Below are 57,671 nucleotides of genomic sequence, written 5' to 3' on the forward strand. Positions count from 1 at the left end.
AATCGGTGCTCAAAAAATCCAACGAAATGCCTACTAACTATTCAAGTGTGTCTATCTAAACAACATTTAATCTAAAGTTACCCATCTAAAGCCCGACTCATGTTGCACTTTGATAGGCAGACCTTTATAGTCCGCTCAAGAGCCAAACTTAAGGACCCACAGCTTCATGAGTAGCCACGCTATTGAAATTAGCTTACTAGGCCGCACATACTCCATCGCTTGCCCTCCGGGACAAGAGACAGCATTGCAGCACGTGGCACAAAAACTTGAGAAGCAGTTAACCTCGCTAAAAGCGAGAACTAACAACTTAAGTCGTGAAGAGATTGCCATTATGGCGGCGCTGAACATAGGCTATGAGCTGCTAGAAGAGCAGCAAAAAAATCAAGATTACAATAGACAGATGGATGAGAAGATCGGTCTGCTACAATCAACTTTAGAGGACGCCTTAGTTGAGCGTTCAACCAAAGAAGATTAACAGTTTACGTATTTTATTCGGTCAATAAGAGAAGATTAACGCTATAGTAAAGACTATAGATATTCGAATTAAATACACCAGCTTTGCTCTCTGGGCTACGCGTGAGCCGGCAATGTCCCTGTGCCGATACTTACAAACCCAGGGTGAATGTTTTATTGACACTGTGCAAGCTCGGCTCGTATCGAGAAGCCTTAGGATTTATTCATTTACCCGCCTTGAACCTACGGTTCAAGGGCTACGCCGGTAACGGTAGTTTGGAGAGCAATTTATTTTATGGAGAAACCATTGTTAGCAATAACAGTGGTTTTTTTATGTCTGAACAAAAGCACGGTTCAAGGGACTCTCGACCAAAGCTTGGCGGTAACGGTAGTTTGGAGAAGCAATTTAAATAAAGAAAGCTGCGAGCTGCGAGCCGCGGGTTTCGAGTAAAAGAGAGAAACCATTGTTAGCAATAGCAGTGGTTTTTTATGTCTGAACAAAAGCACGGTTCAAGGGACTCTCGACCAAAGCTTGGCAATAACGGTAGTTTGGAGAGCAATTTAAATAAAGAAAGAAGGTTCTAGGACCTAGGTTCGAGCTTCGAACAGCAAATTAGCCATCACATAACCCTGATGGCTTTTTTGTATCTGAACGAAAGCAGGGTTCAAACAGCTAATGATTAAAGAGGTAAGTACACTTAGATTCTTCAGGCTGATCAGTAAAATCGTATCAGGATACATTTGGATACAGAGTGAAAAGAATAGCTCGAATATAGTAGCTCTACAGTCACTCGATACAGTTTTTAAGGATCACACCATGAAAAAATTATGCTTCGCTATCTCTGCAGTCCTACTGTCTAGCCATGCCTTCGCTGCAGATAACACTTATATCCGTAACGGTAATATATACAGCCACCAAGGAAAATTCTTTGCAGGTGCTGGCGTAGCAACTGGCAGTGAGCTCTATAAAGGCCAAGATAATACAACAGGCGTTTATTTTAACGGTGGTTACCACGGCGAAGATTTTAACGCCGATCTAGCAGGCATCAACTACCGCTTTTTAGGTGACAACAACAGCAAGATAAACTTCAGTGTTTTTGCCGTAGGTAACCCAGGTTTTGACGCAAAAGATGCCGATGTGCTAGCTGGTATGAAAGATCGTAAAGTCAGTGGTGATTTAGGTTTGAACGTCGATATAAGGCTTGGAAATGGAACCTTGTCAACTAAGTTCCAACATGATGTAACCGATGTATACGGCGGCTATCAAGCAGATATCACATACTATCTCCCTATGAACATCGGCTTCGCAGATATCGTTCCTTACGCTGGCGTACACTATTTCAGTCAAGATTATGTTGATTACTACACCGGAGTATCCAAGGCCGATGCCACAACCAAGCGCCCAGAATTTAAAGGCAAGGATGCATTTACCTATCAAGCGGGTTATGTAATGGTCGTACCGATCACTGATCACCTCGACATTACTCAAGCGGCAGGCTACTCCCATCTAACATCAGAAATAGCTGATTCTCCCCTTGTCGATAGCAAAAACCAATGGATTACCACACTTGGTGTCAGCTACAGTTTTTAGTGAGAAATATTATGAAATCATTAAGAAATTTATCCGTAACCCTCGTACTAGCACTAATATTGAGCGCTTGTGCCACTCCTTACGATACAGAAAAAAGCTTTTGGACTTTCGGTAAAGGCTTTGAAACAGTGCAAATAGCACCTGACAGCTGGCAGATAAGTTTTGTTGGCAACACCAACACTGACAGAGCATTAACACGAAAATATGTCATGCTAAAATCGGCAGAGGTTTGTAAGCAAGCTGGTTATCGTTACTTTACCTTTACTAATGAGCAAACCAATCGCGATTCAATTGGACAGTTCGGTATAGGGAGCAGCAATAGTGATATTTTATGGGGCAGCTCAACCTATGACAAAGAGACCTCTTCGGTCGTTGAAGTCACTGGATTCAATAGCAACACCACAGACTCAGGTGGCAGAGTGTATGACGTCAACTACATTTTGAGCCATGTGAGTACTGAGAGTTAAGCAGTAGCAACTGCATTGAATATAAGCGCCTTACTTTAAGGCGCTTTCTCTTTTACAATTTTTAATTAAGACGGTTTATAAAGTTCTATTTTTCTGAGCCTTTAAAAGATGTAAACCTAAGCGACATGCGCGCACCACCAAGCGTAGGAGCATGGCCAATCGCTAATGTTGAACCCATCCACAAACCAATACGGCTTACAATTGCCAGCCCCATGCCATGTCCAGAATTATCACGACTCTGTTTACCACGAACAAAAGGTTTAATGATCTGCTCAGCTTCCTCTGCATCTATGCCTGGACCGTCATCATCAATATGGATCCACACTTGATCAGCCTCGACCACCAGCAATACTTGCACCTTTGATTGACCAAAGCCTTGAGCATTATTGAGCAAGTTACTCACTTGCATCGATAAATATTTAGGATCGCTATTAACAATGACTGACTGAGGCAAAGGTACAAAACTAACAGAGCAAGCAGCACTATTGTGCTTAGCGAGTTTCTGCTCTAGCCACGCATTTAGCTCTATCGGTTGAATCTCTGGCTGAATATTAGCTTGATCAAGACGAGCATAGCTTAGAAGCGTCATCACCAGCTCCTCCATAGTGTCGAGATCTCGATTTAATCGCTGGAAGTATTTCTCTCGTAACTGCTCATTTTGATTCTCCTCTAACACCTCAATACCAAACCTAAGTCGTGCGATTGGTGTTTTCAAATCATGGGACACAGCTCGACTCAGTAGTTTATTATCATCAACTAACTGCTGGATCCTATCCGCCATACGATTAAATTCGGTCTCTATTGAACCTATATAGGAGGTCTTATTAAGTTTGATTCTTTGCCCTAACTCTCCCATACCAAACGCTTTAGCAGTTTGGCTTAAATTCAGTAGCTGACGGATCAAGGGGGATACCCACAAGAATAAAATAGCAACCACACCCACATAAAAGATCATGGTATAGAGCTTATTTAAACTTAAGCTATCATCAGTTGACGTCACCAATTTGGTACTAATGTTGAGCACTTGTCCTGTATTGGGTAATCGGTAATGTAGAGAGATCCCTTCAGCTGACTCAAGTAACAGAGATGCTTCGGTATTAAACTGAGATTGCAGTGATGAAGGGAGAATAAACTCTGTTTCGGCTATCAGTGATAGCTTCTCTGAGTTGGATAGATTCCAGCTATCAATAAAACTACCATCGGCTTGATCATTATCTAAGCTTTTCGCTAAGGCAGCCCCAATCAATTTCAGTGCTCTTAGGTGTTCGACCGTTGTTAGCTCTTGTGTATCAGAACTTTGTAGGTTTGCAAATTCACTAATAGACCAACCTAAACTGGCAATTGAGGCTAACACCACTAGAACCAGTGAGGCGATGAGCTTCTTCATAACATTGCTTCATCATCGTCGCGACAAAATAGATAACCTTTTCCGCGAATGGTTTTGATTTTATAGGGCTGACTTTTGGCTTCCTGTAATTTTTTACGTAATCGTGACACTCGAATATCAACCGAGCGGTCAAGGCCATCATACTCTATACCACGAAGCTCAGACACTAAGTCGATACGACTAACCACTTTTCCCGCTTGCAGTGCAAGCAACCAAAATACATCAAACTCATTGGCATTAAGATCTAACAACTCATCATCAACCATGACAGACTTAGCAGCTGCATTTAAGATAAGAGATTCAAATACCAGCTGCTGCTTAAGTTTGTCATCAATGGCACGGCGCAGTAACGCTTTAATACGAGCTAACATAACTTTTGGGCGAATAGGTTTAGTGAGATAATCGTCGGCCCCCACTTCTAGGCCTTGGATCTCATCTCCATCCTCGACACAAGCGGTCATAAATAGAATGGGGCCAGCATAGAATGCACGAGCCTCTTTACATACATCAAAGCCATTTTTAACCGGTAACATAACATCGAGCAAAACAAGATCGGGCTGCTCCTCAGCAATCATCTCTAAGGCAAAGTCTCCTTGACTGGCAACCGTGACTTGATAGCCATGATCGAGTAAGTAATCGCTAACCCACTCAGCCAGCGATATATCATCTTCGACCACCAAAATATGCTTTTCTGCAGACATAGCTAAAATAATCTCCAGCCAGACTGACTCTGTTTAGGTGCTTTATACACCCAAGTCACCACCACCTTAACCTCCGCTAAAGGCTCGGCTTCATCATTTCGGATTAAACTAAAGGTTGTGGTACTGTCGCCTTCGAAACTATATTGATACTTCTGTACTGCTTGACCATTCCAACAGGCTAACTGATGCAGGCTTTGCGACATGACTAAACAGTAACTGCCTACTTGCGGTGTCTGCCACTGAAACAGTACATCCTGATAGCAGGTCTGTCCCTTATGCAACGCAACACATCGCTCAGGGGTTGCAGTAAACACGATTGAGCTATCTTGACTCAAAGCGGGCAAGGGAGTGATTAAACAGAGTAATAGCAACCAGAGGCTTAACTTATCCATACGCCGCCTAAAATACATAGCTGATTGAGGCGTTAAAAAACGACACATGACCAGCTTGATTAAAGGGGCTGTCAGTCACTTCGTCAGACAATACATTGAATCGATACATGGCACGGAATACAAGACTTTCGCTCAGAGGATAAGCAACACCAAACTCCATACCATAATGAAACGAGCTATCGGGGTGATACTCAGGGAATCGTGTTGTCGCCTCATCGCTACTCACACCAAACAGGTGGTTATTCAAGGTCGCCGAAGCGTACTCAACACTGGCCAGCGCATGAAAGTTCCAGTTGCGAACCTGCCAAGATTTCCCTAACCGAGCTGAGCTTTGGAGCCCTTGATCATCATAATAATCACTCACTATGCGATACTGAAATACGTAGTGATCATCCCAATATCGTGTGGCACGAAAGCCTGCCCCAACATAGATGGAGTCTTCTGACATCAAATAGAGATCACGCTCGGCCTCATTGAGCATTTTAGGATCTATTCCTTCTGGACGTGCCCAAGAGCTTTGAAGATTAGCGACTAGAAGGTCGAGCGACCAGTTCTCTGAATTCCAAAAGTTATACCCCAGATTAATGCCATCTTGAGATTGATGTAGCATCTCAACAAAGAGCCCTTTGTACTGGTACATGCCACTTAGTAGCAATGAGGGTTGTATGGTTTGATGATCTGTTTGTCGAACATCAATTTTATTCACCCCATAGACACTCGCTCCCAGTTCAAAGTAACCACCATTAACAAGACGGTTATCTTCTCGTCCAGTAACACTGTTAGCGATATCTGATGCGCGGGAAACTTGAGGCGCAAAGGCCAATATTAGTAAAAGCATCGTCAGAATAAATGGCCAGCGATGAGAAAGATTGTTCATGAAATGACGTTACTTATGAGTAAGTTGTGGAGAGGAGTGAACAAAAGCATAGGTCCATTTGGTTGGCGCATAATGACATCCTTTTATTTTTTACTAAATAGAGGCTCTGTCTTCATATTACGCCAACAAGCTTAAAGCTAAAGCGAAATAGTGTCCACTCTACTCTTGTGCTCTCCTGCGCTAAATGGACTACACAAATTATTGCTATATTTAACTCTGCCACTGTTTTAATGAGAGGCACTTGCCCTGCAAAATCACTCTGCCATTATTATCAGCGATCAGCTCCATCCACACCGCACCTTGAATAAATTGCCATTGGGAGTCTGTCAGCTGAAACTGCTGGGTATCTTGGCTTTGAACTGGCCCCATTGAGCGTTTACGGCCACGGCTATCGGTGATCCATAAACTAGCAGGCTCGGCTGATTCAGACCATGGCTGAGTCAGGTGCAAGGTCATCATCCAAGGAGCATCTTCTGCATCTGTGGCGCGATGAACAGCCGCCGCTAGACTTGCCTCAGTGTCATCAGCATTTAGAATACCGACATAACTGATGGGTACATATTCTGACAAAGTATCTTGGTCAGGAAGATAAACCTGCGCTGTGATTGTCACAAGCAAAGAGAGTGCTAATGCGGCAGAAGTGGCTCTCCAATAGTTAATTTTTTGCCACCAACGCTCTACTTGCCAGCCAAGGCGTAATTGGATCTGTTTCCAACTCTTAGCACTAGGTGCATCTTGCGCCAGATTTGCATTGAGCAGCTTAAAATCGGCCTCAGCAATTAACAGTTGCGCCTCGAGTTCAGGCAGCTGTTGCAGTAATCCTCTCATCCGCAATCGAGCCCGATAGCTCATCAAACCGCTAACATAACTATGAATAAGCTGTTTCTGCAAAGCTGGGTCGTAATACCTTAATGGGATACGCATTGTTGCATGAACTCCATTCCGCGCCTTAACCAAGACTTGATGGTTCCTAGTGGGTGTGACAAAACCCCCACAAGTTCTCGCTGTTCATAACCATAACAGTAACTCAAGATCACTGCTTGGCGCTGATCACCTTTAAGTTGTGATAAACAGTTATCGACTCTGCCTTGGGTGTGGCTACTTGACGAAAACATGTTGCTCTCCGTCACATCAAGTTCTATCTCCCGCTCGGTATGATGCTCAGTTCGACGTTTCGAGCTGCGCCTCAGATGATCCAGCGCTAGATGACGGGCAATAGTGTAGCTCCAGGTATAAGCTCCACTTTTATTCAGATCATAGCGAGAAGCTTGCTCCCAGATCCGCACAAAAGTGTCTTGAAGCAGATCTTCTGCTAGCTGTCGATCATGCATAAGCTGCATTAATACAGGAAAAATCTTAGGCGAAAGACTCAGGTATAAAGACTTAAACGCTTCTCTATCTCCCATCGCCGTTCGCGCTAATAACATCTCGTCAGTTTCGTTCAATTAAAGTGCTCTCTTAACATATCTTTTAAATGAGACCAGTTATCGACCCATTAACGCTCAGTAAAGGTGCCATAAAACGTAATTGGGATCTGTTGATTAATGGATGCTAAGCCCATCACCTCAATGAGTTTCTCAACTCCAAGGTTCATATCGAGTTGCTTAATATCAAGCAAAATAGGCGTAAGCGTGGAAACATGAAGTGCGCCATCGGCACTCTTCACTAGCTGAAGTTCTGCCTTTAATGTTAGTACTTTCCCGTGTGTTTTTAATATCAATGCCTGAGTAATTCCCTTAGGTTTACCTATAGCTAAATCCTTGAGCTCTAATTTCGATATCTGACCTGAAATCTCAACTCTGCTGTATTTCTCCACCTGAAAAACCCAATCACGAAGGCGTTGATCTCGAATTGGTACTTGAGTATTCACACTCTCAAGCTGAACCATTAACATGAATTCTCCGTCATCAGAAACGGTGCCAGATAATGTATTAAAACCTGAAACTTCTGTAATACTCTGTTTATTGATCAACACTTTAGTCGATAAAAAGTTCAACGCAGCTGAGTTTGAATCCAATGTCCATTGAGCAGAGGCTTGAGTTGATCCAAGTAACGCGATAGATAAAAGTAAAGTGGCAAAAGTGGTTTTCATAAATAGCTCTCTTGATTAATAACTACCACTTATACGAACAAGCTCTCTGAGTGGATGCAGATGATTGCATCTATTTTTTAAGGCTTAATTCAATTAAACAAACGCGCCATTACCTTTATCCAAATGGATGGGTAGTGTTAAGCTGATTAAGTAGCATTAGAAAAAGGCGACCGCTTTGCACCAAGGAACCACTCCTCCACAAAAGATGACCAGCTCTGCGACCATAAAACGCAGCGAGATAAGATCCAATATTCGCGCAGCCAGACGCAATATCTCCCCTCAGCAACAAGCTTGTTTTGGTCAGCAAGCCTGTGCACATATGCTCACTAAACTTGAGGAGCTTAAGGTAAAACGTCTAGCCCTCTACCTAACCAATGATGGCGAACTGGACACCCAGCCATTAATTAAGGCTTTATGGCAAAATGATATCGAGGTTTATCTGCCAAGGCTTCACCCCTTTAGTCAAGGCAACCTGCTTTTTTTAGCCTATAGATCAAACACCAGCTTGGTACAAAACTCCCTTAAGATTTGGGAGCCAAAACTGGATATTACTCAGATGATTTTGCCCCATCAATTAGATGTGATTGTCACACCTTTAGTGGCGTTCGATGAGGCTGGAAATCGTATGGGAATGGGTGGGGGATTTTATGACAGAACGCTGATGAATTGGGAGCGAATGGGTTCACCACTTCCTATTGGTTATGCTCATGACTGCCAGCAAGTCAATCGTTTACCTTGTGAGCATTGGGATATCCCCCTGCCAATGATTATCACCCCTACTAAAACATGGAAGTTTTAATTTGCACTGACACTCAGTGGAGTCAGGCCAATATTTGAGGTGATCTTATACTCTTTAAGAACCTTATCTAAGGTGCCATCTTGCCTCATACTCTCTAACCCCAGATTAAACTCTCTGATTAAATTTTGATAACCTGGGATCTGCTTAGAAGCACCGAAATGAAACACTTCAGTGCTCAGTGGCACCCCCACCTCTTCAAAGGCATCGGCATAATCATCTGGGCCAGTACGAATAATGTAACGAGCAAGCTCTCGTCCGATCAACACCAGATCCACACGGCCAAGAAACAGCTTCTTCATATTCAATTCATCCGAGCTGGACTCTTCAGTAAACAGCTTCGCTTGTGTAAAAGGAGCAGGATTTGCGTATCCTCGACCGATCCCGATGCGCAAACCTTGTAGATCTGATAGCTGCTCGTAGCTGATATCCCTGTCCTTTCGCTTATAGAGTACGATATTTAGCGGCACAATAGGTTGGGAGTATTCAGCCCACTCTTCACGCTCTTTGCGATACCAGAGCCCAACGATGCCATCAGCCTTACCTGTTTTAACCAGTAAGGTGGCACGGGTAAAAGGGTAGAATTTATGGGAGACATGATAACCGCGGCGCCCAAAAGCGGTTGCAACGATATAACCTACTGCACCGTTTCTGCGATAACTGTCACTATAAAAAGGCGGATAGTTGGTAGAGACAATATTAAGTGTCTTTTTCTCATCGGCTCCAAATACAGGAGGAACCAGCCAGCCAAGCATCAAAACGACTATACAAGCTGTCTTTAAACTCATTTCTGTTATCCTCCCGTTTTTGAGTTATGCTGCTATCAATAAATTATATGACATTTACAGAAAACCAGTGGCTAAAAACAATCTAGTATTGGATTATTGTTTTAATTTTTCTGCTAAATGGCTTCGTAAGGAAAATGATGAAATTACAATTGATCACACTGCCCCTGTTGGCATTAACCGTTTTAGCATGCTCAGATTTAACCGACAGTAAATCTGCTCCTCAGCCCATTAAAGAGAGTGTAAAAAGCGAAGAGATCGCGCCCCCTATCGCTGTAGGAGATAATAGCCAAAACTCGCTAGACTGGAATGGTCGATACTCAGGCATCACCCCTTGCGCCAGCTGTGAAGGGATTAAGACTGAGCTCATCCTCTACTATGACAACACCTACAAGCTCGTCACTATCTATCTAGGGAAAAGCAGTAAACGTTTCATTGAAACAGGTAAACTTAAATGGAATGAAGCGGGCGCAGCGATAACTCTGCATGCTAACGGAAGTGATCAATCAGGTAATCAATATCAAGTAGGAGAGAATCAACTCTTTATGCTAGATAGAGAGGGGCAACGCATCACAGGTGAGCTTGCGGAGTATTATCGGTTAGCCAAAGAGCAGTAACAGCGATCAAGTATTCAAATATAAAAAGTATCAAAATGTAAAGAATCCACCTTCTGAAGAAGGTGGCTTTGTATTAGCCCCCTAAAAGGGGGCGTTATCTACTTCAAATCTAATTGCGGCTGCTCCTGTTTTTCAACCTTTTCTTGATGCCTTACATATCTTCGAATCACTTCCTCATTAATCCCCACTGTGTCAACAAAGTAACCTCTTTGCCAAAAGTGATTTCCCCATAGCTTATTTTTCCGAAGATACGGATACTTGCTAAACATTTTCAAAGCAATTTTACCTTTTAAAGCACCCATCAACTTTGAAATCGATAGCTTCGGAGGAACTTTGATAACCAGATGTACATGGTCTATTTGTACATTCAACTCTACAACCACACACCCTAACTGCTCACTATAGACATGAATACATCGGTAAACATCTTTTCCTAACTTATTCTTTAAAATCCTAAACCTATACTTAGGTGTCCAAACTATGTGATATTGACATCGCCAATACACATGCGATGCTTTCTCATATCTACTCATGTTTTTTATCCTCTATTACTTCGCTAAAAGTTAGAGTTCAATTAACATGAGTAGATATTCAGGCAAAGCCTAATTGATGATAACCACCTACTGAAGTAGGTGGTTTAGGGCTGAAAATAAAAAGGAGCCATAGGGCTCCTTTTCTATCTGACCACTAAACCTGCCAATTGATCTCAGGGGTTCCAAGTGAGGTTAAGATTTGATTGGTTTTCGAAAAGTGCTGACAACCAAAAAAACCTCGGTATGCAGATAGGGGAGATGGGTGCGGACCAGATAAGATATGATGCTGCTTGCCTGTGATAACTTTGCCTTTTTTAATGGCGTGAGCGCCCCATAAAATAAATACAATAGGAGATGTTTGTTGATTTAACAGCTCCATTGCATGTCCAGTAAAGGTTTCCCAACCTGATTTTGCATGTGAATGTGCCTTCCCCTGCTCTACCGTCAACACTGTATTGAGCATCAAAACCCCCTGTTCGGCCCAAGAGGAGAGATGGCCATGCTCTGGAGCTGTAAAACCGGGAATGTCGGTCGCGAGCTCTTTATACATATTCACCAAAGAGGGCGGTATTTTAATACCATGTTTCACCGAGAAACAGAGACCATGAGCCTGATCTGGTCCATGATAGGGATCTTGGCCTATGATCACCACTCTGACTTTATCGAGTGGAGTCAGGTTAAAGGCTGTGAACACCTCAGCTTCAGGAGGAAATACAGCTTTGCCATTTGCACGCTCTGCCAAAACAAAAGCTTGCAGTGCCCTGTAGTAGTCTTGCTCCCTCTCTGCGGCAAGAAAACCATCCCAATCTTTTACTCGTGTCATACTTTCCTCATCATCCATCTTTAGGTAATACAGATTGCCATAAAACCGCAAACCATAATGCGTGCCTCAAAAAAGTGATATAATCCCAGATTAGATTTCACAGGGCTTATTTAAAAATGCATTACCACTCTCCACCCAGAGCATTAACCCAAAACGCAGGCTTTACTTTGATAGAGCTTGTTGTGGTGATCATTATACTCGGGATCCTCTCAGTGGTCGCCCTACCAAAATTTATTAATCTCTCTGAAGATGCTCATGTTTCAGCCGTCGCTGGTACGGGTGGCGCATTTAAATCTGGGATCAACCTAGCAAGGAGTGTCTGGGCAGTGCGTGTAGGCTCAGGCCCAGCAGATGATCTACCTACCTTCGGAGACTCTGAAAGTGGAGAGCTGGACTTCAATGACAATGGCTGGCCAGCACAACATTGGGGAACACCTGACTCAGATGGAGACTCACCCCAACTCGATAATACAGAAGATTGTATCTCAGTATGGGAAACTATCTTTGCAGGTAACGAGCCTAGCGTATCAAGCAGTACGTCAACTGATGAGACGGACTATAAAGCGAACTATATCTCGCCAAACCAGTGTCGCTTTGACTACAGAGATAATCTCAACTTAAGTATCAGTTATGATTCTCGCAACGGCAGTGTCGTCATCGATAAAGATCCCAATAGTTAAACCCTATGGTTTCTTCAAGGCTAAATTAAGTTAAAATCCATGTTAAACCAAAAATATTAACCCGAGTGTAAACAGAGAGGCACCATGTCAGAAGCAGGTAAAGAGACCACCATTTTTCAGTTAGCTGATCAATTTATTGCCCTAGCCAATGAGCTAAGCGCTAAAGAGCAAGATGTTAGTAAAGTCGGTACCGCATTACGCTTTGCCGCTTCGCGCTTTAACGCCTTTGAAGCCGCACTTAAGTCTGCCGATCTAGCTGCAGAGAAAGAGAATGCCCTTGAATGGTTCGTTAATGAGTACAAAGCGATGCTCAACGACAACTTAGACGACCATATCAAGCACCCACCAGTCTCTCACTCTGAGCCCGCTGAAGAACCAGCTCAAGATGACGCAGTGCAGGTTTTCAAAAGCTAAAACCTTTTGAGCTAAGAAAGTTGCGAGTTAACGCTCGCAACTCGAAACTTACAACTAGATAGTCACCAATACCCGCACCGCAAGCAAGATCAATACAACCCCAGATAACTTATCGATCAATGCCGCCTTCGACCTCAGCTTAGGCAATACTGACTTATGGGACAATACTAAGGCGATGATGGTATACCAAAGCCCGTCTACTACGAGAGGAGTTAATACAATCAGTGACTGGCCAACTAGGTTATCAGCAACCATCACAAATTGACTAAACAGCGCCAAAAAGAACAGCATGATTTTAGGGTTAAAAAGTGAAATAGCGATACCGTCACGGGCAGCTTCTAATGCACTGGTATTTTCACCAGCGGCTAACTTATCTGACATCCCACCTTTAGATCTCAAGGCTTGAACGCCCATCCAAGCAAGATAAAGGGCACCTATGATGGCAATGCCATTAAACACCATGGGCGCTTGCTTAAGTACAACCGCCAGACCTAATAGTGTCACTAACGCATAGATACCTATTCCAATAGAGTGCGCCCAGGCACAAATGATCCCTTTGCCTCGACCGCCACCTAAGGTATGCCTGACAACCATGGCCAAACTTGGTCCCGGCGACATAGCGCCTAAACAACAGATAGCCAGTAATCCCAGCCAAGCAGTAAAACTCATGGTGCTCTCCCGAATAAAAGAGCACTAAACGTCTCTTTAAAAGTAATTGAATGGTAAAAGTTGCACCTAGTGTTTGCAAGTAAGCTCTATGCTTTAGTGAATAGAGTTGACGGCAAACGATGAAAATAAAAAGCCCGAACACTTGTTCGGGCTCTGATTTATCGTTTAACTAAACTCTTAGCTAAGCTCTTAACTAATAACTTAACTAACTTAGATAAAGAGTTAGAAGGTGTAGGTGCCTTTAAGGTAGTAGTAACCACCGTTAAAGCCAAATGGCGATGTCTCGTAATAGATACCACCCCACTGGTTATTGGTACAACCGCCACACTCAGCAGCTCCTGCAGGAGTAAAGTCAATCTCAGTGGCATCTTGGTCAAACAAGTTTTGCGCACCTAGAGCAACACTGAAAGAGTCATTGATAAAGTAGCTTAGCTCCATATCTACAGTCACCGCAGCTTCACCAGTATTGATCGTAGCATCGTAATCAACGTGCACACCTTGGTACTCACCGAAATAGTTCACACGGGTAAACAGGTTAAACTGATCCCAGCTCTGACCCCAGGTGAAGGTAGCACGGTGGTTTGGCAGATCGTTCTCTAGGCGAGAAACTTTAAAGTCACCAGTAATATCTGTGTATCTGTCAACTTCTGTCTTATTCCAGTTATAGGCTAGCGCAAAGGTTGAATCTCCCGAAAACAGCTCAGCAGAGTAGTTTGCAACAATATCAACACCTTGAGTGGTGGTATCAAAATCGTTGGTAAAGAAGCTCACCTGCGACAGGCCATCAACATTAGGTACACCGGCAGCTTTCAAAGTTGCCTTATCAGCATCAGTTAACTCAATCTTCTCAGATTGGCTAATACGGTCGTCAACCTTAATGTTGTAGTAATCAACGGTTAAGAAGAAATCTCCTTGAGTATAAACCGTACCAAAAGTGAAACTTTTTGACTCTTCAGGCGTAAGCTCTGTACCACCAAGCTGTGCAGAGATAGGGTTAGTTGGCGGCAGCAACGCCGAGTCAACTAATACACCGCCAGATAAGTTAGTTTGTACATTACTCACATTCGCTTGACCAACTGTTGGCGCACGGAAACCTGTATTAAACGAGCCACGAACTGCAAGCTCATCAATAATATTCCAATTAGCCGCTAGTTTATAATTTACCGTTGAACCGAACGAATCATAATCTTCGTATCTCACAGCAAACTCTGCCACTAAGCTATCAAAAATAGGCATGCTGGTATCTAGGTATATCGCTTTATTCTTACGAGTATATTCACCAGCTGCTGATGGCTGAAAACCAGGGAAACCGTTAGAACCGATACCAAAACCTTGTGAGAATAGCGGGCCAACTTTAAATGAAGCCTCATCACCAGCAACCACTTCAAAGGTTTCATCATGCCACTCTAGGCCCGTCGCGATACTCACGTCATCGGCAAGACCCCAATCGACAAATTTGACAAAGTCGGCATTAAAATTCCACTCAGTCTGAATGTATTTGCCCGGATTAAAATCACGTGGCGAGTCTGGACCCATTGACGCATTTAAGGTATTAACAATTTTATAGCTAGACTCGTTGCTGCCATATGAACCACTAAAGTCATATAAAATGCCTTCAAGGAAGTCCATCTGGAACTCACCTTTAGTACCGGCAACAAGGGAGGTATCGACAATGTTACCACCAAAATTAGGCGTAAAACCTCCAGCTAACCCATTCATCTCATTGAAAGCAAAACAGTTAGGGTTATTCTGAACATTATCAATATAGTCTTGCTGCTGAGTAACATCTGCAGAAGTGATATTGATAACAGGACAGTCAATACCATCACCTAAACCAAGCCCATCGTTGACCTGTCCAACAGGACCAGGAGTTAAGTCTCCAACTAGCAGTGTTGCACCATCATCATTTGAGTAAACACCTGGACGGTTATGGGGGTTACGGTAGTAGAAGCCACCTTTAACATCTCGCTCAGAGTAGTTACCAAAAAGATAAGCCTCTGAATGATCATCGAGATCTAAGCCTAAGTTTGCAAACAGGGTGATATCATCTTTGATCTCAGGAGAGCCCCAGATCTGAGCAGGATTGGCCACGTCTAGCCCAGCATCTGCAAATGCTTGCGCATCGGGGCGCTGTACACTGCGGCTGGTTGGATCGGCATTTTTATACTGGAAGCTCAGGTTAACAAAGCCATCCTCCGTTAGCGGCATACCAATATTGCCAGACAACTCAGTTGTCGCACCATCACCTTCATAGTACTCGCCGGTTTTCACCTCTAAAGAGCCGCCTTCAGCATTATCTTTGAGTACAAAGTTCATCACACCCGCAATCGCATCTGAACCGTATTGTGCCGCCGCACCATCACGAAGTACTTCTACCTGTTTAAGGGCAATACTTGGAATAACTGAGATATCAGGGCCATGTGCACCATCGTTAATACCGCCACCTAGGAAGGCGATCACAGAGGAGCGGTGACGGCGCTTACCATTGAGCAGAATAAGCGTACTATCGGCCGATAAACCACGTAAGTTCGCAGGCCTGACTAAACTTGCTGCATCACTGATAGGGTTGGAGTGTACGTTAAGTGAAGGAACTGCACCTTTTAATATTTCCAGCATATCTGAGTTACCAGATTTACGAATATCATCACCACTGATAATGTCGATAGGAACCGTTGAATCACCGATGGATCTTGGTGTCGCGCGCGAGCCTACCACCGCAATCTTTTCAACATCTTCCAATTTGTCTTTATCATCAGCTGCCGATGCAGCAGATGACGCGAGTGTTCCAGCTAGCGCCATTGATACAGCAAAGCTCAAGGCATTGAAGCCAAACTTCTTCCTGTTTCTTATTGTCATCATTTTTCTCTTTATTATTTTATATATCGTCTCTACCCAAACCTAACCATTTGAATTGGCCTTTTAAGTTCGGGTAACCCCACGGGAACGTAAAACATTCCTGACACATTTCTATAACAAAAGTTTCAGAATTACCATTGCTAAATTAGACAAATATGGTAGTAAAAATGATTTTAGCGACTATTCAACCACTTAAAGAAACAATTAATTAACATAAAATACACGAGAATGGCTTTAAAGCCCCAATATTAAGTATGTTTCAGTTTAAATTTTGTTCACCTCTGATTAGAAGTCAGGTTTTGATGAGAAAATGCTGAAAATTAACGTTAATAGTCAGAAAAAGAATAAGCGCTGATTCATCACCACTACGCATACTCAAAACCTTCCACGCTATTTCGTGACTGAAATAAAAAACGCTATACTGCTAGATACCAGAATGCTGCTAAATGACAAATTAACCCTATGGCCAAAACCAAAGCTCAAGTAGTATCGCTTCAATCTGAATTCCTGCCCGAAAATCAACTTATCCTAAATGCGGTAAGTGAGGGGATATATGGGTTTAACTTAGCGGGAAATGCGGTCTTTATTAATCCGGCAGCCGAGCGGATGACAGGCTGGAAAGCCGAAGAGCTATTAGGCAAGAATATCCATAATTGTCATCACCATAGCCATAGCGATGGCAGTCACTACCCTAAAGAAGACTGCCCTATCTATAACACGCTCAATGATGGTATTGCCCGTGAGATTAGCCATGAAGTATTTTGGCGCAAGGATGGATCTAGCTTCCCTGTGCATTACACCTCGACCCCTGTTTATAAAGATGGGAAGATGATGGGTGTAGTCGCGATATTTCGTGACATCAGTATTCAGAAACAAACAGAAAAGTCTCTCAGAGAAGCCCTAGAGCAGGTTCAAGCCCTTTCTGAAACCCTCTCCTCTGAGAATCAATACCTCCAATTAGAGCTAGCGGATAGAACAGGAGATGTGGGGATCTCCGGTAATAGTCCTAAAATAAAACAGTTAATTCAGCAAATTAAACTCGTTGCCAATACCGAAAGTACCGTGCTTATCAGTGGCGAGAATGGCACAGGTAAAGAGTTGGTCGCCCGTAACTTACATAAACTAAGTAAACGTGCAGATAAGCCTCTGGTCTGTGTTAACTGCGCCGCTTTCTCAGCTGGTTTACTGGAGAGTGAACTTTTTGGTCATGAAAAAGGCGCCTATACAGGGGCAACAAATCGGCGTAAAGGTCGATTTGAGCTAGCCAATAAAGGGACTCTGTTTCTGGATGAGGTCGCCGAGTTAAGCCTTGAAGCTCAATCTAAGCTGCTTAGGGTCATTCAGGAGCAGGAGTTTGAGCGGGTTGGTAGTAGTGAGACCATTAAAGTCGATATAAGGCTTATCACCGCCACTCATCACGACCTTCTAAAACGAGTTGAGCAAGGCCTGTTTCGTATGGATCTCTATTATCGTCTCAATGTCTTCCCAATTCAGGTTCCCGCTCTAAGGGATAGACTCAGTGACATACCTGAGCTAGTGAGCCACTTAATTCAGGATTTGAATAGGAAATTGGGCAAAAAGATCACCCGAGTCAGTCAACAAGGGTTGAAAAAGTTGATGCTACACACCTGGCCGGGTAACGTTCGTGAGCTTCAAAATGTGCTCGAACGAGAAACCATACTCTCACAAAGCCCTGTGCTTAAACTCGCGCAACTACCAGCCATTCAGGCTCCCCAACAGAAGCAAAGTTCAAATTCAACCAATCAGACCTTAGCTGAGATGGAGAAAAAACATATCACTCGCGTGTTGCAGCAAACAAAATGGCGGATCTCAGGCGCGTTAGGTGCAGCATCAGCTTTAGGCTTACCCCCTAGCACACTCAGATCTCGCATGAAAAAACTGAATATTGAGCGACCTCTATAATACCAATCAGTATAAACCTATCATCTTTACATAAAGCACGACATATCAAGAATATGCGATATATCGTGAGTTTATAGTTGCACCAGTAACTTTAAACTGATTAAATTCAAAAGGTTACAATCAATTCATTTTGGCCTACTGTTTGCTATGAGTGAGGGAAGTGTTGAGTATGTTTCCCCCTTAGAGAGATCAGATGAGCAATAACAAAACAAGCCATAACAATATCGATCCCGTCACCGCCTCCTCCGCTCAAGCAGTGCACAGGTACCCTGCACCTGAGCAGCGCATTGAGTTTAGAGAGATCCCTATCTCTCCAGCACCTCAATCGGTCAAACACAGTAAGAAAACGCCATTAGCCTCGGGTAAAATCCATATTCGTGAGCAGAAAGGCAGATTTCAACGAATACGCACCGCCACTAACAGCCTCCTGGTTATCCTCTTTTTCCTACTGCCTTTTATCTCCTACCAAGGCCATCAAGCCATACTGTTCAACTTAAGTGAGCAGCAATTTATCTTCTTTGGCACCACACTCTGGCCTCAGGATTTTACTGTGTTAGCTTGGGTCTTTATTGCCGCAGCCTTTCTGCTTTTCTTTACCACAGTGTTTTGGGGCAGAGTCTGGTGTGGCTACCTCTGCCCCCAGACAGCATGGACCTTTATGTATGTCTGGATAGAGACACGTTTAGAGGGCAATCAAAATAAGCGGATCGCACTAGACAAAGCCCCCTGGACTCGTCAAAAAATCGTAAAAAGAGTGGCTAAACACACAGCTTGGGGGCTTACCGCCCTACTAACAGGCTGCGCCTTTATCGCCTATTTTGTCCCTGCACGGGAACTTTATAGCGATATTTTTAGCTTAGAGGCCAGTTTTTGGGTCACAACTTGGGTATGGTTTTTCGCTATCTGTACCTATCTTAATGCGGGCTGGATGCGCGAGCAGATGTGCCTACACTGCTGCCCATACTCTCGATTTCAATCGGTAATGTTTGACGCCAATACCAAAACGGTTACCTATGATGCCAACCGAGGTGAAAGCCGAGGTGCAAGAAAACGTAAACAGGAGACAGAGTTAGGCGACTGCGTCGACTGTCACCTTTGCGTCGATGTTTGCCCAACGGGGATCGATATCCGCAATGGTTTGCAATATGAATGCATCAACTGCGGGGCTTGTGTCGATACCTGTAACCAAACCATGGACAAATTTGGCTACCAAAAAAACCTTATATCCTATGTCAGCGAGAACTCACTTAAAGGTAAAAGCCAGCCTATTTATACCTCACTTAAATTTATTGGATACGGTCTCTCAGCCTTTATCATGCTAGTTGTGATAGGTGTAGACATGGCTAATAAGAGTGATATACAGCTCAATGTGCTTCGTGACAGACAAAATCTATATCGGGAAACGGCCCAGAGCCAGATAGAGAACAGCTACACCCTCAAAATACGCAATAAAACCCAGCAAACTAGGCAATATCGACTCTCAATAGACAAACCTCAGCTTATGTTAGTAGGTAGTGCTGAGCTGGTGATAAAACCTGGAGAGCAGCTGGATTATCCAGTCACACTCAAAACCGATACCGATCAGCTTATGTCGACACGCACCCCGATCACATTTTCTGTTACTGACATCAGCCAAACTGACAGTAGCGTATCTCAACAATCCAACTTTTTTGGGCCGCTCTAGCTCGCTACCATCATGGGGTTACACGCTAACCCCATACTTTGCTAAATAAAAATATCTTCTCAAACCAGAGCTGAGTATAAACTCTAATCCTTACAAACTGATAGCAAGCATTTCAACCATGATCTATTTCGTAATTCCTATTGACCTAAGGCTATTTTTAGCACTAATCTAAACACCTGTTTGATTTTATAAAAATAGAAGCTCAAAGCAGACAAACGGTGTTTTTAAGAAAGTCTTCAATACTTTAAAAGGGCAATCAGCATGGCGTACGACTCAGATCAGCAACTTGACCTCACCCAATACACCTCTCTTATCGATCTGATAGAGCAGACAAGTGATAGGTACGGTGACAAAACGGCTTATGCTTGCCTTGGACACCACACATCGTTTAGCGAAATAGAGCGAGACTCGCGTTACTTTGCCGCCTACCTCCAGAGCATTGAAGGCTTAAATGTCGGTGATCGCATCGCCATCCAGCTGCCCAATATTACTCAGTTTGTTATTGCCGCCTATGGTGCTATACGAGCAGGAATGGTGATAGTAAACACTAACCCACTCTATACAGAGCGTGAACTCATTCATCAATTTAACGACTCTGGCGCCAAAGCATTAGTGGTACTGTCAGATCTTCTGCCCACACTAACAAACGTGGTCGCCAAAACCGATATAGAGACAGTGATCTCAACCCATGCTCTTGATCTACACGCACCACAAGAGCAGGCTCAGCCTCAACCAGAGGTTCCCTTTGCGACACTGACATTCCATCATATTTTGAGCCAAGGGGCTGAACTTAACTACCAGCCAATTACCAGCCAACTTGAACAACTTGCCGCCCTGCAGTACACAGGTGGCACTACGGGACTCTCTAAAGGTGCCATGTTGAGCCACGGCAACCTTATCGCTAATGCCATGCAGATAAAATCCCGTGTCGGCGACAAGCTTATCAAGGGTGAAGAGATTTTCGTTGCTCCGCTTCCCATCTACCATATCTACGCGTTTATGGTGAACTTGGTGCTCTATTTTGAGCGAGGTGCCTGCTCGGTACTAATCCCCAATCCCAGAGATATCTCATCACTAATCCAAACCATCTCTAACTACAAATTCAGCGGTTTTGCAGGCTTAAACACACTCTTTGTTGGCCTCTGTCATCAGCCAGAGTTTAAAGCCTTAGACTTTTCTCACCTCAAAGTGACCATCTCAGGCGGCACCGCCCTGACCCAAGCAGCGGCAAATGTATGGCAACAAACCACAGGCTGCACCATCTCTGAAGGTTATGGACTCTCTGAAACCTCACCCGTTGTATCACTTAACTCACCAGGGCTTGAACAGATAGGCACCATAGGCAAGCCAGTCATTGGCACTGAGGTCAGGATTCTCGATACCGATGATAACGAGGTTCCATTAGGTGAAAGTGGCGAAGTAGCAGTACGCGGTCCTCAAGTGATGCAAGGCTACTGGAACAAACCAGAGGAAACCGCCAAGGTGATGACCCAAGATGGGTTCTTTAAAACTGGCGATATCGGCGTAGCAACCAGCGACGGCTTCCATAAAATAGTCGACCGTATCAAAGATATGATCATAGTCTCAGGTTTTAACGTCTACCCCAACGAGATTGAAGATGTGCTCTCCAACCACGACGCTATCTTAGAGTGTGCCGTTATCGGCGTAAAAGATGAACGTGCAGGCGAAAAGGTCAAAGCGGTTATCGTATTAAATGATCAAAGTTCAGACCAAGAAGCAGCCAGAGCAGAGCTTGAAAGCTACTGCCGAGCACAGTTAACTGCCTATAAAGTCCCTCGCATTATCGAATTTGTTGATGCCCTACCTAAATCAACGGTCGGCAAGATCCTAAGACGAGAACTAAGGGAAGGCTAAGATAAAGCGGCGAGTTCCTAGGACCTAGAACCTAGGAGCTCGAATACCGACCTCCCCATTCCAATCATCCTTGAGTGCAAAACTAGCCTCAATTACAGATCTAGCCTCTTCAGCGACAATGCCCCATATTTTCACGTCAGCTAAAATGCTGTGCCTTTAGAGTTCCATCAACAAAAATTTTGTTATCTTCAAAGCGATGACTCCCCTATCTACACATGTGGCATAATGGTGTTAAGTAGATAACAGAGAAGTGACAGTGGACAATCAACAAGACAACTACATGACTGAAGAGACATTAATTGAGACAGTCGAAAACCAGATAGCCGATGGAGAGCCTAAGAAGGTCAAAGCGACCTTGATGCGTTTGGTCATGACAGGAACACCTCGTGAAGAAGCGATTAAATGGATAGCCTGCGCACTAGCTGTCGAAATATTCGATATCATGGAAAACGAGGCCTCTTTTAACGCAAAACGTTATGACCAACATTTGGATGCACTACCCAATATGGATTGGTTAGACGACTGATAAGACCCTTCAAGAATTAGCCAGCCTTCGAATGAAGGCTGATTACACTTCTTCGTGTTAACTTTTGGCTGAAGTGGTATTGGCTTGTGATGTGAAGGTCAATCCTTCATTGCTGTAAATGACTCCTTTGGCCCTTATTCTGAGCTTTTATTGTGCAAAAAATAGAATCCAACTTGAAACTTTTAGAGCCTTTGCTATGGGGAGATGTAGTTAAAAATTTAACCTAGCTGACTATAAAACCCTGGTGTTACTCCGGTAAGTTTTCGGAACATGTAGATAAAAGATGAAGGAGACTCATAACCAAGATTAAGTGATATATTGCTAACCGTTTCTCCAGAAGATAATTTGGTGATTGCTACTTGAACATTAAATCTTTGCCTCCATTCACTATAAGTTAAGCCCGTTTCATTTTTAAATAGCCGTGATAACGTGCGAGCCGAAGCACCAACAATGTTCCCCCATTGTACTAAGTTATTACGATTTGACGGTTCGAGCTGTAACTGAGTTAGTATCGCAAGCAGCCTAGAATCCTTTGGATAAGGAAGTTGTAAGGGTATTTTTATCGCGACAATTAGCTTATCTCGAATAAGTCTGAGTAGTCGGCCATCGACACCAGACCATTCATAGTCTCCATCAATGCTCTTAGATTCTACAATCAATACCTTCAAAAAAAACTCCACATTGAGTACACAACAACACTCAGGAAACCCGCTAAGAACAGTATTGTCAAAATAGAAACTCGTCAACTCCACATCACTTATTGCCGTCACTTCATGGCAGGTATTGGGGGTCACCCAAACCCCTTGCTCAGGTGGCACTATATAACGACTTACTGTAGTCGCAACAGCTAGCACTCCACGACTTGCATAAACAAACTGACCCCAAGTATGGCGATGTTTCTTAACGGTTGAATGAATAAACAACTCTCGATTTACAACCACGATAGGTCTAGAAAGAGGCTTCATAGACTCATTCGATGGGGTAAGTTCAATCATTTTTGGCATATAATCGATATTTGTTTACAAATAATCGATACCTTACCATTCTCAAATTTCTTTAGCATTGATTTCTTAGACTAGATAAGTTGGAAAAATAAGATGTTTCAAATTGATGTTATATGCTCATTTCTATTATTAGGGGCACTTGTAGGCTTTGCAGCGGGTCTATTCGGTATTGGCGGTGGGGGGATAATGGTGCCTATGTTGACTGCCATATTTTTAAACCAAGGTATTGCAATGAATACTGTCGTTCCCTTAGCTTTGGGGACATCAATGGCAGCAATTATCGTTACATCACTATCAAATTTACGTGCTCACAATGCTAAAAAAGGTATCCTTTGGCCTGTCGTTACGAACATGTTACCTGGGATTTTCTTGGGAACTTTCGCCTCAACCTTTATCGCTTCTAAAGTCGATGCCTTTTATCTCGCACTTTTTTTTGCCCTATTTATGGCTTATGTGTCGATGAAAATGTTATTCAGTAAAACAGTTAAGTCAGATCAAAGAATACCAAATACAGGAAATATGTTTTTGGCAGGCTCAGGAATTGGTGCAATATCAGCATTGGTTTCTATTGGAGGCGGATCGCTAACTGTCCCCTACTTAGCAGGGCGAAGCATTGAAATAAAAAAAGCAATTGGCACTTCAGCAGCCATTGGACTCCCCATCTCAGTAGCAGGAACATTAGGCTACTTAATTCACGGCTGGAATAGTACTTCACTTATAAACTATGCGGTCGGTTATATTTATCTCCCAGCGGTACTCTTAATTTCTATAACAAGTTTTTTAACGGTACCTTACGGGGTTAAACTGGCATATTACCTTCCAGTTACCATACTCAAAAAAATGTTTGCGCTACTGCTTATTCTCATTAGTCTCAATATGGTTATATCAATACTTGATTGAGAAAGTTGAACAATAAATAGGAAATAAATAGGGCCACCCACAATAAATTGTGTTGAATACTTCCATGTAAGCTCGACGACAGCATCTGACCCAAAAGGATGTGGGAAATGCCGGAAAATGTAGGGAACATTTCTGGCCATGCTGTCAAAACTCGCAGCCGCACCTACACCCGTTCATTTGTCTCTTCGATTTATCTTTACTTGGTAGGGTTTCGTAACTGATTACTGCCCCAAAGTTGGCTAACCTTCGAATGAAGGCTGATTACATTTTCTTGTTTAGCTTCTGGCTGGTTTGATATTTGGTGTTGTGTTTGAAGGTTGTACCTTCATTGTTATCTATCGCCTCCAGCGGGGGAATATGCAGTTACTTCTGCGAGACGCTGTGAAGCCATCCATGGCCGCTTTACGGTTTCATCCTTGAAACCAAAACTCGCAGCCGCATCTACACCTGTTCATTTTTCTCTTCGATGTGGCTTTATCTCTTTATGTCTTAGTGTCAGTAATTTTCCCTACGCAGCACTGACCTCTATGTAATGCTTTTTCTCATCAGTCGGGAAGATACGGGGGCTGTCTAGCAATGATTCTATAGCAACCATAAGAGAATTAAGGCGTTTCTTGTGGATGGAAGAGCATTGATTGGTGAGTGATTCATGTAGTATTGTAATGTCGCTCATGGTGTTGTTCTAGTTTGTTTTTGGCCAGATTAATTAGCTCAAACAGCACCATGCGTGTCTACTAATTGATTGTAAAAAAATTATCTGGGGACTTCCTAGCTGCGGGCGTTATATTTTCACTCAATAGTCTGCAATATCGCAGGTAAATTTAATTAATAAAGGAATACTAATGAAATTTATAAAAAGTACTTTAGCAATGGCAACTTGTTTCTATCTAGCGGGTTGTGCATCAGGCGCTCAAGTAGAAAATATGATTTATAAGGGCGATAAGCATGAATACTCTTCTGAAATTAAAGAAAATGTAATGCTATCTTCCGTGACTGGCGGAGAAGAAACGAACCCAGTGTGGACTTCGGAAATCAGTGATGAAGCATTTTCTGGTGCCATAAAACAGAGTCTAAAAAATGAAGGGCTATATTCAGAAGATGGTAAATACGATTTATCTGTTGAAATGCTGGAAATAGATCAGCCAAGTTTTGGGTTTGATATGACAGTTACTACAATCGTTAAATATGTTCTAACAGATAAAGCGTCTGGTGAAGTGATTATTGACAAGGAAGTAAACGCACCTTATACAGCTACTGTAGGAGATGCCTTCTCTGGAGTAAAAAGGTTAAGATTGGCTAATGAAGGTTCTAGTCAAGAGAATATTAAAGGGTTGCTTGCTTTATTGTCTGAGTTAAATTTAGGCATCGACCAAGTAAGTATGGCCAAATAAAAAGCATAACAAAAGACTATGGCGTCAATAGCTAAATGCATAACTTTGGCGCTTCCCTTACTCGTCCCTAGAAAAGCCATCTCACAGCATTGAAATTAGCAAAATCCAAAAAACCATACCTTTTTACAACATCAAACACTTCTTATTAAAGAGCAACTAGGTCGTAACTAATCGGCTGAAGTCGAAGAGATAAACACTCAGGTGTGAATGCAGCTGTGGGCGTTGGTGGCAAGGCCGTTCTATGACATCCTGTCACCACGGCATTTGTGAATCCATTCACATCAGATGCCACCGTCGAGCGTATAGGGACATATTTATAGCGCCCCGCAGAAGTATTTACACATCGGCATGCTGCAAGCAATTGATTAATATAGAGGTTACGGTTCCCTATAAACCTCTAAACACCAAAACCAGCCCAATGAAACCAATCAAAAAGATATTTAATGGGCTTATTATCCGATAAGCCCCTAAGTTTCTGTTATCAACTGCAAACTCGCAAACTCACGATAAAGCTCACTCGATTGCATCAACTCTTGATGAGTTCCAGTTGCGACTAGCTCTCCCTTGTCCATCACAAGGATCCTATCGGCATTGAGTACCGTTGCTAGGCGATGGGCGATGATCAGTGTGGTCTTGCCCTCCATCAAGGTTTCCAGCGCTTGCTTAACCTGCTGCTCACTGATGGCATCTAGTGCACTTGTAGCTTCATCGAGTAGCAGTATCGGCCTGTCGGCAAGTATGGCTCTGGCAATGGCGACACGTTGCTTCTGGCCGCCGGATAACCTAACGCCGCGTTCACCTAAATAGGTCTGGTAACCATCACTAAACTCATTGATAAATTCATGGGCTCGAGCGGCCTTACACGCTGCGATCACCTCCTCCTCGCTGGCATCGAGTCTGCCGTAACGCACATTCTCTAGCACACTCATGGCGAAGATGACCGAGTCTTGTGGAACAAGGGCATATTGCTGACGCAGATCTTGAAGCTTCAACTGAGCAATGTCGACCCCATCTAGCTCTATTGCACCACCGTTTAAGTTGTAAAATCTCTGCAGTAGCTCAAACAGGGTACTCTTCCCCGCGCCACTCTCCCCCACTAAAGCAACCCTTTCACCGGGCTGAATATTAAGTGATAAACCGCGGATCACCTCATCACCTAATACTGCTTTGCCGCCACCCTCGCGGATATTTTGATAGGCGAAACGCACCTCTTTTAACTTAAGGCCACCTGTGACCTTAGCCGGTAACAACAAAGGCTGCTCGGCATCAGGAATATCCACAGGGGCTTCTACCAGTTCAATCAGGCGCTCGGCTGCACCAGCCGCTCTTTGAATTTCACCAATCACTTCACTGATGGTGGCAACCGAGCCCGCCACCATCACAGCATAAAACATAAATGCAGACAGCTCGCCGCCAGTAATAGCTCCAATCATCACATCCTGCGCGCCAACCCAAGTGACCAATGAGATAGCTAAAATACTGAGAAACATCACAGTGGAGATTAAGATAGAGCGGTATTTTATTCGGCCACTGGCCGCACTCATCACAGCTTCGACACGGTCGTCAAACAGAGATCTATCCCGCGCTTCATGGGTATAAGCTTGTACTGTGTGTATCTCGTGCAGGGTTTCATCGACATAGGAGCCCAGATCCCCCACTCTATCTTGGCTCTGACGGGAGAGATCTCGCACCTTACGTCCAAAGAAGAAGATAGGTCCTAACACTACTGGTACCGCAAGCAACACTAAGCCAGTCATCTTCAAACTAGTGATCGCCATCATCACGATGCCACCAATTACGGTCACACTTGCCCTAAGCGCCATTGAGAGACTAGAACCGACGACTGATTGCAGCAGAGTTGAGTCAGCAGTAAATCGGGATATCACCTCGCCTGTTCGCAGCTTGGCATAAAAGGCTGGTGAGAGTTTAAGTAGATGATCATACACTTTTAGACGAATATCGGCGCTCACCCGCTCACCCAGCCAGGTCATCAAGTAGAATCGACAAAACACTGCTGAGCTGCTGACGGCTGTGATGCCGATAACTAGGAAGATTATCTGATTCAACCTCTCACCATTATCTTGCAGAAACCCCTCATCCACCATCAAACGAACTCCTTGACCTAAAGAAAGCCAAGAAAGAGAACCGATAAACAGAAATATAATGGCAGCGATAACACGAGTTTTATAGGGACGAAGAAAACCGCCTATCCAGGGAAGTACCGCACGTTTAGCTGACTTATCCCTGTCAGAATGAGTCGGAGCCGTTGCTGTTGTATTTGAACTTACATTCATGGACGCAGAGGAGAGATCTTGGCTCAAGGCTATATCCTTAGGGCAATAACATTAGGAGGTTTTACTAGAATAACAAAACCCACGTATGAACGTGGGTTTTGTTTGTATCAGAAGGTTATTTTTAGATTGCTGCTGTTGAGCTTGTAAACTCAGACTTGGCTGGAGCGCCATGGTGGCCATCGCGCTTCCAATTTACATCAAGTAGTTCAGAGCCTGTCAGGCTAAACGCTTGACCAAAGCCCTTCACATAGAGCCCTTGCTGAGGATTCAATTTAAACAGATTAAAATCACTCAATTTAGCTAGATTATCTATCATCTCACCAAATCGTGCCGAGAGTGCTTCCACCCCCTTGTCGAATCCTAGACTATCTCTTGCAACTAGCTCAGCCACAGCATCGAAAGTGAGTCGCTTACGAGCGAAGACACTTTTAGCCTCCGTCTCATCTTCAAGTAACATCACAGAGACCATTGAAGACTCTTTAAGGTTTACACCATGACGAGCTAGCTCACTGACCAGTATATAAAAGCCGTCATCAGCCAGTGCAAAAGGCGCATAGCTTGCGTTGGGCACACCCGCTTTATTTTGAGTCGCTAACTGTAACGTCGAGCGCTCAGCTTTAAAACTCTCTATCTCAGGCAGCAATCTCTCCCTTAGACGTTGATTTTTCTCTTGAGTAGACACTCCACTCTCACTACTTTTCAGCTCTTGTGACATAATTTTCTCTCTTACGCTATTTTGTAAAGCTAGGCCGCAATGGCTCGCTCCTTCAATGCATTAAAACGAGTCACCTGCTCAGGAAGGAGAACTCGGTTACTGTCCCGTCCCAGATACACCTTAAAGATCATCTCCCCCTCACTGCCAAAGAAGTTGATTGAGTGACTCTCCTTTCCTCTAAATGGACGGCTCACCAGTGCAATAGCTGTAAGACCATCAAGACTCAGATGACCGTGCAGACCATTACCTTGAGTGATCAAGTTGTAATAGCCATAGGCATACTTCCCCTGTGGAAAATCTCCCTTAAATTCAAAAATACTGCCTGAGACTGAGACTATGGTGGTCATTGGCCCCCAGTGAGGCAAACAGGAAAGCAGTTCATCTTTATCTACTAATGGAAATAGACAGACCTGCTCTTCGGGCAGGGCAGATACAACCACCAATTCAGAAGTTCCAAGTTCGGCAGCGGCCTGACTTGGCATCGCATTGGGGTGACTGTCGAAATACTCACGTATCACATCATTACTGGGCTGCATCAATTGACTCCATTTTTAAAGCTAAAACCGACGAGCAAGGCCTGACCCTTGCTCGCCGATCCGCTCTTGTAAACTAAAAACTAGTACTAGACCATGCTAGAAACGGTAACGGGCAGAGAGCTTCATGTTTCGCCCCTGTTCGTAGAGAGTCTGCCATGCTTGGCGATACTCCTCATCACCGATATTTTCAATGGCAAAGTCGACACGAAGACCCTCAAATGTTCCCATAGCAGGCTCCCATGCTAAGTAAACATCCCACAAAGTGTATGAATCGTAATCTTGCTTGTTCTCGCTTGGTAGTTGATCTTGCTGGGCCACATGGGTAACACGTGTGCCAAGCTTCATATCTCCCTCCATGATCCCCTGTGAGAGATCTACGCCAAACTTCTTAGCTGGAATATTGCTTAAGTACTCATCAGAGCGCTTATCTTTACCCTCTGTCTGACCATAGTTAAGTGTCAGACGAGTCTGGTTAAAGCGGTAACGTGTCTTAAACTCAAACCCAGTAAGACGAGCTTCGTCGACATTATTCCAAGAGGTTGTTTGCTCGAGCCCTGGAATACCCATAAGCGGGTTTGATACCGATTGCTCAATAAAATCGTCAACATCATTTCTAAAGACGTTAAGGGTGATCCCTAGCTCATCATTACCCGCTAAATCGGTGAAATGAAGATCGGCTTTCAGCTCTTTATTCTTCGCCTTTTCAGCCTTTAGATCGGGATTGATCTCGAAGGTGTTACATAAACCGCCGGGCAGAAAGCCTGGAATTGGCGGAATGCAGTAGTGGGTGCCTGTGGAGTACATCTCCTCAAAACTCGGCGCACGAAAAGCCTCATCGTAACGTGCACTAAGGGTTAGCCAAGAACTGGTATTCCACACAAGACCTAAAGAGGGAGACCATGCTGTGTCATCTGAAGATTTTGACAGCGTTTTGCTTTCATTTTCAAAAGTGTCGTATCTAAGTGCTGGCTCTAACGACAGTGAGTCTGTCAGTGTCACCTGCGCCTTAGCAAACGCCCCCCAAACTGATGTTTCACCATCAATATCACCTGGGCGCTGCCCCACCTGACCAGCATCATCTCTGACTGTTTTTATCTTGTCCTGATAACCATCGACACCATAGGTCAATGTTGTGCCGCCAAAGATAGAGCTGTTATTAATACTAAAACCTAAGGTCTCATATTCGGTGCTATCGATTTGGCCCTTAGTGACTCTGTCTTCATCATAATCTGTGCTGTTCCAGTAAAGCGTACTCTTGATATCTAAGTAAGGGTTACTGCTGGGGTTAAAGCTATGCTCTAAGGTGAAGTTTTTATCTTTCGTTTTACGCTTAACAAGCGGGACAGAGCTGCCCACTTCAGCCGCAGGATTACTAGGCACCAACTCGTCTGTATCTGAGAATCGAGCTGAGAACTGCAACCGCTGTTCATCACTTGGCTCCCAACCAAACTTCATCAAGCCACTGCTTCTTTGTGAAGCACTGTTTGCTAAGGTTTGATCTCTGCCTATCTTGATATTATTACTGTCGTTATAGCTCCCATTAATCAACCAATCAAAGCGATCTGCAACACCATAAATTGCACCGCTGGTTTTTACATTATCGCCATTAGTTTCATAACCTTGTTTAAGGTAACCGCCAAAGCTCTCACCTTCATCGAGCATCTCTTTAGCTGACTTGGTATTTTGCGCTACCACACCACCAATAGCACCACTCCCCCACAAGCTACTGGCTGGACCGCGAACTACCTCAACCGAGCTTAGGAGCTCAGGATCCATAAAATAAGTTCCTCTGTGCCCTGAGGCCGTATTTTGTCTGGCACCATCTATAGTCTGCAGAACTCGCTGCCCCCCCAAGCCTCGGATCTCAACCCCTTGTGATGAGGCTCGGGGGCCATTACTAACAGTGACATTGGCTTCATTTTGCAATGCTTCTGCCACAGATGCAGGCTGCGCCTCTTGTAGCTCCTCTTCATCGACAACTGCAACGCTGCGGCTACTTTGTGATGCTTTTTCAGCTATTCGAGTAGCAGTCACTAGTACTTCATCAAATTCAGTTACTTGTTCAACTTGTTGGGCGTAAGCAGTTGAGCTAAAAGCCATGGTTAGTGCAACCACAACAGGCTTCTTGGTCATCATCTTCATCTTCGAGTTCTCAGTTTTATGCAGTTATATGTAAGGTATATGTGGTTATAAGGTCTATTTTTGGCACTCTACCTGAGAGTAAAAAATATATCAAATGAAAATCATTATCATTTGCGATCTTATTTCTATTCGTATATCTTGAATGGGTAATAAACAAAGAAGCCCAGCAAACATGACACCTAAACGATATTTTACCTTTGCCTGTTTAACTGCCCTCATTCAGGGTGGGGTCATAGCATCTCAAGGAAAACCACCACAGCTCCCAGCTGGGGTAGCGATGGGTTCACTCCAAAGTGTGAGCATCGCACTCTCTACACCTGCCGCTCAGGCATCACAAACTGTAGATAGTAAGCCTGTAGAGAAAAAGGTGGATCAAACAGCCGAGATAAGCACAACACCTGAGCCAAAGAGTAAACCCAGCACTCCGAAAACAGTGGTGCATCAAGTCGCTAAACATAAAAAGCAGGTTGAACAAAAGAGGATAGATAACAATTCAGCCTCACAGACTAAACCGAAAAGTAAAATAACTGAGCTTAATCAACAAGCTGACACAGAGACATTAATCGCTGATACAGAGCCCAAAGCAGACTTAGCCTCCAAACAAGTCGAGGCCCAGGCGAAACAGGGAGTATCACAAGCCAGTATCGCCCTGAGCCGCCCCACTTTTTCGGTGCCTCCATCACGGCCCAGTTACCCTAAACTGGCCAGAAAACGAGGATTTGAAGGAACTGCAACTATCGAAGTGATGTTTAATCAGATAGGAGAGCAACTCTCCCTCACCTTGATCAACAGTTCAGGCTTTAACCTACTGGATAGGGCTGCTTTGAGCGCAGTAAAGAGCTGGCAATTCGCGGCTCCATCACCACAAACAGCCTACGCCTATACCGTGAGAGTGCCGGTTAAATTTGCCCTTAACTAAATAAGCTGAAGATTAGTCATATCATCAAGGAACGCCCCATGCCCCACTCGCTTTATCACACTCTGAGTGAACAGTTAGGTTATCTCACCTGGCCGCTGTTTATCTGCGCTTTCATCACCTTGATGATCATCTTGGAGCGACTAGCTCTTATGCTGTTTGAGCTGCCTAAACGTGATACTTGGCTAACTAAGCTTAGAGAGGGAACAAGTAGCGCTACCTCGGAGCAGTGTCAGCAGCTATTAACCCAGCTAAGCAGAGGCAATAGCATGTTGGCTAAAGGCAGCTATCTTCTACTCACACATAGGGATCAGAGCCGCGAGATGCGCGAAGAGATCATCAATCTGTGGCTGCTAAAACAGCGTGGAAAACTGCAATCGGGACTAAAAGTACTGCAGGTGATGGGGATCATCACTCCCCTACTTGGATTATTGGGGACTGTGCTTGGACTGATAGAGATGTTTAACCAACTTGGATTATCACAAGGCCCAGTAACGCCAGCGCAACTCGCATCTGGGCTAGGGTTAGCCATGAATACCACTGCGGCAGGACTTATTATCGCCGTACCTGCAATCACCTTAGCTCACCTATTCACCCTCTGGGCAGAGCAGCGCTGCAGTAATATCGCCCACGGACTTAACCAGCTAAACCTCTGGCTAGATGGTTTTGATCAAGCCATGAAAATAGGTCAAGAAGCTGCTGGCCACCAACAGATAATGACGCAAACCAGTTTAGACAAGATTCAGGAAAACAGGCCTGAGAGCACCACATCATGATAGAAGTTAAACATGAAGGAAATAACACGATTTCTGGACTAGATCTCACGCCTCTAATCGACATCATCTTTATCGTTTTAGTCTTCTTGCTGCTCACCGCTAACACTCAGCTACTTAGCCTACCAGTGGATGTTCCCACAGAGTCCAGTGCTGAACTAACCCCGATAGATCAAGTTGAAAATATCACGATTAATGTTCTTGCTACAAAGCCTCACTGGGCACTCGACGGAATACCCTTTGAGCAGTTTACAGAGTTTGAACACGCCTTTATCAAGCAGTATCAGCAACAGAGCGAGGCCAAGGTGATTATTGCCGCTGACAAAACTGCGCCAGTCCAACCTTTAATGGCTTTACTTTCACTGCTGCAGAGGCAGCAGATAACCAATACTCAAATTTTGATGGAACAGTAACCAACAGTTCCATCAACACATCTATCGATTTGGAGAGATATCATGTTAAACAAGACGAAATTAAATGGCTTTATTCCGCCGAAAATAGTCGCCACAACCTTGCTTTGGGCTGGGCTGTCAGCTGGCGTTTCGGCACATGATGCAGAGCATCATAATGAAGTCACTCGCCTTATCAGTGCGGGAGCAGGTATGACAGAGCTGGTCATTGCACTCGATGCTGGCGATGAGCTCGTTGCAGTCGACTCCACCAGTCAACTTCCTGAAACCTTTAGCTCGGTAGAGAAATTGGGTTATCACAGAATGCTATCAGCTGAAGGGATTTTAGCCTTAGAGCCAGACTTGGTCTTGGGAAGCGATGCCATGGGGCCGGAAACCACCTTAGAGGTACTAGAAGGCGCCGATATTAAAGTCGTAAAACTTGCAGGGGCGGAAACTGCAGAGCAACTGCTAAGTAATATTAATAGGCTAGGTGAACTGCTAGACAGGCAGAAGCAGGCTGAGACACTTAAATTTCGTGTTGCCCAATCCTTCGATTCAATTAAGCAAAAAAGAGTGAGTATTACAGGTTCTGACAAGGTTCCCTCTATCCTGTTTATGTTGCTGCAAGATGACAGGCCCGTTCGTGTTGGCGGTGAAGGAACAGCTGCCGATACCATCATTAAGCTCGCAGGCGGAAAAAATATCGCAGACTTTGTTGGCTACAAAAGTCTCTCTCAAGAGGGAGTACTAGCGCTTCAGCCGGATCTTATCTTAATTTCAAGCCGCTCAGAGAGTGAGGAGCAGAGCGCGCCAGATAAAGTCTTAAAGCAGATGCCGCTGCTTATCCACACTCCCGCGGGTGAACATAAGATGATCCACAGCTTAAAGGCACAGGCACTGCTCGGAGGATTAGGTCTAAGCTCGCTCGAAGCCGCTGATAAGTTAGCAAGCAGTCTTATTGAGATACAGAAGTATTAGTCGATCTCAAATACAGCAAACTTTAGAGAAAGATAACTACTATGGAAAATCGCGCCTGGCTTTGGCCTAGTATCCTTACTTTTTTAGTGATCACTTGCCTACTATCGATTGTGACTGGACCACTACAGATAGCTCCCTTGACCAGTTTCAGTGCGGTGCTGAACTGGGCAACACATTTAGAGCTTGGCGCTGTCGCTCCCCACGAACAGCTCGTCATTAATAACGTTCGCCTTCCTAGGACACTGCTGGCCATGACTGTCGGTGCAACGCTAGCTCAATGTGGCGCCGTGATGCAGGGGCTATTTCGCAACCCTTTGGCAGATCCCGGGATCATAGGCGTTTCATCCGGCGCTGCTCTTGGCGCTGCTATTTGTATCGTGCTTTTCCCTGGAAGTGGTGAGTACTCAGTCGCCTTCGGGGCATTTATTGCAGGCCTAATTACGACACTGGTGGTTTATCGTTTAGCCAGTAGTTCATCGGGAACCTCTGTCGTCCTGTTGCTACTTTCCGGTGTCGCTATTGCAGCCTTAGCAGGGGCTGGTATCGGTTTACTAACCTACTTGGCTGATGACATGGCACTTAGGGATTTAACACTGTGGCAGATGGGTTCTATTGCTGGGGCGCAGTGGCAATATGTCACCTTAAGCCTGCTGGCACTCCTGCTGATTAGTTGGCAGTTCTATCGCTCCTCTAAAGCATTAAACGCCCTACTGTTAGGTGAAGCAGAAGCACGCCATTTAGGGGTCGAGGTAGATCAATTAAAGTTTAAGCTTATTTTTCTGTGCGCTGTTGGCGTTGGGATCTCCGTTGCCGCCACAGGGATTATCGGCTTTATCGGGCTGGTGGTGCCCCATATAGTCCGCATGATTATCGGCCCAGATCATAAGCGTCTACTCCCCATTAGCGCCGTACTCGGTGCCATTATCTTAGCTTTAGCCGATGTAGGAGCCCGCTCATTGGTCGCTCCCTCAGAGCTGCCAGTAGGGTTAGTTACCGCTATGCTAGGTGCGCCATTCTTTATTTTTATGCTGCTAAAGCAGAAAAACAGGCTGATTTAGGAGCTTAAAACCATGATAGATATCAAGCATGTTTCAGTCAGAATTAATCACAAGCCAGTACTCACCAATATCAATCTGCATATTCCATCTGGCAAAGTCACCGCGTTACTTGGCCCTAACGGTGCAGGAAAGTCCACCTTGCTTAAAAGTCTCAGCCAAGAGGTGCAACTCGATGCGGGAAATATAGCCTTAAATGATCGACCTGTGCAGGATTTTGATCGGCTTGAATTAGCCAAGCATCTCGCTGTTCTACCACAACATGCCAGCCTCACCTTTCCATTTGCGGTTCATGAGGTCGTCGCAATGGGACTCTACCCTTTGACCTTAAGCAATAAACAGGGGATGGAATTAGTGGACGAGCAGCTCAACAGGTTAGCGCTAACCTCCTTAAAATACAGGAGCTACCCAACACTCTCAGGTGGTGAAAAACAGAGGGTGCAACTGGCCCGTGTTCTCACCCAACTCCAGCAAGCACAAAGACCGCCAATATTACTCTTGGACGAGCCCACTTCCGCATTGGATCTGGCCCAGCAACACAGAGTCCTATCCTTAGCAAAAGAGTTGGCCCACCAGCACAACTATGCTGTGGTTGTGGTACTACACGACCTTAACCAAGCCTCACGCTACGCCGATAACTTAGTGATCCTTGAACGTGGCCAGATTGTAAGTCAGGGGACAGCAAGAACCACCTTAACACTGCAGACCATCAAACAGGTCTGGCAATATGAACCTCAGATAGTTAACGCCCCAGGATGTGAAACACCTTTGCTATTTTAAGGGCCATATACCTCACCAAGGATTTTCGATATAGTCTTTGCCATTCGCGCTTAAGTAAATATGAATGATGGCAAAAACAATCTCAAACGAAACTCAAAATGAAGCCATGAAGGTGGCCAAGGCGACTCAAAAACCGGGACAGACCATTATATACGGAAGCTAAAACGTAAAAGAGAATAGGTCTATAAATAACAACAAAAACTTAAACTTAAACCTTAAATAGCATTCAAATATTGACAAAAATTCAAACTACAGTCTAAATTATTAAAACTTATAATGTACGGCATAAACTGTAATGCATTTAAAGATAGAGAAAATCACAGTAAATGGTGAACAAAGCGTTTTCTACACTGATGGATTTGGATATCCTATTTCAGGTAATTTATCTGTCGATTATGCAAGTAATTACATTTGTTTAGAAAAGAGCAGTACGACTATCAAGTCAAGAGAAACAACAGCTAGGCATTTACTCTTTTGTTTAAACTACTTTATCTATAATGACATTGATATCGTCAACCGTGTTGCCTCTGGAGAGTTCTTTAGTTTTTTTGAATTAGATAAATTTTCCAATCACTGCTTTCTTAAGCAAAGAATAATTAACAAAACCAAATCATCAAATATTGTTTCCTTCACTCCAAAAGACTCGATATCTCCATCTACACGCAAAACAACATGCCGACAAAATCAAGTATCTAATACAACTGCACGTGAACGTTTAAGAGCATTGAGAAGCTACTTAGAGTACCTTTATGAACGCTTTTATGGCTTTAACTCCCCTACTCGCCTGAAAGAGCATTATGATAATGTTATTAGGCATTTAAACAGGGAAGTAAATAAAGCTAAGCCTAACAACACAAGCGTAATAGACATTGATGAAGAAGTATTCACTCAAGAAGTCATTAATAAAATATACGAGATAACACTGGTTGGTCACCCTAGCAATCCTTTCAAACGCTCACAGTTAAGAAACCGTGTCATAATCGATACCATTTTTGATATAGGCATACGAAGAGGTGCGTTACTAAATTTAAAATTAGGAGATATCAAAGACGAGGAAACACCCCGTTTAGATATTATAAATAGAATAAACTTCGATGATCCAAGAAAACATCGCCCAACACAAAAAACACAAAGTGGTGTAATAGGTACCCAATTTAGCACTATTCGAAACTTGAAGACTTATATTGAAACAGTTCGAGATTCATATACTTCAACCACGAAACCTAGCCCTCTTTATCCAAAAGCATTAGAGCATGACTTCATATTTATCTCTGAATACGGCACAACCAAAGGCCACCCCCTATCAATTACAGGTTTCAATTATATTTTTGACGTTTTATCTGAGGCTGTGGGAGTAAATATTCATCCACATTTAATTCGCCACCACTGGAATTACAACTTCACAAGACAAGCCGAAAAAGCTGGTCTAACAAGCCATGAAACGGACAAGCTGAGAAAGCATCAAATGACTTGGAGTGAAAATTCTACAATGGCGAGAATTTACAATAAAAGAGCAACTTTAGAGAAAGTAAGAAAAATTAAACAGAACTACCAAAATCAATTATTTTATACGGGAAGTCATGATGACAACAGCTGAAAAAACAAACTATCATCCCGATTTAAATACTCCCATTTACGCTCTCGATAAAGGCTATAGTTTCATTCCTTCCTCAGATAAATGGGTTATAGCTGTAAACACCACTCTAGACGTTGGTTTTATACACCAATCAGAACTGTCTAAAGAGCAAAAAGAAGACTTATTGAATATTCTAGCCTTTAGGGTAACTTGTGTAGGAGATACATCTGCGAAGAAATCTTGTAGAGCTTTTAAAAGATTCCTCATGAACCTAAAAGGAAAAATGACGTTCGAGTCGACTCTGGCATCATACAACACACTAACAAGCACCTACCTAAACGCATTCTCTTTTTCAGTGAGAGACTTTGCTCTAGCTGGAAAGAAATTTCAGGAACAATCTCTTAAAAAACTTTATTTAGACAAGTGTAAAAAATACCAAAACACACAGTTTACAAGGAAAATGTTTGACTGTAATAGAGGTGCTCATACACCTATTGAGCTTGAAAGCGTATTCGAAGGTATGCGACTTTTAACCCAAAAAATGCATCAAATGCTGAATATTCCGCAAGCATTTAATCGAAAATACGGACATCCCCACACCTTAATTTCTGGACTAGCATTAGTGATTATGATGTCAGTGCTAAGAAGACCTGTCCAACTACGTCAGATAAAAATGTGCGACTTTCGAACAAAAGGCGATAGCTTAAATGAACACTTTTCCGATTCAGATATATTAATTGATTATGATGAGTTAAAACTACAAACCTTCAGAGCCAAATGTAAATACTTAAAAGAAAGAGAAAATTTAGATGAGGATTTACACCTTCTAAATCGCTCTAATAGCAGGTTAATTTTAAAATATATATCAATACTTTTTAACGAGCACTTAAGCGCCCTTACAGCCAAAGGCATAGAGTTAACTAAAACTGAGAAAAAGGAAATATTTAGTCGTTTCCCTCTATTCCCAACTTATGAATTAATTATCGCAAGCGAGATAAATTCAAAAGAACAACTATTTTGCGCACTACAAATTGATAATACTTTAAATCATGTCAGTAAGGATTCCCTCGCTAAAGGTATCAATGATGTTGTGGATAAAGTTCTTGCACCACTCTATCATTCCGACCGTGTAACAAGCCCCATAAATCGCATCACCGGCAACAATAGAATTCGACACACCATACTAACTAAAGGTGCAAGAGATGGCCTTGATGGAATAACTCTTTCAGCAATAACAGGAGTTACACCAAAAGCTGTAGCAGCTTATATTGATATAACAGCTCAAGAACGAGCGATGATAGATGACATATTTGGAAAAAATGCCACATTAGTTAACTTTGGCAAGATAAAAGTTCAAAACCAACTATACCCAAGTAAAGACATTGCATTTGATGAGTTTGGTGATAAGTACGGTTCATTTGAAAGTAACTCTAGATGTATGGGGTGTAGAGAAAAGCTACCAGTCCCTCTCTGTTGCTATGGATGCGATAATTTCACTGCGCTATCAACAGGAAACCATAACCACCAATTAGAAAAAGTCATTCAAAAGTATGATTTCAATAAGCGCAATGGGCAGTCAGAGGTAGCATTAATGCGCTTAGAAAAAGCAATAAAACGAATTAAGGCAACTATTGATATATGCACTAGATATAACCGTAGTATGGAGATAACTCTTCATGATCAATAAGTACTTAAATAAGTTACAAAATGACTTTAACAATATCGCTTGGGATATACGCATAAAAAACAAGAGTAGAGAAAAATTTCCGACTAAAATCGATGACACTATAGAAATAACCCCAGCAGGCGGAAACCCCACCTACCTCGTACTGTATAGCAAAAAAGCAGCGGGAAAGGTCGTATCACATAAAATGCTCTTTAGACCTGAATACAGGATCAACATTCACCATAAAAATATACTCGTCTTATTCCTAAATGCTCTTCTGACAAATACCAATGTAAAAATAGAAACAACAACAAGGCTTGTTAGATATGCTCTTGTTTTTCTAGATCTAATCGATAAATCTCCACACAATTTAAGACAAATTGATTACGATAACACTTACAAAGCATTCAATGAAAAGCTTCACATTGCCTGCAATTATTTTATTAAATGGTGCTCATCAAATGGGTACTGTGAAAGAATTAGAACTAAGCCACCGAAGATAAAAACAGCAACTAATGGACTTCAAAAACGGAAAGATAAACTACCTCAAGAGGCCAGTATTATTGCCCTTGGAGAGATATTTCAGCAAGTCATCCCTGAAGATGAGAGCCTTTGGGATACCAGCCCAAAAGCTAATCATGCCGACGCTTTTTCTTTATCTATAATTGTATTATCACTAGCTAGTCCCAACCGAAGCATGGCTGAAATACGTACGCTTCATAAGCAAGAATTAATTGAATACAAAGATTGGAATAATCTCGATAGGCTTGGTAAGCCGCAAATTCGTTACTCTCTAATGTGGAAAGGTAGCAAAGGATATAAAGAGTACGAAAACCATATATTGTCTACGATGTCTGACGTAGTTAAACGAGCATTGAGATACATGGAACGTGTAACTGCGCCATATAGGATTTTGATGCAATTCTGGTTCAAGCAAAATTCAACCATAAATGAGCTGTTTCCTATTACTAACGAAATTTTAAACTCTAGGCTTAAAACTCTGAAGCTGACACCTTTTGATTCACTTACTTTTGTTCAACTTGGATTTTTACTCGGCCTGCATCAAAATATAGTTTTCACTCTAAAAATGAATAAATTATCTGGGATGGGTTCGATAAAGAAAGACATCCATATTTCTATGCTTAAATCAGATTTCTCATGCTACATATCTGAGTATTGTGGAGCTTCCTTGATAGGCTTTAAGAAGTTTGCAGGGCTAATCCTTACTAAGGGAGAACTTAAACTAGATAGGTTCGTCACTATAAAGGATATTCAACAAGCACTATTTAAAATGATCTCTCACTCATGGAAAACGTTTCCCCGTATAACCACAAATGGGGGAAAATGTGACAAGGGAAATGAAGTCGATATTCGCGAAGCAATGTGGTGCCTGTCTGGAGCGAGTGTAGGAGGACATGGTGGAATGTACGCACCTTTCCTTCCTGATGCTATGGAAGGGCTTATTAAAAAGGAGCTTAAAGGCCGCCTCTTTAGAAAATATGGATACTCTGAACGATTACGAATGAGTGCACACCAATTTAGACATTACCTCAATCATAATAGTGATATTAACGGCCTCTCTCATTACATCATAAATGCTTGGTCTGGCAGAGCGGATAGTAGACACATTCAGAATTATCTTCATGAAACAGAAGAGGATAAAATAGCTAGAATTCCGATAGTTGAACCCATAAACAACGAGATAGACATTAGAGTTCACTCACAGAAAGAGTTTGAAAAACTACGTAAACAGCAATCGATTACAAGTATTACTTCAGTTGGCTTTTGCACTAAAGATTTACGCTATATCCCCTGTACCTATCTAAGTGAATTCGAAACTCAATGTACGTTTTGCGAACAATCATGTCACATAGCACACGATCAAATTGGGATAAAAATCCTTAAAGAGGATTATGCATTACAAAATGAAAGACTAAGTAAACATCTTAATTGTCCTAATAAACGTAATGAGAACGCAAAAAAATGGTATAGAACGCACAAAGCAAATACCGATTTGCTTTGTCAATTAATCGAAACGTTAGAAGACCCGCTAATACCTAGGGGGGCTGTTGTTAGGGTGATAACAGAAACAAAAGAAATTAGGATCGCTGACTTAGATAAGAAGTCTATTTCAACAAGAAAGCTTTATTTAAAAAATATGGAAGATGACATCCAACACGGGTTGGAAGATTGTGCCCCTATCGAAAAAAAACCGTTTGAAAAAGATACTGAACAGTTCATAGAAAACTTCTGGGGAGATTTATAACTCATGGCAAAACCTTCATTATCAACAACTCAAGTGCGCCAAATTGAAAAAATTCTTTATCGATGGTCAGGTAAACTAACCTGGGAAGAACTAGTTGATCAGCTTGAAAACGAGTTAGAGATTACTACTACTCGTCAAACCTTAAATTCCTACAGTTCTATAAGCGGTGTTTTTAAGTCCACAAAAACCCGACTTAGGGGAATAAGTGAGAACTATCAAAACTCCCCTAACGTCTCCCTTGAGAAAGCTAGTCTGCTCGATAAAATAGAAAAGCTTGAGAATGAAATCATTGGCCTCAGAACACAAAACCAACAATTTCAAGGTCTTTTGAATGACATAAGAATGGAAGCTGAAAGTACTCCCCTGCTAATGGATTTGCTTATTTCGGTTAAACGAAAACATCAAGGTTAACAGTGCAACCACTTAAAACTGCTGAAATACAAAAAACACTAAAACTCATCTCATTGTATGGCTACATTAAAACGATATAGGCTCCGAAAAAGAGCCAAGAAATCACTAATAAAATCCATGGCAAAGAGTTACTTGCCGCACGATTACCATTAACTATATCTTCTAGTGGTAAAGCATTTTCTTCATTGTTTTTTTGTTTGATTGATTGCTTTTTTGCTTTACTCGCCGCTCTAGCTTTAGCTTTTTGTTGTTTTTTATACAGTTCTATCCCGTTTTGTATTCCTTTCGCTATTAACTTAGTCTGCTCTTTGTCTTGACCAGGCTTTTGAGTTGCACGAGCGATCTGTGTGGCTTCATCAACTGTTTTCTGTGATGGCTTTTGAGCTACTTTCTTAACCATTTGAAATTATTCTCATTACTTACATGAACCACCAAATTATACAGTAATAACAACCATTGGTAAGCTGTGCACAAGTAGACTCTTAATAAGTTTATATAAATAACCCTACAAGGCGTCAGAACGGAGAGTTAAAAGTCGAGACGACCTTTTCTCTAAAGCCTCCTAACATCTCAAGCGATGAGCACTTATCTCTAGAATCTTTTTGATTTTGAAGTGACGTTGAAAAGCTTTGCTTCGAGCCTTCCATTTGTGGGGAATCGAAACTAAATGTATTCCTTTCGAGGGTAAAATTATCTCTTTTTATTGTTTCTGCTTTAGACTCATCAATTGAGAAAACACTATCACCAAACTCTCTAAATACTACTGGAACATCTGGTATTTCTTCAGCTAGACGGTTCGCAAACTCAACCAATTTAGGTTCGGCAAAGGTGTAAAGCCAAGCATCTTGGTTTTTAGTCTTGTTTATCCGTAAAACCCTACCTAAAACCTGCCTAAAATAGAGCTCTGTTTTAACTCTACTTAGGTGACAGCACACTTGTAAACGTGGAATATCAGTACCTTCACTAATCATCCCTACACTGACAATCCAATTGATATTACTGCTTCGAAACTCATTGATTTTGTTAGAAGGTTGATCTTCTTTATACGTAACTATTTCAGCGGTTTGAGCATATTCAGTCTTGAGTATATTCAAGATGTAAGCGGCGTGTTCTAACGATGATGCCACGATAAGTCCTGCCGCATTGGGGTTATGTTGTTTAATACTTTGGAGTCTGCGTGTAGCCAAAGTTAAAACGTGTCTAATTGCTTCACTATTTTTGATAACAGCCTGATACTGAATAGAAGAGCCTTTAAATAATTCATCCAAACAATTGAAAATCTTAGTCTGATTGCCTTCGTTAGTAACAGATAATTTCGCATTATCAATCAACACAATTTTTGGATTACGGCATACACCATCAGCTACCGCTTGTCTCAAGCCGTAAACATAGTCACATTGAATTTGTTTTTCGGGATCAATATATCGAGACAAGACAATAGGAGCTTGATCTGAACGCCATGGAGTACCAGTTAATGCTAGAGTGTATTCAGCCTGATTCTGAATATTAAGTAAGATCTCCTCTCCCCAAGCATTTGCATCCTCAAGAGTGCTTCCTGCACAGTGATGGATCTCGTCAAAAACAACCAATACGCGGTTTTGTTTTAATAACAACCAGAAGTCATCTTTGAAAGACAATAAACTTTGATATGTGTAGGAACAACCCACCGCACCAATTACGCCATCAAAGCGGCAGCCAAGACGTTTAAGAAAAGTATGCTTTATTCCTTGCGATATATTTACTGAAGGTGAAAAACAAAGCACAAAATCAACAAGGTCTTGCTCAAGTAACTGAGCTGCTACCTCAGCTGCCATAATCGTTTTTCCTGCGCCAGGTGTAGCAAGGCAAAGGAAATGCCTATGTTTTGCATTATAGTGCTCTAGAGCGCGATTGAGGCACTCTAGTTGCCATTGTCTTAGGTGCATACTGGTTACTTTAGTTGATAGGCGAGAACAGATTTAATCGCTTTGATTTGCCCAAGTAGTTTCGAGCTATTTTCACGCGCTTGTAAATACATGGATTCAAGGTGAATCTTCATTTCAGGGAAAGATTCATATAGACGCATATATTCTTCTGACTCGCCAATGCTTGTAAGAAGGTCGATTTCAGTTTCTTTAAGACGCTCTTCAAGTCGCTGGACTCCAAAACTGGTATGAGTAGTCATTAGGCCTAGAGGCTTCGACTTACTTTGAATTATAAAGTTTGCTTTAAAAAATAACTCAGACTTCTGGTACGTAACACCTTTGGAGTTTTTAGTTCCATTTTTTAGTAACCCCCCTTTCTTAACAAGCCTAAGAATTTGTCTATACACATACTTACGAGCCTCGATGAAATCTTGAGCCACTGAAGAGCTTGCTAAATATGCATCCCGTAGTTGTGTCACATGGAAATTGTCAAAATTCTCATCCTGGAGAATATCATTTAACTGGGCGTTCATTTTTATGGATGGATTCGACATTACTCTCTCACAAGGGACTGCTAGTAGGACTCGTAGAGTCCTTATTATCAAATGCGGATTATAATCCGTGGCTTTATAAGCCGCAACTTTGGATAGTCTTTCTCTTTAACGAGATGAAACATGAAAGACTTAGCAATCCAATTTGGTCTTAAATTGCGTGAAAAACGCAAAGAGCTTGGGATTTCTCAGGATAAATTGGCATTACTAGCAGAGATCGATCGCAGCTATGCAGGACGAATAGAACGTGGAGAAGTGAACATAACACTAGAGAAAGCCTATCAATTAGCTGAAGTGTTAGGCTGTGAAGTTAGAGAGTTGCTCCCTTAATACCGATAAAAGCGTCAACTACAGGCAACGCTAGGACCTCTGCATTATCTGGGACCGCGTAGTCCAATTAGATACATTCATAATCATAGATTTTTCTTTAATTTCAATAATTAAAACGGTAGAATTTAGATTGGCTACGATAGTAGCTAACAAGTTACACACCCTGCATAATCATGCATAAATTTAAATGGAATTAAAATGAACATAATAGACATAAAGCTAACAAATGGTTTTGATAGGTCAGTCGTAGAAGATCTAGTTTTCTTTTCTCTTCTACCATTCAAAAACTACTCTCAAGAAACATTGGTAAGCTTTTTTATAGAGTGCATGTCTTCAATGGATCTAAATATAGCTACATTACATGTATTACAAATTGAAAACAAACCTACAGCGTTTGCATTTATTTTGGATGCATTTGAAGGGCAAAATGATAGTGCTCCCCACTTACATGTGTTAAGCGTTTTCCCTTCAAAACAAAAACTTAATATAGGCAGCGAATTCCTTCAATGCGTCATAGCTAAAAACAACTTTACAGGTTTAACACTAGAGTGTGATGAAAATACAATCCCATTTTTCGCGAAAAATAATTTCACGAAAAGGGATGTTACTTTAGAGTGTGGACAATATTCGATGTTTTATGGTGATGCAGAGAAAAAGGATAGATTTAAACGCCCGCAGGTTGAAGGTGAAGCTCTTGAAAAATATTTAAATGATTATTATGCATGTTCACAAAGACTAGAAGAAAAAGGGCATATCTGAACATAACAGGACTAGCGAAGCTCCTGGGCATTTTAAACAACTTAAAATGCCTAGGAACTAAAACTTTTTAATCATAGCGCTAGTAATTTTTAAGGAAAAATATTGAGTACCATCGAATTATGAAACTCATCGCTTTTAGAGCCCTTCAAGGAGACTCATTCCTATTACAAAGCGGTGACACGAATATATTGGTCGATGCTGGAATGCCAAATACTTTTGGTCAAATATCGGCTGCTTTATCAGGCCGCTCTTTAACCGCTGTATTCATATCTCATGTTGACTACGACCACTTAGGTGCATTGTTTAATTTGATAAAAGAAGCACCTATACTTGTGAAACATTCTGTTTTCTACATGAATACACCACATTTAGCAACAGAGTACCAAGGCGAAGAAGTTGGTTTCAAACATGGTGATTCACTACAGGAACTCCTAATAAAATGTAATAAAAGCTTTCAACCTCTATCTAAAGGACGGATATTAGATTTTAAAGATATAGAAATAGAAGTGCTTTGGCCTACCCCATCAATCAACGAAGAATTATATAAGAACTGGAACTCAAGTAAAATCCTAGAAGAAAACCAATATACTTATCTAAAGAGGCAACAAAACAATGGTGATATAATAAATAAATCCTCATTAGTGTTGTTGTTATCATACAAAGATAACTCTATTTTATTCTTAGGTGACTCCCACCCTGAAACTATCTGCAAATCACTAATGGATAAAGGGTACAGCAATACATCCCCCTTGAAATTAGATTTATTAAAATTATCACACCATGGCAGTAAACATAATACTTCCATAGAATTACTTCGACTTATCAGGTGCGATAATTTTTATATATCAACAAACGGAGGTAAGTATGGTCACCCTGACAAAGAATTAATTGAACTCATTCAGTCATATGCCGTCGAATCTAAAAAAATCATTAACGTTTACCTCAACTACGACATTGAAATAGACATTAAAGAAAAGTGCACCATAGAACTAACAATGTTGAAATTCAAAAACCAAAACGAGTTAGAATTTATATGAACAACTTCCACTCTAACTCCAGTAAACTATGCTCTCGTTTAAAAATCAACAATGCATCTATTGGCAGCTGCGTTGTTTTAAAAACTCCCAAAAGAGTAGTGGCAATTAGCTGCGCACATGTTATATACGGAGAAGAGCATGAGACAACCATTGTTGATGCAAATCAAATTACAGTTGAAATAGATGGGACAGCGCATATTTGTTCAAAAATCTTATCTCCTTTAGCAGATTCAAAAGCAACCGACATGGTTGTTATTGAGCTAGCCGATACCACTCTTCTCTCCACTTCAAGTTTATGTGAATTGAAGGTTTGTTTAGACGTAAACGAATCTATATTAGGCTACAAGCAAGCAATGGTGTTACTGCCAATCCAAGATAGCTGCCATTCAGTTGTATCATTGACTAAATTTAATAAAGAAGTCGATGAGCACTCATTCCAAGTAGAAGTTCATAAGCAAACCTTTGTAGATTATGACAAAGGCGCAGCTGGCGCAGCTGCCTTTAAAGGTATTTCTGGTTCTGGTCTATTTGTAGACATGAATGATTCTATATATTTAGCAGGAATACTATCTAAACTTCCAAAGTCATCTGTTGCATCAACTGTAGTATTCCAATCACTAAAGCCATTAACATCCATACTACCAGAGCTTAAAGAATCAATATCGTTAAAAAAGGGAACTTCTAGCACACCTGGTGACATCAATGACGTATGCTTTGTTAACTATACAGGTAGATCGCAGAAATATTACCAAGAAAGAGCTTGCGACAGAGACTTTTGCTCAAATATCAAACACAACAGAAATATTTGGTTAAGTGGAGACTCTGGCACGGGAAAAACAGCAATACTACTTCGTAATTTAATTGATAACAAAGTGAACTATATATATTGCGACCTACAACCAGTTGAAATTTCATCCCCACTGGATATTTGGCAAGGGGTAATTGAAGACGTAGAATCCCATACAGAAAAGAAATTCGAAAATAAAGAGTTCACAGTTAAATTCATGACCAAATACCTTTTGTCATGTAATTTCAAAAGTGACACAATATTGGTTATTGATGAGATGAGTTGCTCCAAGAAGGATATTATTGAAGACTTTTGTAAAGATGCGATAGCATTAGTGAGCTACTATATAAAACAAAGTAAAACTAAAAATCTAACGTTTGTTATATCAAGCATATTCTCACCTAGCAAAACTGAATTTAATTACGGTAAGTTTCTTGAGTCATTTGATAATTTATCGTCAAACGAATGGACTGATAGCATATCAAACTTATTTGACATTCAAAACTCGTCTCTTGGTAATCGCATAACTCCAGAAGGTAAAGAACTAATTTTAAGTCATTGTGGCTCATTACCTAGATTGTTGACGCTTATTATAAGTAGAATATATAGAGCGAATGACTTTGAAATATCTTCCATACATCAAGCATGTAAGAAATTAACTAAAGAGTACTATGAATATGTCTAAAAAGGTCTTAAAGAAATATACAACAATTCCTTCAAACCTATATGTCGAACGAGAGGCTGATAGGCAACTTACAGATATAATTGAGGAAATGCAAAGACCTGGTTATGTTCTTGTTGCACGACAAATGGGGAAAACCAACTTACTTTTCAATGCCAGACGAAATTTAGAAACTAATGATAGAAAGTTTGTTTACATTGACCTTTCCAATAATTTCGAAACAGAAAGAGAGTGTTATAATTACATAACCGACTCAATTTTGGACGTGTTAGAAGACGAGTTATGGGAAATCAGACCTGAAATAGAGGAAATAAGAAAAATTACAAGAACTGACCATAGCAGCTATACAAGATCATTATCAAAGATTTTGAAATGTTTAGGTAAAGACTTGGTAATCATACTGGATGAAATTGATGCACTGAGGACGTCAGGATACTCTGACAACATTTTTGCTGTCATTAGAAGTAATTATTTCACTAGAAGCAACTTCCCTGAATTCGAACATTTAACTTATATTTTATCTGGTGTTATAGAACCAAAAGATTTAATTAAAGATAGAAACAAATCTCCTTTCAACATCGGTGAAAAAATATACCTAGAAGATTTCTCCAAATCCGAATTCGATGGATTCATCGTAAAAAGCAAATTAGACATAAGTAAAGAAGTTGCCGACCACATATACTCATGGACAGCAGGAAATCCAAGATTGACTTTTGATGTGTGTTCAGAAATTGAATCTGAAATAAACAGCGGATTTAATGTGAACGAGTTACACATAGATAATTTAATAAAAAAGAAATATCTAACAAGTTTTGATATTGCTCCTATTGATCATATTCGCGAACTAGTTTCTGATAATAAAGAAATTCAAGATGCAGTAACACAGCTTTTATCAAAAGAGGGCTCTATCAACATATCTGACAAAATTAAAAGTCAACTATACCTCTACGGAATAATATCATCAGAAAACAATATAGATAACATAAAGATAAAAAACAAAATAATCGAACTTTCGCTTAGTTTATCTTGGATTAAGTCATTGTCTGACAATACACAAACTATTTTAGATAGGGCGATAACCTTAGTAGAAGTGGCAAATGATTATCACCAGGCAATAGAGCTGTTATACTCTATATTAGATAAAATTGACGATAGAGATTTAACTATTCGCTCACTAGCACTCTACTATCTTGGTTTTTCTGAACATAGTATCGGAGAGTATGAAAAGTCAAATAAGCATTTTTTAGAGAAGCAATTCTCTAAAAATGCTTCTCCATTTATGCATTTTAGGCAATGTCTGTTTATTGGTCTTAATTACTACAAACTTGGTAAAAAAGATTTAGGAGACCAGCAATTACAGTATGTTGTTGATAATTACAGCAATACTGTTACTTGGGGGAATGCAGCCTTAAACTTGGCGATGAATAATGAAAACAAAGAAAGCTCGCTAAAACTCTTAGAAAGCATCGTGGACATGAATGACAATATTCAACCTGAAGTGGATTCTGAGACAGAAACAAAAAGCAGCATAAAAAAGATAAAGTCATATGCTTATTATTACCTGAGCACATATATAGAAAAAGACAGCAAAATACTAGGCTACCTAGAAAAAGCTATTAAGTTAGATGTTAATGAACATATTCCATTTTTAATGCTTGTAAAAGGTAGAGCATTGAAAAATGATGAAAAAGTAATTATCGAAAACATAATAGATTACATTATCAACAAACAAGTTAGCTTCTCAGACTTAAAGTCAAGCTCCGCTTCCATTGATTATAGCTATAATATGCATGCAAGCTTTGCAGCACTTTGCTTTTTACATTCGATAGATAATTTCGATAAGTTCAAAGACTATTCAATAAACTATTTGAATTTGTTAGAAGAAAGTTTTTTTCACGATGCACTACAATATATAGGTGAACCATTAGATAGAATAAACTTCATTGAATTCTACTTGGATAAACTATCAAATTTATCCTCCATTAGAATGTATCGGTTATACATTAATTGTTTAATGTATGTCAATCACCCTCCACTAAAGTATCGTGAAGATTATATCAACGCTATTTTAGATAAAGGCTATATTGAAGATGAAGATATCCCCAACATCTCTTTGCTAATAAAAATCAGCACAACAAATGAGCCTCAAAACATAACATTAGGATATATAGAGTCTATAAAAAAACTCGCATTCAATATTGACGAAAGTATAGGATATGACTCTAGTGTAATATTCTTCTGGGCTTTTGAATTTTTCAACTCCATTAATGACACTGAAAATAAATACCTATTTGGGCATGAGGTACTTAAACGACTGAATATGTCAAAATCAAACAAGACAGTTATTGATGATGAAGGTGAAAAATCCCTTAAATCTCGCGTTATGTCAATTCTACACAAAGAAAATGCTTTACCTCCTCTAAAGCCTGTAAAGAGGCAACATAATTACGGTAGAAATGACCTAATAAAAGTTAAGTATAGAAATGGCGAAGAAAAAACAAATAAATTCAAAAGATTAGAGAAAGATATAAAGAGCGGTGACTGCACAATCATTGAGTAGTTCTAATTATATCTAAAGGTTAAGTAAAGATACCTTAACCAAATTAGGTAGCCCATGACGTAATTGACTTATATCGCTGGGCTCCAACCTTTTTTATAGATAGCTCTACAAAGCTTATCTGCGTAGGATTTTGTAAAGGATTATTAGCCGCTTTTGAGCCCCGCTATCCTCCTCAGCAAACGGAAAATAAAAATTGATTACACTAAGAAAGATTTTGTTAAGGATGAGAAAAAATTTCCAGCATAAAAACATTAACTTAAATAAAAAAAGCCTTTTACAACAAGCTTTATCCATACTTAAATGTCAAAAGAGCAGACTAAGCTGATTGCGGCCGGTATCGAAAAAGGGATTGCTGAATATAAAAAGCAGCACAAGAGTAAAGCTCGTGACAGAGACAAGGCTCGCAAGCAAGATATCAAGGCAAAAGCTCGCGCTAATGCCGATAAAAGCGAAGCCAATACAGAGGAAGAAACAGACACCAGCTCCACAACTCAATACCTGCCTTGGGGGCTATTGCTATTGAGCTGGGCTGGATTTATTGGTTTCTATTTTACCCGTTAAAAACGGGAAGTTCTGAGCTACGAGCCTATCATTTCAACTCGTAGCTCGAAACTCCTAACTCGCGACAGGGAGTCTACCCCGCCTTTTGTATCAACATCCCTTTGAGCTCGGCTATCTGGGCTTTAAGCTCAGCCACATCGGCCGCACTGGCAGGTTTGTCTACCTCAGCACTCTTGCCTGACTCTAAAGCCAGCTCATCGGCCTCCTCTTCCCGCATAGCCTGAGTTTCTTGGGTCATCACATCCAGCACTGCACCCACCATCATATTTAAAAACACGAATGCAGTCAGGAAGATAAAACTTAAGTAATAGAGCCAACTTAGGGGATACACCGCCATAGTCTCATACATAACCGAGGTCCACGATTCAAAGGTTGATACCCTAAACAGGGTTAACATGGCCACCGACACATCGCCCCAGAGAAAATCATTGATATGAGCGAACAACATGCTACCTATCGCGCCGTAAATGTAGAAAATCACAAACATCAGTAGGGCGATATAACCCATACGAGGGATCGCTTTAAGCAGTGCATTGACCAACATTCGCAGCTCGGGGATCATCGACACCAAACGCAGCACCCTAAAGATACGCAGCAGTCGTGCAATCAAAATACCTGCGCCACCAGCCGGAATTAAACTACCAATAACAATCAGGGTATCGAAGATGTTCCAGCCGTTACTGAAAAACTTTTTCGGTCCATCACTGGCCAGAAAACGGATAACAATCTCAATAGCAAAAAACACCGTGATCCCCACGTCTAACACAACTAAGCTCTGCTCCATCCATGTGGGAAGATGGTAGGTGTGCGCACCAATTGAAAGCGCAGAAACGATAATCACAAAAATAACAAAGCCCTGAAAGGCCTTACTGTTATCAATCAACTTAAGCTTGCTCTGTAATCCAGAAACATTTGCCAGCACGACATTCTCCTAGCATGTATAAGGTATAAGGTTTGTTTATGTATGGATGATGGAGTGGAAATTCAAGGCAGAGAGGTAGTTAGCCATAAGCACCACAGCCGATCGAATCTAGCAGAGATTACTTAAGAGGAGCTTAATAGAGGCTAGAGGCAATAGCTAAATAGCTTATGCTAAAATCTCAGTTATCTCACTTAGATGAGTATCAACCCAAGCACTGCTGATAGGCCCCCAAGTTATGATGCGGTAGTAGCCAGAGTTATTGCGCTCACCATCTTGAATAAAACGGCACTCGATGCCTATGTCACCCAATACGGCGATGGCATCTTGCAGTGTTCGTCTAGGCATTCCAGTTAATTTATTTAATGAGAGCAGATTATGTTGTTCACTGTCGATATGATGTGCAAGGTAGAGTTTGCGCAAAAACGCTTTCTTCTGTTTAGAGATCTCAATGTCCAAATCGGTACCTAAAGGGTTAAATTATTCTTGTTCTGCTAAACATGCTAACAGAGAAAAACATTATCCCCTAAAAGTGGCTCTAAAGATGCTCTTAAAAAAGCCCCAAGATAATAGTAGAGACAGGTGTAGGGTGTCCTGTACCTCCTAATCAGGGGCTGAGTTAATATAATATTTAGATATCAATGTCACTCAATAGTTAACACCTCCCTGTGTTAACAGCTAACTTATCAAAAAACGGTTTCCTATCGACTCTGTTAGGCTGTGCAACCCAAATTTAAGCATCTCACTCTCAGAAGGCGGCTCACAACTCCACTTATTACTCGGAGCTAAATGAAAAGCCTGCTTCATTGATGCCAGCATCTCAGCCTGTTTTAGCGCTGCGATTAGCGGATCGATGACAGGAACGCCTAACTCCTGCTGTACTTTTTCATACAGGCCAAAGTTACAGGTACAGCCTAAAATTAACGCCTCTGCATGATCTTCCTCTATCGCCAATCTTCCTGCCTCAATAATACGATCAGTTGTCACTTGAGTATCACACTGCAATGAGTTCGCACTCATATCAATTGAGCGCATAGAAGCTAAATATCCCCCATACCCGTAGCGTTCAGCCCTCTCTGTCATCTGCTCAATCCACTTTACCTGACCCACAATCACTGAGAACTTATTGGCAATATTCGCTGCAACTTGCATACTCGCCTGACAGGGAGCGACGACCAAAGTGTTTTGGCAGATCTCGCGACAATCCTCCAAAGCCAGATCGTAAAAACAACCAATCACCATGGCATCGACGCCATTCACATCTCCCTCCTTAGCAACTTTTACCACATCCCCTATTACGAGCGATTCATAAAAACGGTACTCCAAGTTATCCATCTTGGCTTCTGATTGAAGCGAGACAACTTCAACCTCGGTACCTGCATTTGCAACCTGCTTTAATGCCATTCCCATAGGTTCATCATAATGAGGTTGAGCAATAGGGTTGAGCCAGCGAATGCGAATTTTACTTTGGTTATTCATAACTTCCTCCATGAGTTGCATCGAATCCATACTTAGCTTTGGCATACTCAAGGCTGACATAGCCATTATTTATATCATCCACTAACGCCGCTGTTTTACGCTTTTTCGGATCCCCAAAGCCTGCCCCATTTGCCGTAATGACACGCACAATATCATCTGTATCAAGGGTTACTTCAGATGCCATCGCATGCACCTCAATCTCGCCATTGGTGCGGATAACCTCAACTCGGTTGACACTACCATCCTCACCTTTATTGAGCCCCCACGGAGCTATTTTATTACGTGTGTACGCACAGGTAAGGAAGCTATTATCGGAGCGAATAACATAGTCAATCACCACACCTTTGCCACCTCGATACTCACCCGCTCCAGCATCTTCATCATTCAACGCGACTTGTCCTACGGTCACGCCGTAGCGGGTTTCGGCAATTTCTGCCGGGCAGTTAAACGTATCGCCATGCATGGCGCAAAACATAGCATTAGCACCATCAAAGCCATCTCCGGCTCCCCAACCACCAATTTCGGGCTCAATGATGGAGTAGTGTTGTCCTGTATCTGGGTGCTTTCCTCCCATAATGGTGGCGCAAATTGAAGAGAAGTTACCACTGGGCAGAGTGTCGGTGACTTTTTCTGCCAAGCAACGCCAGATAAGATCATTAAGGCGGATCATGGTTTCAAAGTAGATCCCACAAGGCCCTGGGGCTTGCACATCATAAATAGAGCCTGAGCGAGTTTTGACGTCCAACACTCTGAAACAGCCCCCATTCGCAAGCTGCCGGTCACCAATCAAGCCCATTAGCGCCATCTGACACGCCAACATGGTGCCATCTTTAGAGAGGTTAATAGGCAGAGGGCTCTGAATAGGCGCTTGAGTTAAATCGATAACCAATTTGCTTCCTGATACCTCGATAGCAACAGATAGATGGCTGCCATCGTCTTGAGCTTCATCTATCTCATACTTGCCATCAGGTAGTGCCTTAATGGCTTTCTCTGCCATGGCTTGACCCAATTCAAGATAACTCTCCACCGCATGGACATAACTGGAACGACCATATTTATTAACCAGACTCAGGATTCGTTTGCCCCCTAATCTCAATGCCGATATCTGTGCCCATAGGTCACCCTTTAGAAATTCCGGCATTCTAGAGTTTGCAGTGAGCATATCAAACACCGAAAGTATCGGTTCATCATTGACGAACAACTTAACGGCGGGAATACGGATCCCCTCTTGATAGATCTCAGTCGCATCCACAGACATTGAGCCTGGAGATTTACCGGAAACATCATTCCAATGGGCAATATTCACCGCCCACGCTAGGAGCTCCCCCTCCATAAATACAGGCTTAATCAGCACCACATCATTGAGATGGGTTACGCCGCCATAGTAAGGATCGTTAGTGATAAATATATCGCCATCATTGATACCTTCAGGCTTGAACTTGTTGATAATGGCTTTAACAGACTTGTCCAGCGCCCCCACAAAAGCAGGAATTCCAGCGCCTGCACTCGCTAACTCTCCTTTGGGATCTGTGATCGCCGTCGCCATATCTAATACTTCATAGATAATCGGACTCATTGCCGTCTTGGCTATGGTGTAGAACATCTCATCACTGATTGATCGTAATGAATTTTGAATAATTTCCAGTGTAATGGGGTCGTCATTAAACATGTTCACCTCCCTTATTCTTTAGCAGCTCAACAATCACATTGCTGTATTCATCAAGAAACACGGTTTGATCAGGATGAATGACAATCGTAGTGCCTGTTTGCTCGATAATCGCAGGGCCGGAAAATGCCATCATCGGCTCCAGCAGATCACCGTCATATATTACCGAGGTATGCACGCCATCTTCGGCAAAGTCGACTTCACGCTCCCCTTTGATGGTTTCAGCAATCAAACGTCCGCTTTGCTGCTGTTTAGCTAACTTCACTTTGCCAACGTCCGCTTTGCCAACAAGATGCAATCCGACCAGCTCTATCTCATTATCTAGGTTGTAGGTGTACTCCTGTTTATAGAGTTGCTGAAAAGACTCCCTGACTTGATCGATAGAACTCTCATTAAGTATCAATGGCAAAGGCACCTCAATAGAGTGCTCCTGATTCTCATACCTAAATCTGCCGAAGAACTGAAATCGAGTATCTTTTGATGTGAAATTTTCACTAATAAACTCATCCGATAGCTCTTGGTACAGCTGCGCCATCTGCTCATTAATAAATACTAAGGTTTGATGTTCCCACGGACTTAAGTAGGTTAGTAATCTGTCTCTGCGAATATCAGACATCATCATCCCCCAAGCGGAGAATACTGCGGCTGTTGCGGGGATAATCAATCTCTTAATACCTAGCTCTGCCGCCAGTGCTGCTGCATGCATGGCGCCACCGCCGCCAAATGCAACCATAGTAAAGTCTCGTGGATCATGGCCTCGATTGACCGAAACCAGCTTTAACGCATTTACCATATTGTTATTGGCAATCCGCACGATCCCCCGTGCCACATCTTGAGTTGAGATACCCATTGGTGCGGCAATCTTCTCTAAAGAGGTTTGAACACTGGCCATATCCGCTTTTAATTCACCGCCACAGAAGAACTCAGGATTAATACGGCCCAAAGCCAGATTGGCATCTGTGGTCGTTGGTGCTGTGCCGCCTTTGCCATAAGCAACGGGACCAGGATAAGCCCCTGCACTTTGAGGACCCACATGAAGTTTATTAAAATCATCAACCCAAGCGATTGAACCACCACCATTACCAATTTCAACCAGATCAACCACAGGTACCATAATCGGATACCCCGCGCTGAGATGACTTTTTTCGATGTAATAGTCTGAGGTAATTTTAACCTCGCCATCACTAATTAGTGCGCACTTGGCCGTGGTGCCACCAATATCTAACGCAATGATATTGGGCTCATTGATTATTTTACCTAGTTCGGCAGCACCCCATATACCACTGGCGGGACCAGACTCCACCATAGTGATCGGAACCTGCTTAGCTGATTTTAAGGTATCTACACCGCAGTTAGACTGCATGACATAGAGCTGACCGGAGAAATCCTTCTCCTGTAAACCGTGATGCAAACGGCTTAAATAACGCGAAGCGATAGGTTGCACATAAGCAGACAGAACCGTGGTACTCGTCCTTTCATATTCACGCCACTCTCGGGATATTTGATGGGAGCAGATAACCTCCAACTTATCCGTCAAAGCATTAATAGCGTTTGAAAGGAGAGTTTCATGTTGTGGATTCTTGTAGGCGTTCAATAAACAGATTGCCACAGCTTCAACGCCCTTATCCTCCAACTCCCTTATGATATTTGCCAAAGGGAGTAACTCTAATGCCTGAGTTACCTCGCCGTGATAATTAACTCTTTCATTAATCTCAAACCGCAAATGCCGCGGTACATAAGCTGGTGGTTTTTGGTAGTTAAGATTAAAGAAGTCAGGTCTGTTTCCTCGACCAATCTCCAGAACATCCCTGAAGCCTTGAGTGGTTATTAGCGCAGTTTTGGCGCCCTTCCTTTCAGTTAAGGCATTAATAACAACAGTAGTACCATGAGCCATCACATCTATCTGTTTGGCATCCACCTGTGCTTTGTCCATGACATTCAACACCCCCTGTTCAAAGTTGGGAGGAGTGGTATCTGATTTTGCCGTTTTAAGCTGCTGCCTTCCTGTTTTAGGATCCTCACTTAAGTACACAAGGTCAGTAAAGGTACCGCCCACATCTGTCGTCACGAAGACCTTATCTTTTACCCTACCTTCCTTCATGATATTTTCCTCCTTAATCACTGCTTTCATAAAGAACTCTCCTGTAACACTGGCAATGAGAAGGCGATAACAAACCAGGGATACAGCGCCTCAAACTGTTCTAGGTCGCAATCTAGATAGGAGTTTTCACTTGAGAGAATATTAACTGTTCCAATCACTTTTCCCTCAACAATGACGGGCCAATTAATCACAGCACCTAAGCCCATGGATGAGATAAGCTGATGATCAAAAAACACTTCAGATAATGCTTTCTCAGTATTCGCGATAAAGGCTTCACCTTGTTCAAGAACCTGTTTACTCCAGTCATTAATCTCTATCTGTTTATACCCCCCAATAGGATACTGCTTAGGGGCAGAGCTATAGATCCGCTTAGCTTGTCCCCCCAGATGATCGATCTCT

Annotated in this window: 55 protein-coding genes, 1 other RNA gene and 1 pseudogene (1 of these 57 running past the window's edge); 31 read left to right on the plus strand and 26 right to left on the minus strand. The window is 42.1% G+C overall.

Annotation, left to right across the window (positions count from 1 at the left end; all coding sequences use genetic code 11):
• The first annotated feature begins 166 nt into the window (after positions 1–166).
• From SWOO_RS20400 to SWOO_RS20410, 4 genes are all read left to right on the plus strand, one after another.
• Complete coding sequence (locus SWOO_RS20400) at positions 167–475, plus strand: cell division protein ZapA (protein ID WP_012326561.1); 309 nt, start codon at positions 167–169, stop codon at positions 473–475.
• A gap of 84 nt (positions 476–559) precedes the next feature.
• A non-coding RNA gene (gene ssrS / locus SWOO_RS26115) (6S RNA) lies at positions 560–740 on the plus strand.
• 530 nt (positions 741–1,270) lie between these two features.
• Complete coding sequence (gene ompV / locus SWOO_RS20405) at positions 1,271–2,044, plus strand: outer membrane protein OmpV (RefSeq protein WP_012326562.1); 774 nt, start codon at positions 1,271–1,273, stop codon at positions 2,042–2,044.
• 11 nt (positions 2,045–2,055) lie between these two features.
• On the plus strand, positions 2,056–2,511 hold the full coding sequence (locus SWOO_RS20410) for a CC0125/CC1285 family lipoprotein (RefSeq protein ID WP_012326563.1): 456 nt from the start codon (positions 2,056–2,058) through the stop codon (positions 2,509–2,511).
• Between the two features lie 85 nt (positions 2,512–2,596).
• On the opposite strand, the gene SWOO_RS20415 is transcribed toward SWOO_RS20410, so the two are convergent.
• The 7 genes from SWOO_RS20415 to SWOO_RS20445 form a co-directional block, all read right to left on the minus strand.
• On the minus strand, positions 2,597–3,898 hold the full coding sequence (locus tag SWOO_RS20415) for an ATP-binding protein (RefSeq protein WP_012326564.1): 1,302 nt from the start codon (positions 3,896–3,898) through the stop codon (positions 2,597–2,599).
• Positions 3,895–4,599, minus strand: coding sequence for a response regulator (locus SWOO_RS20420; RefSeq protein WP_012326565.1), 705 nt, complete (start codon positions 4,597–4,599; stop codon positions 3,895–3,897). Before SWOO_RS20420 ends, SWOO_RS20415 begins: the two co-directional genes overlap by 4 nt.
• Before the next feature lie 2 nt (positions 4,600–4,601).
• A complete protein-coding gene (locus SWOO_RS20425) occupies positions 4,602–4,991 on the minus strand; it encodes a DUF3019 domain-containing protein (protein WP_012326566.1) in 390 nt (129 codons plus the stop codon).
• A 7-nt stretch (positions 4,992–4,998) separates the two neighbouring features.
• Positions 4,999–5,829: a MipA/OmpV family protein gene (locus SWOO_RS20430; protein ID WP_229377442.1), complete on the minus strand. Its 831-nt coding sequence runs from the start codon at positions 5,827–5,829 to the stop codon at positions 4,999–5,001.
• Between the two features lie 249 nt (positions 5,830–6,078).
• Positions 6,079–6,792 carry a hypothetical protein gene (locus SWOO_RS20435; protein WP_012326568.1) on the minus strand — a complete coding sequence of 238 codons (714 nt, stop codon included), beginning with the start codon at positions 6,790–6,792 and terminating at the stop codon, positions 6,079–6,081.
• The gene (locus SWOO_RS20440) at positions 6,777–7,313 is read right to left on the minus strand and encodes an RNA polymerase sigma factor (protein ID WP_195742821.1); all 537 of its coding nucleotides are present in this window, start codon (positions 7,311–7,313) and stop codon (positions 6,777–6,779) included. Before SWOO_RS20440 ends, SWOO_RS20435 begins: the two co-directional genes overlap by 16 nt.
• A 50-nt stretch (positions 7,314–7,363) precedes the next feature.
• Positions 7,364–7,960 carry a YceI family protein gene (locus SWOO_RS20445; protein WP_012326570.1) on the minus strand — a complete coding sequence of 199 codons (597 nt, stop codon included), beginning with the start codon at positions 7,958–7,960 and terminating at the stop codon, positions 7,364–7,366.
• A 175-nt stretch (positions 7,961–8,135) separates the two neighbouring features.
• Here SWOO_RS20445 and SWOO_RS20450 point away from each other — a divergent pair, with 175 nt between their 5' ends.
• Entirely contained in the window at positions 8,136–8,759 is a 624-nt protein-coding gene (locus SWOO_RS20450; protein WP_012326571.1) for a 5-formyltetrahydrofolate cyclo-ligase, read from the plus strand.
• Here the strand turns inward: SWOO_RS20450 and SWOO_RS20455 are convergent.
• The gene (locus SWOO_RS20455; RefSeq protein WP_012326572.1) at positions 8,756–9,544 is read right to left on the minus strand and encodes a substrate-binding periplasmic protein; all 789 of its coding nucleotides are present in this window, start codon (positions 9,542–9,544) and stop codon (positions 8,756–8,758) included. The two genes, SWOO_RS20450 and SWOO_RS20455, sit on opposite strands and share 4 nt — an antisense overlap.
• Positions 9,545–9,678: 134 nt before the next feature.
• Between SWOO_RS20455 and SWOO_RS20460 the strand changes: the two genes are divergently transcribed.
• Positions 9,679–10,158, plus strand: coding sequence for a copper resistance protein NlpE (locus SWOO_RS20460; RefSeq protein ID WP_049774392.1), 480 nt, complete (start codon positions 9,679–9,681; stop codon positions 10,156–10,158).
• A 98-nt stretch (positions 10,159–10,256) separates the two neighbouring features.
• On the opposite strand, the gene tnpA is transcribed toward SWOO_RS20460, so the two are convergent.
• Both tnpA and ung read right to left on the minus strand, forming a co-directional pair.
• Positions 10,257–10,691 (minus strand): IS200/IS605-like element ISShwo2 family transposase, encoded by a 435-nt coding sequence (gene tnpA / locus SWOO_RS20465; protein WP_012323117.1) that lies wholly within the window; start codon positions 10,689–10,691, stop codon positions 10,257–10,259.
• Positions 10,692–10,845: 154 nt separating this feature from the next.
• Complete coding sequence (gene ung, locus SWOO_RS20470) at positions 10,846–11,514, minus strand: uracil-DNA glycosylase (RefSeq protein WP_012326574.1); 669 nt, start codon at positions 11,512–11,514, stop codon at positions 10,846–10,848.
• Positions 11,515–11,630: 116 nt separating this feature from the next.
• Between ung and SWOO_RS20475 the strand changes: the two genes are divergently transcribed.
• Positions 11,631–12,194, plus strand: a complete 564-nt coding sequence (locus tag SWOO_RS20475) for a pilus assembly FimT family protein (RefSeq protein ID WP_012326575.1) — start codon at positions 11,631–11,633, stop codon at positions 12,192–12,194.
• Positions 12,195–12,278: 84 nt separating this feature from the next.
• Positions 12,279–12,608, plus strand: coding sequence for a DUF3144 domain-containing protein (locus SWOO_RS20480; RefSeq protein ID WP_012326576.1), 330 nt, complete (start codon positions 12,279–12,281; stop codon positions 12,606–12,608).
• A gap of 54 nt (positions 12,609–12,662) precedes the next feature.
• Here SWOO_RS20480 and SWOO_RS20485 read toward each other — a convergent pair whose 3' ends face one another.
• The gene (locus SWOO_RS20485; protein WP_012326577.1) at positions 12,663–13,277 is read right to left on the minus strand and encodes a LysE family translocator; all 615 of its coding nucleotides are present in this window, start codon (positions 13,275–13,277) and stop codon (positions 12,663–12,665) included.
• A 222-nt stretch (positions 13,278–13,499) separates the two neighbouring features.
• A complete protein-coding gene (locus SWOO_RS20490) occupies positions 13,500–16,133 on the minus strand; it encodes a TonB-dependent receptor plug domain-containing protein (RefSeq protein ID WP_012326578.1) in 2,634 nt (877 codons plus the stop codon).
• 462 nt (positions 16,134–16,595) lie between these two features.
• On the opposite strand from SWOO_RS20490, the gene SWOO_RS20495 reads away from it, so the two are divergent.
• The 4 genes from SWOO_RS20495 to SWOO_RS20510 all read left to right on the plus strand — a co-directional run bounded on the left by SWOO_RS20495 (position 16,596) and on the right by SWOO_RS20510 (position 22,141).
• Entirely contained in the window at positions 16,596–18,056 is a 1,461-nt protein-coding gene (locus SWOO_RS20495) for a sigma-54 interaction domain-containing protein (RefSeq protein WP_012326579.1), read from the plus strand.
• Between the two features lie 193 nt (positions 18,057–18,249).
• Positions 18,250–19,740, plus strand: a complete 1,491-nt coding sequence (gene ccoG, locus SWOO_RS20500; RefSeq protein WP_012326580.1) for a cytochrome c oxidase accessory protein CcoG — start codon at positions 18,250–18,252, stop codon at positions 19,738–19,740.
• Positions 19,741–20,001: 261 nt separating this feature from the next.
• Positions 20,002–21,615 (plus strand): AMP-binding protein, encoded by a 1,614-nt coding sequence (locus SWOO_RS20505; protein WP_012326581.1) that lies wholly within the window; start codon positions 20,002–20,004, stop codon positions 21,613–21,615.
• Positions 21,616–21,871: 256 nt separating this feature from the next.
• Entirely contained in the window at positions 21,872–22,141 is a 270-nt protein-coding gene (locus SWOO_RS20510; RefSeq protein ID WP_012326582.1) for a hypothetical protein, read from the plus strand.
• Positions 22,142–22,359: 218 nt separating this feature from the next.
• Here SWOO_RS20510 and SWOO_RS20515 read toward each other — a convergent pair whose 3' ends face one another.
• The gene (locus SWOO_RS20515) at positions 22,360–23,145 is read right to left on the minus strand and encodes an AraC family transcriptional regulator (protein ID WP_012326583.1); all 786 of its coding nucleotides are present in this window, start codon (positions 23,143–23,145) and stop codon (positions 22,360–22,362) included.
• Between the two features lie 93 nt (positions 23,146–23,238).
• On the opposite strand from SWOO_RS20515, the gene SWOO_RS20520 reads away from it, so the two are divergent.
• Positions 23,239–24,045 (plus strand): sulfite exporter TauE/SafE family protein, encoded by an 807-nt coding sequence (locus SWOO_RS20520; protein ID WP_012326584.1) that lies wholly within the window; start codon positions 23,239–23,241, stop codon positions 24,043–24,045.
• Positions 24,046–24,887: 842 nt separating this feature from the next.
• Positions 24,888–25,436, plus strand: coding sequence for a hypothetical protein (locus SWOO_RS20525; protein WP_012326585.1), 549 nt, complete (start codon positions 24,888–24,890; stop codon positions 25,434–25,436).
• A gap of 467 nt (positions 25,437–25,903) precedes the next feature.
• On the opposite strand, the gene SWOO_RS20530 is transcribed toward SWOO_RS20525, so the two are convergent.
• The 4 genes from SWOO_RS20530 to SWOO_RS20545 form a co-directional block, all read right to left on the minus strand.
• Positions 25,904–27,730 carry an ABC transporter transmembrane domain-containing protein gene (locus tag SWOO_RS20530; RefSeq protein ID WP_195742999.1) on the minus strand — a complete coding sequence of 609 codons (1,827 nt, stop codon included), beginning with the start codon at positions 27,728–27,730 and terminating at the stop codon, positions 25,904–25,906.
• A 121-nt stretch (positions 27,731–27,851) separates the two neighbouring features.
• The gene (hutZ, locus tag SWOO_RS20535; protein ID WP_012326587.1) at positions 27,852–28,445 is read right to left on the minus strand and encodes a heme utilization protein HutZ; all 594 of its coding nucleotides are present in this window, start codon (positions 28,443–28,445) and stop codon (positions 27,852–27,854) included.
• Between the two features lie 29 nt (positions 28,446–28,474).
• Positions 28,475–28,981: a heme utilization cystosolic carrier protein HutX gene (gene hutX, locus SWOO_RS20540; RefSeq protein ID WP_012326588.1), complete on the minus strand. Its 507-nt coding sequence runs from the start codon at positions 28,979–28,981 to the stop codon at positions 28,475–28,477.
• Between the two features lie 96 nt (positions 28,982–29,077).
• Entirely contained in the window at positions 29,078–31,114 is a 2,037-nt protein-coding gene (locus SWOO_RS20545; RefSeq protein ID WP_041418312.1) for a TonB-dependent hemoglobin/transferrin/lactoferrin family receptor, read from the minus strand.
• A gap of 181 nt (positions 31,115–31,295) precedes the next feature.
• On the opposite strand from SWOO_RS20545, the gene SWOO_RS20550 reads away from it, so the two are divergent.
• The 11 genes from SWOO_RS20550 (at position 31,296) to SWOO_RS20595 (ending at position 41,936) form a co-directional block, all read left to right on the plus strand.
• Positions 31,296–32,042 (plus strand): energy transducer TonB, encoded by a 747-nt coding sequence (locus SWOO_RS20550; RefSeq protein WP_012326590.1) that lies wholly within the window; start codon positions 31,296–31,298, stop codon positions 32,040–32,042.
• Between the two features lie 38 nt (positions 32,043–32,080).
• The gene (locus SWOO_RS20555) at positions 32,081–32,815 is read left to right on the plus strand and encodes a MotA/TolQ/ExbB proton channel family protein (protein WP_012326591.1); all 735 of its coding nucleotides are present in this window, start codon (positions 32,081–32,083) and stop codon (positions 32,813–32,815) included.
• Entirely contained in the window at positions 32,812–33,225 is a 414-nt protein-coding gene (locus tag SWOO_RS20560; RefSeq protein WP_012326592.1) for an ExbD/TolR family protein, read from the plus strand. Before SWOO_RS20555 ends, SWOO_RS20560 begins: the two co-directional genes overlap by 4 nt.
• Before the next feature lie 42 nt (positions 33,226–33,267).
• Positions 33,268–34,182: a heme/hemin ABC transporter substrate-binding protein gene (locus tag SWOO_RS20565; RefSeq protein ID WP_012326593.1), complete on the plus strand. Its 915-nt coding sequence runs from the start codon at positions 33,268–33,270 to the stop codon at positions 34,180–34,182.
• 41 nt (positions 34,183–34,223) lie between these two features.
• Positions 34,224–35,240, plus strand: a complete 1,017-nt coding sequence (locus tag SWOO_RS20570; RefSeq protein WP_012326594.1) for a FecCD family ABC transporter permease — start codon at positions 34,224–34,226, stop codon at positions 35,238–35,240.
• 12 nt (positions 35,241–35,252) lie between these two features.
• On the plus strand, positions 35,253–36,017 hold the full coding sequence (locus SWOO_RS20575) for a heme ABC transporter ATP-binding protein (RefSeq protein ID WP_012326595.1): 765 nt from the start codon (positions 35,253–35,255) through the stop codon (positions 36,015–36,017).
• Between the two features lie 64 nt (positions 36,018–36,081).
• Positions 36,082–36,180, plus strand: coding sequence for a DUF2956 family protein (locus SWOO_RS26120; protein ID WP_229377255.1), 99 nt, complete (start codon positions 36,082–36,084; stop codon positions 36,178–36,180).
• Positions 36,181–36,312: 132 nt separating this feature from the next.
• Positions 36,313–37,614 (plus strand): site-specific integrase, encoded by a 1,302-nt coding sequence (locus SWOO_RS20580; RefSeq protein WP_012326596.1) that lies wholly within the window; start codon positions 36,313–36,315, stop codon positions 37,612–37,614.
• Complete coding sequence (locus tag SWOO_RS20585; RefSeq protein ID WP_195742822.1) at positions 37,598–39,280, plus strand: hypothetical protein; 1,683 nt, start codon at positions 37,598–37,600, stop codon at positions 39,278–39,280. Before SWOO_RS20580 ends, SWOO_RS20585 begins: the two co-directional genes overlap by 17 nt.
• Positions 39,270–41,525, plus strand: coding sequence for a hypothetical protein (locus tag SWOO_RS20590; RefSeq protein ID WP_012326598.1), 2,256 nt, complete (start codon positions 39,270–39,272; stop codon positions 41,523–41,525). The genes SWOO_RS20585 and SWOO_RS20590 overlap by 11 nt, the downstream gene beginning before the upstream one ends.
• A 3-nt stretch (positions 41,526–41,528) precedes the next feature.
• Positions 41,529–41,936, plus strand: coding sequence for a hypothetical protein (locus SWOO_RS20595; RefSeq protein ID WP_012326599.1), 408 nt, complete (start codon positions 41,529–41,531; stop codon positions 41,934–41,936).
• A gap of 61 nt (positions 41,937–41,997) precedes the next feature.
• Here SWOO_RS20595 and SWOO_RS20600 read toward each other — a convergent pair whose 3' ends face one another.
• The 3 genes from SWOO_RS20600 to SWOO_RS20610 form a co-directional block, all read right to left on the minus strand.
• On the minus strand, positions 41,998–42,336 hold the full coding sequence (locus SWOO_RS20600) for a DUF2956 family protein (RefSeq protein WP_012326600.1): 339 nt from the start codon (positions 42,334–42,336) through the stop codon (positions 41,998–42,000).
• A 115-nt stretch (positions 42,337–42,451) separates the two neighbouring features.
• Positions 42,452–43,861, minus strand: a complete 1,410-nt coding sequence (locus SWOO_RS20605; RefSeq protein WP_012326601.1) for a DEAD/DEAH box helicase — start codon at positions 43,859–43,861, stop codon at positions 42,452–42,454.
• A gap of 5 nt (positions 43,862–43,866) precedes the next feature.
• Positions 43,867–44,394, minus strand: a complete 528-nt coding sequence (locus SWOO_RS20610) for a hypothetical protein (RefSeq protein WP_012326602.1) — start codon at positions 44,392–44,394, stop codon at positions 43,867–43,869.
• Between the two features lie 120 nt (positions 44,395–44,514).
• Between SWOO_RS20610 and SWOO_RS20615 the strand changes: the two genes are divergently transcribed.
• The 6 genes and pseudogenes from SWOO_RS20615 to SWOO_RS20640 form a co-directional block, all read left to right on the plus strand.
• The gene (locus tag SWOO_RS20615) at positions 44,515–44,721 is read left to right on the plus strand and encodes a helix-turn-helix domain-containing protein (RefSeq protein ID WP_012326603.1); all 207 of its coding nucleotides are present in this window, start codon (positions 44,515–44,517) and stop codon (positions 44,719–44,721) included.
• Positions 44,722–44,919: 198 nt separating this feature from the next.
• A complete protein-coding gene (locus SWOO_RS20620; protein WP_012326604.1) occupies positions 44,920–45,480 on the plus strand; it encodes a GNAT family N-acetyltransferase in 561 nt (186 codons plus the stop codon).
• A 119-nt stretch (positions 45,481–45,599) separates the two neighbouring features.
• Positions 45,600–46,517: a ComEC/Rec2 family competence protein gene (locus SWOO_RS20625; RefSeq protein ID WP_012326605.1), complete on the plus strand. Its 918-nt coding sequence runs from the start codon at positions 45,600–45,602 to the stop codon at positions 46,515–46,517.
• Positions 46,514–47,989 carry an AAA family ATPase gene (locus SWOO_RS20630; RefSeq protein ID WP_012326606.1) on the plus strand — a complete coding sequence of 492 codons (1,476 nt, stop codon included), beginning with the start codon at positions 46,514–46,516 and terminating at the stop codon, positions 47,987–47,989. Before SWOO_RS20625 ends, SWOO_RS20630 begins: the two co-directional genes overlap by 4 nt.
• Positions 47,976–50,546 carry an AAA-like domain-containing protein gene (locus tag SWOO_RS20635; protein WP_041417813.1) on the plus strand — a complete coding sequence of 857 codons (2,571 nt, stop codon included), beginning with the start codon at positions 47,976–47,978 and terminating at the stop codon, positions 50,544–50,546. The genes SWOO_RS20630 and SWOO_RS20635 overlap by 14 nt, the downstream gene beginning before the upstream one ends.
• A gap of 303 nt (positions 50,547–50,849) precedes the next feature.
• Positions 50,850–51,107 (plus strand): annotated as a pseudogene (locus tag SWOO_RS20640) (DUF2956 domain-containing protein); the annotation flags it as partial.
• A 73-nt stretch (positions 51,108–51,180) separates the two neighbouring features.
• Here the strand turns inward: SWOO_RS20640 and SWOO_RS20645 are convergent.
• The 6 genes from SWOO_RS20645 to SWOO_RS20670 all read right to left on the minus strand — a co-directional run.
• Positions 51,181–52,029, minus strand: coding sequence for an ion transporter (locus SWOO_RS20645; RefSeq protein WP_012326609.1), 849 nt, complete (start codon positions 52,027–52,029; stop codon positions 51,181–51,183).
• Positions 52,030–52,194: 165 nt separating this feature from the next.
• Positions 52,195–52,485 carry a winged helix-turn-helix domain-containing protein gene (locus SWOO_RS20650; protein WP_012326610.1) on the minus strand — a complete coding sequence of 97 codons (291 nt, stop codon included), beginning with the start codon at positions 52,483–52,485 and terminating at the stop codon, positions 52,195–52,197.
• 219 nt (positions 52,486–52,704) lie between these two features.
• Complete coding sequence (locus SWOO_RS20655) at positions 52,705–53,505, minus strand: aspartate/glutamate racemase family protein (protein ID WP_012326611.1); 801 nt, start codon at positions 53,503–53,505, stop codon at positions 52,705–52,707.
• On the minus strand, positions 53,498–55,174 hold the full coding sequence (locus tag SWOO_RS20660) for a hydantoinase B/oxoprolinase family protein (protein WP_012326612.1): 1,677 nt from the start codon (positions 55,172–55,174) through the stop codon (positions 53,498–53,500). Before SWOO_RS20660 ends, SWOO_RS20655 begins: the two co-directional genes overlap by 8 nt.
• Positions 55,167–57,302, minus strand: coding sequence for a hydantoinase/oxoprolinase family protein (locus SWOO_RS20665; RefSeq protein ID WP_012326613.1), 2,136 nt, complete (start codon positions 57,300–57,302; stop codon positions 55,167–55,169). Before SWOO_RS20665 ends, SWOO_RS20660 begins: the two co-directional genes overlap by 8 nt.
• A protein-coding gene (locus SWOO_RS20670; protein ID WP_012326614.1) for a GAF domain-containing protein crosses the window boundary here: on the minus strand, positions 57,299–57,671 show its 3' portion. Its footprint extends 122 nt past the window's final position; the window shows 373 of its 495 coding nt (coding positions 123–495); its start codon lies beyond the right edge, outside the window; its stop codon occupies positions 57,299–57,301. The genes SWOO_RS20665 and SWOO_RS20670 overlap by 4 nt, the downstream gene beginning before the upstream one ends.

Source organism: Shewanella woodyi ATCC 51908, from assembly GCF_000019525.1.
In the GTDB taxonomy this organism is placed as follows: Bacteria; Pseudomonadota; Gammaproteobacteria; order Enterobacterales; family Shewanellaceae; genus Shewanella; species Shewanella woodyi.

What these genes read in the sequence shown, in the direction of transcription:
- SWOO_RS20400 (WP_012326561.1), top strand. Translation starts at nt 167, where the DNA reads ATGAGTAGCCACGCTATTGAAATTAGCTTACTAGGCCGCACATACTCC.
- ompV (WP_012326562.1), top strand. Translation starts at nt 1,271, where the DNA reads ATGAAAAAATTATGCTTCGCTATCTCTGCAGTCCTACTGTCTAGCCAT.
- SWOO_RS20410 (WP_012326563.1), top strand. Translation starts at nt 2,056, where the DNA reads ATGAAATCATTAAGAAATTTATCCGTAACCCTCGTACTAGCACTAATA.
- SWOO_RS20415 (WP_012326564.1), bottom strand. Translation starts at nt 3,898, where the DNA reads ATGAAGAAGCTCATCGCCTCACTGGTTCTAGTGGTGTTAGCCTCAATT.
- SWOO_RS20420 (WP_012326565.1), bottom strand. Translation starts at nt 4,599, where the DNA reads ATGTCTGCAGAAAAGCATATTTTGGTGGTCGAAGATGATATATCGCTG.
- SWOO_RS20425 (WP_012326566.1), bottom strand. Translation starts at nt 4,991, where the DNA reads ATGGATAAGTTAAGCCTCTGGTTGCTATTACTCTGTTTAATCACTCCC.
- SWOO_RS20430 (WP_229377442.1), bottom strand. Translation starts at nt 5,829, where the DNA reads ATGCTTTTACTAATATTGGCCTTTGCGCCTCAAGTTTCCCGCGCATCA.
- SWOO_RS20435 (WP_012326568.1), bottom strand. Translation starts at nt 6,792, where the DNA reads ATGCGTATCCCATTAAGGTATTACGACCCAGCTTTGCAGAAACAGCTT.
- SWOO_RS20445 (WP_012326570.1), bottom strand. Translation starts at nt 7,960, where the DNA reads ATGAAAACCACTTTTGCCACTTTACTTTTATCTATCGCGTTACTTGGA.
- SWOO_RS20455 (WP_012326572.1), bottom strand. Translation starts at nt 9,544, where the DNA reads ATGAGTTTAAAGACAGCTTGTATAGTCGTTTTGATGCTTGGCTGGCTG.
- SWOO_RS20460 (WP_049774392.1), top strand. Translation starts at nt 9,679, where the DNA reads ATGATGAAATTACAATTGATCACACTGCCCCTGTTGGCATTAACCGTT.
- tnpA (WP_012323117.1), bottom strand. Translation starts at nt 10,691, where the DNA reads ATGAGTAGATATGAGAAAGCATCGCATGTGTATTGGCGATGTCAATAT.
- ung (WP_012326574.1), bottom strand. Translation starts at nt 11,514, where the DNA reads ATGACACGAGTAAAAGATTGGGATGGTTTTCTTGCCGCAGAGAGGGAG.
- SWOO_RS20475 (WP_012326575.1), top strand. Translation starts at nt 11,631, where the DNA reads ATGCATTACCACTCTCCACCCAGAGCATTAACCCAAAACGCAGGCTTT.
- SWOO_RS20480 (WP_012326576.1), top strand. Translation starts at nt 12,279, where the DNA reads ATGTCAGAAGCAGGTAAAGAGACCACCATTTTTCAGTTAGCTGATCAA.
- SWOO_RS20485 (WP_012326577.1), bottom strand. Translation starts at nt 13,277, where the DNA reads ATGAGTTTTACTGCTTGGCTGGGATTACTGGCTATCTGTTGTTTAGGC.
- SWOO_RS20490 (WP_012326578.1), bottom strand. Translation starts at nt 16,133, where the DNA reads ATGACAATAAGAAACAGGAAGAAGTTTGGCTTCAATGCCTTGAGCTTT.
- SWOO_RS20495 (WP_012326579.1), top strand. Translation starts at nt 16,596, where the DNA reads ATGGCCAAAACCAAAGCTCAAGTAGTATCGCTTCAATCTGAATTCCTG.
- ccoG (WP_012326580.1), top strand. Translation starts at nt 18,250, where the DNA reads ATGAGCAATAACAAAACAAGCCATAACAATATCGATCCCGTCACCGCC.
- SWOO_RS20505 (WP_012326581.1), top strand. Translation starts at nt 20,002, where the DNA reads ATGGCGTACGACTCAGATCAGCAACTTGACCTCACCCAATACACCTCT.
- SWOO_RS20515 (WP_012326583.1), bottom strand. Translation starts at nt 23,145, where the DNA reads ATGCCAAAAATGATTGAACTTACCCCATCGAATGAGTCTATGAAGCCT.
- SWOO_RS20520 (WP_012326584.1), top strand. Translation starts at nt 23,239, where the DNA reads ATGTTTCAAATTGATGTTATATGCTCATTTCTATTATTAGGGGCACTT.
- SWOO_RS20525 (WP_012326585.1), top strand. Translation starts at nt 24,888, where the DNA reads ATGAAATTTATAAAAAGTACTTTAGCAATGGCAACTTGTTTCTATCTA.
- SWOO_RS20530 (WP_195742999.1), bottom strand. Translation starts at nt 27,730, where the DNA reads ATGAATGTAAGTTCAAATACAACAGCAACGGCTCCGACTCATTCTGAC.
- hutZ (WP_012326587.1), bottom strand. Translation starts at nt 28,445, where the DNA reads ATGTCACAAGAGCTGAAAAGTAGTGAGAGTGGAGTGTCTACTCAAGAG.
- hutX (WP_012326588.1), bottom strand. Translation starts at nt 28,981, where the DNA reads ATGCAGCCCAGTAATGATGTGATACGTGAGTATTTCGACAGTCACCCC.
- SWOO_RS20545 (WP_041418312.1), bottom strand. Translation starts at nt 31,114, where the DNA reads ATGACCAAGAAGCCTGTTGTGGTTGCACTAACCATGGCTTTTAGCTCA.
- SWOO_RS20550 (WP_012326590.1), top strand. Translation starts at nt 31,296, where the DNA reads ATGACACCTAAACGATATTTTACCTTTGCCTGTTTAACTGCCCTCATT.
- SWOO_RS20555 (WP_012326591.1), top strand. Translation starts at nt 32,081, where the DNA reads ATGCCCCACTCGCTTTATCACACTCTGAGTGAACAGTTAGGTTATCTC.
- SWOO_RS20560 (WP_012326592.1), top strand. Translation starts at nt 32,812, where the DNA reads ATGATAGAAGTTAAACATGAAGGAAATAACACGATTTCTGGACTAGAT.
- SWOO_RS20565 (WP_012326593.1), top strand. Translation starts at nt 33,268, where the DNA reads ATGTTAAACAAGACGAAATTAAATGGCTTTATTCCGCCGAAAATAGTC.
- SWOO_RS20570 (WP_012326594.1), top strand. Translation starts at nt 34,224, where the DNA reads ATGGAAAATCGCGCCTGGCTTTGGCCTAGTATCCTTACTTTTTTAGTG.
- SWOO_RS20575 (WP_012326595.1), top strand. Translation starts at nt 35,253, where the DNA reads ATGATAGATATCAAGCATGTTTCAGTCAGAATTAATCACAAGCCAGTA.
- SWOO_RS26120 (WP_229377255.1), top strand. Translation starts at nt 36,082, where the DNA reads ATGATGGCAAAAACAATCTCAAACGAAACTCAAAATGAAGCCATGAAG.
- SWOO_RS20580 (WP_012326596.1), top strand. Translation starts at nt 36,313, where the DNA reads ATGCATTTAAAGATAGAGAAAATCACAGTAAATGGTGAACAAAGCGTT.
- SWOO_RS20585 (WP_195742822.1), top strand. Translation starts at nt 37,598, where the DNA reads ATGATGACAACAGCTGAAAAAACAAACTATCATCCCGATTTAAATACT.
- SWOO_RS20590 (WP_012326598.1), top strand. Translation starts at nt 39,270, where the DNA reads ATGATCAATAAGTACTTAAATAAGTTACAAAATGACTTTAACAATATC.
- SWOO_RS20595 (WP_012326599.1), top strand. Translation starts at nt 41,529, where the DNA reads ATGGCAAAACCTTCATTATCAACAACTCAAGTGCGCCAAATTGAAAAA.
- SWOO_RS20600 (WP_012326600.1), bottom strand. Translation starts at nt 42,336, where the DNA reads ATGGTTAAGAAAGTAGCTCAAAAGCCATCACAGAAAACAGTTGATGAA.
- SWOO_RS20605 (WP_012326601.1), bottom strand. Translation starts at nt 43,861, where the DNA reads ATGCACCTAAGACAATGGCAACTAGAGTGCCTCAATCGCGCTCTAGAG.
- SWOO_RS20610 (WP_012326602.1), bottom strand. Translation starts at nt 44,394, where the DNA reads ATGTCGAATCCATCCATAAAAATGAACGCCCAGTTAAATGATATTCTC.
- SWOO_RS20615 (WP_012326603.1), top strand. Translation starts at nt 44,515, where the DNA reads ATGAAAGACTTAGCAATCCAATTTGGTCTTAAATTGCGTGAAAAACGC.
- SWOO_RS20620 (WP_012326604.1), top strand. Translation starts at nt 44,920, where the DNA reads ATGAACATAATAGACATAAAGCTAACAAATGGTTTTGATAGGTCAGTC.
- SWOO_RS20625 (WP_012326605.1), top strand. Translation starts at nt 45,600, where the DNA reads ATGAAACTCATCGCTTTTAGAGCCCTTCAAGGAGACTCATTCCTATTA.
- SWOO_RS20630 (WP_012326606.1), top strand. Translation starts at nt 46,514, where the DNA reads ATGAACAACTTCCACTCTAACTCCAGTAAACTATGCTCTCGTTTAAAA.
- SWOO_RS20635 (WP_041417813.1), top strand. Translation starts at nt 47,976, where the DNA reads ATGAATATGTCTAAAAAGGTCTTAAAGAAATATACAACAATTCCTTCA.
- SWOO_RS20655 (WP_012326611.1), bottom strand. Translation starts at nt 53,505, where the DNA reads ATGAATAACCAAAGTAAAATTCGCATTCGCTGGCTCAACCCTATTGCT.
- SWOO_RS20660 (WP_012326612.1), bottom strand. Translation starts at nt 55,174, where the DNA reads ATGTTTAATGACGACCCCATTACACTGGAAATTATTCAAAATTCATTA.
- SWOO_RS20665 (WP_012326613.1), bottom strand. Translation starts at nt 57,302, where the DNA reads ATGAAAGCAGTGATTAAGGAGGAAAATATCATGAAGGAAGGTAGGGTA.